General features: G+C 64.1%; 50 protein-coding genes and 2 pseudogenes. 38 read left to right on the top strand and 14 right to left on the bottom strand.

All coding sequences use genetic code 11. The annotated features are described in order from the left end of the window. From ACK41X_RS07410 to ACK41X_RS07390, 5 genes and pseudogenes are all read left to right on the top strand, one after another. On the top strand, window positions 1-798 hold a 798-nt coding region (locus tag ACK41X_RS07410; protein ID WP_409720802.1), incomplete at its 5' end, for a glycerophosphodiester phosphodiesterase family protein. A 55-nt stretch (window positions 799-853) separates the two neighbouring features. Further along, the gene (locus tag ACK41X_RS07405) at window positions 854-2497 is read left to right on the top strand and encodes an acyl-CoA synthetase (RefSeq protein ID WP_409720800.1); all 1644 of its coding nucleotides are present in this window, start codon (window positions 854-856) and stop codon (window positions 2495-2497) included. Window positions 2498-2508: 11 nt separating this feature from the next. Continuing rightward, on the top strand, window positions 2509-3090 hold the full coding sequence (locus tag ACK41X_RS07400) for a poly-gamma-glutamate hydrolase family protein (RefSeq protein ID WP_409720798.1): 582 nt from the start codon (window positions 2509-2511) through the stop codon (window positions 3088-3090). Between the two features lie 102 nt (window positions 3091-3192). Beyond that, complete coding sequence (locus ACK41X_RS07395) at window positions 3193-4392, top strand: glycosyltransferase family 4 protein (protein ID WP_409720796.1); 1200 nt, start codon at window positions 3193-3195, stop codon at window positions 4390-4392. 213 nt (window positions 4393-4605) lie between these two features. Then, window positions 4606-4821: pseudogene (locus ACK41X_RS07390) on the top strand (V4R domain-containing protein); the annotation flags it as partial. Between the two features lie 72 nt (window positions 4822-4893). Here ACK41X_RS07390 and ACK41X_RS07385 read toward each other — a convergent pair. From ACK41X_RS07385 to ACK41X_RS07375, 3 genes are all read right to left on the bottom strand, one after another. Then, a complete protein-coding gene (locus tag ACK41X_RS07385) occupies window positions 4894-5148 on the bottom strand; it encodes a hypothetical protein (RefSeq protein WP_409720794.1) in 255 nt (84 codons plus the stop codon). A 70-nt stretch (window positions 5149-5218) separates the two neighbouring features. Beyond that, window positions 5219-5614: a hypothetical protein gene (locus ACK41X_RS07380; RefSeq protein ID WP_409720793.1), complete on the bottom strand. Its 396-nt coding sequence runs from the start codon at window positions 5612-5614 to the stop codon at window positions 5219-5221. 116 nt (window positions 5615-5730) lie between these two features. Next, window positions 5731-5910 (bottom strand): YdcH family protein, encoded by a 180-nt coding sequence (locus ACK41X_RS07375; protein ID WP_409720808.1) that lies wholly within the window; start codon window positions 5908-5910, stop codon window positions 5731-5733. A 230-nt stretch (window positions 5911-6140) separates the two neighbouring features. Here ACK41X_RS07375 and ACK41X_RS07370 point away from each other — a divergent pair, with 230 nt between their 5' ends. The 3 genes from ACK41X_RS07370 to ACK41X_RS07360 all read left to right on the top strand — a co-directional run bounded on the left by ACK41X_RS07370 (window position 6141) and on the right by ACK41X_RS07360 (window position 8083). Continuing rightward, window positions 6141-6347: a YdcH family protein gene (locus ACK41X_RS07370; RefSeq protein ID WP_409720791.1), complete on the top strand. Its 207-nt coding sequence runs from the start codon at window positions 6141-6143 to the stop codon at window positions 6345-6347. An 85-nt stretch (window positions 6348-6432) separates the two neighbouring features. Beyond that, window positions 6433-6987, top strand: coding sequence for a 5-(carboxyamino)imidazole ribonucleotide mutase (gene purE / locus ACK41X_RS07365; protein WP_409720789.1), 555 nt, complete (start codon window positions 6433-6435; stop codon window positions 6985-6987). Between the two features lies 1 nt (window position 6988). Then, the gene (locus tag ACK41X_RS07360; RefSeq protein WP_409720787.1) at window positions 6989-8083 is read left to right on the top strand and encodes a 5-(carboxyamino)imidazole ribonucleotide synthase; all 1095 of its coding nucleotides are present in this window, start codon (window positions 6989-6991) and stop codon (window positions 8081-8083) included. 3 nt (window positions 8084-8086) lie between these two features. Here the strand turns inward: ACK41X_RS07360 and ACK41X_RS07355 are convergent, their stop codons facing one another. Continuing rightward, a complete protein-coding gene (locus tag ACK41X_RS07355; RefSeq protein ID WP_409720785.1) occupies window positions 8087-8353 on the bottom strand; it encodes a hypothetical protein in 267 nt (88 codons plus the stop codon). A 245-nt stretch (window positions 8354-8598) separates the two neighbouring features. Between ACK41X_RS07355 and rpsU the strand changes: the two genes are divergently transcribed. The 7 genes from rpsU to ACK41X_RS07320 all read left to right on the top strand — a co-directional run bounded on the left by rpsU (window position 8599) and on the right by ACK41X_RS07320 (window position 13511). After that, window positions 8599-8904: a 30S ribosomal protein S21 gene (gene rpsU, locus ACK41X_RS07350; protein ID WP_409720783.1), complete on the top strand. Its 306-nt coding sequence runs from the start codon at window positions 8599-8601 to the stop codon at window positions 8902-8904. A 116-nt stretch (window positions 8905-9020) separates the two neighbouring features. Next, window positions 9021-9881, top strand: a complete 861-nt coding sequence (locus ACK41X_RS07345; RefSeq protein WP_409720781.1) for a tetratricopeptide repeat protein — start codon at window positions 9021-9023, stop codon at window positions 9879-9881. A 231-nt stretch (window positions 9882-10112) separates the two neighbouring features. After that, window positions 10113-10445 carry a c-type cytochrome gene (locus tag ACK41X_RS07340; RefSeq protein ID WP_409720779.1) on the top strand — a complete coding sequence of 111 codons (333 nt, stop codon included), beginning with the start codon at window positions 10113-10115 and terminating at the stop codon, window positions 10443-10445. Window positions 10446-10592: 147 nt separating this feature from the next. Further along, window positions 10593-10955 (top strand): c-type cytochrome, encoded by a 363-nt coding sequence (locus ACK41X_RS07335; RefSeq protein ID WP_409720777.1) that lies wholly within the window; start codon window positions 10593-10595, stop codon window positions 10953-10955. A 486-nt stretch (window positions 10956-11441) separates the two neighbouring features. Then, on the top strand, window positions 11442-11675 hold the full coding sequence (locus ACK41X_RS07330) for a hypothetical protein (RefSeq protein WP_409720775.1): 234 nt from the start codon (window positions 11442-11444) through the stop codon (window positions 11673-11675). 681 nt (window positions 11676-12356) lie between these two features. Beyond that, window positions 12357-12587 carry a DUF2171 domain-containing protein gene (locus ACK41X_RS07325; protein ID WP_409720773.1) on the top strand — a complete coding sequence of 77 codons (231 nt, stop codon included), beginning with the start codon at window positions 12357-12359 and terminating at the stop codon, window positions 12585-12587. A gap of 180 nt (window positions 12588-12767) precedes the next feature. Next, window positions 12768-13511, top strand: a complete 744-nt coding sequence (locus tag ACK41X_RS07320) for a TIGR02206 family membrane protein (protein ID WP_409720771.1) — start codon at window positions 12768-12770, stop codon at window positions 13509-13511. On the opposite strand, the gene ACK41X_RS07315 is transcribed toward ACK41X_RS07320, so the two are convergent. After that, entirely contained in the window at window positions 13508-14311 is an 804-nt protein-coding gene (locus ACK41X_RS07315; RefSeq protein ID WP_409720769.1) for an alpha/beta hydrolase, read from the bottom strand. The genes ACK41X_RS07320 and ACK41X_RS07315 overlap by 4 nt on opposite strands. Before the next feature lie 59 nt (window positions 14312-14370). Here ACK41X_RS07315 and ACK41X_RS07310 point away from each other — a divergent pair, with 59 nt between their 5' ends. From ACK41X_RS07310 to ACK41X_RS07260, 11 genes are all read left to right on the top strand, one after another. Further along, window positions 14371-15561, top strand: coding sequence for a CynX/NimT family MFS transporter (locus tag ACK41X_RS07310; protein ID WP_409720767.1), 1191 nt, complete (start codon window positions 14371-14373; stop codon window positions 15559-15561). Beyond that, window positions 15558-16457, top strand: a complete 900-nt coding sequence (locus ACK41X_RS07305; protein ID WP_409720765.1) for a 2-hydroxyacid dehydrogenase — start codon at window positions 15558-15560, stop codon at window positions 16455-16457. Before ACK41X_RS07310 ends, ACK41X_RS07305 begins: the two co-directional genes overlap by 4 nt. A gap of 156 nt (window positions 16458-16613) precedes the next feature. Further along, window positions 16614-17678, top strand: a complete 1065-nt coding sequence (locus ACK41X_RS07300) for an ROK family protein (protein ID WP_409720763.1) — start codon at window positions 16614-16616, stop codon at window positions 17676-17678. Between the two features lie 191 nt (window positions 17679-17869). Beyond that, the gene (locus ACK41X_RS07295; protein WP_409720761.1) at window positions 17870-18718 is read left to right on the top strand and encodes an FAD binding domain-containing protein; all 849 of its coding nucleotides are present in this window, start codon (window positions 17870-17872) and stop codon (window positions 18716-18718) included. Then, window positions 18715-19194 (top strand): (2Fe-2S)-binding protein, encoded by a 480-nt coding sequence (locus tag ACK41X_RS07290; protein ID WP_409720759.1) that lies wholly within the window; start codon window positions 18715-18717, stop codon window positions 19192-19194. Before ACK41X_RS07295 ends, ACK41X_RS07290 begins: the two co-directional genes overlap by 4 nt. A 157-nt stretch (window positions 19195-19351) precedes the next feature. Next, the gene (locus ACK41X_RS07285; protein ID WP_409720757.1) at window positions 19352-21748 is read left to right on the top strand and encodes a xanthine dehydrogenase family protein molybdopterin-binding subunit; all 2397 of its coding nucleotides are present in this window, start codon (window positions 19352-19354) and stop codon (window positions 21746-21748) included. A 153-nt stretch (window positions 21749-21901) separates the two neighbouring features. Beyond that, the gene (locus tag ACK41X_RS07280; RefSeq protein ID WP_409720806.1) at window positions 21902-22855 is read left to right on the top strand and encodes a cyclase family protein; all 954 of its coding nucleotides are present in this window, start codon (window positions 21902-21904) and stop codon (window positions 22853-22855) included. 25 nt (window positions 22856-22880) lie between these two features. Beyond that, complete coding sequence (locus ACK41X_RS07275) at window positions 22881-23174, top strand: hypothetical protein (RefSeq protein ID WP_409720755.1); 294 nt, start codon at window positions 22881-22883, stop codon at window positions 23172-23174. A gap of 43 nt (window positions 23175-23217) precedes the next feature. Beyond that, the gene (gene hisD / locus ACK41X_RS07270) at window positions 23218-24525 is read left to right on the top strand and encodes a histidinol dehydrogenase (protein ID WP_409720753.1); all 1308 of its coding nucleotides are present in this window, start codon (window positions 23218-23220) and stop codon (window positions 24523-24525) included. Window positions 24526-24594: 69 nt separating this feature from the next. After that, window positions 24595-24981 carry an MAPEG family protein gene (locus ACK41X_RS07265; RefSeq protein WP_409720751.1) on the top strand — a complete coding sequence of 129 codons (387 nt, stop codon included), beginning with the start codon at window positions 24595-24597 and terminating at the stop codon, window positions 24979-24981. Window positions 24982-24991: 10 nt separating this feature from the next. Further along, window positions 24992-25762 carry an SDR family NAD(P)-dependent oxidoreductase gene (locus tag ACK41X_RS07260; protein ID WP_409720749.1) on the top strand — a complete coding sequence of 257 codons (771 nt, stop codon included), beginning with the start codon at window positions 24992-24994 and terminating at the stop codon, window positions 25760-25762. Between the two features lie 102 nt (window positions 25763-25864). Here ACK41X_RS07260 and ACK41X_RS07255 read toward each other — a convergent pair whose 3' ends face one another. Beyond that, window positions 25865-26851: a 2-hydroxyacid dehydrogenase gene (locus ACK41X_RS07255; protein ID WP_409720747.1), complete on the bottom strand. Its 987-nt coding sequence runs from the start codon at window positions 26849-26851 to the stop codon at window positions 25865-25867. Window positions 26852-26962: 111 nt separating this feature from the next. Between ACK41X_RS07255 and ACK41X_RS07250 the strand changes: the two genes are divergently transcribed. After that, complete coding sequence (locus ACK41X_RS07250) at window positions 26963-27883, top strand: NAD(P)-dependent oxidoreductase (protein WP_409720745.1); 921 nt, start codon at window positions 26963-26965, stop codon at window positions 27881-27883. Window positions 27884-27910: 27 nt separating this feature from the next. Here the strand turns inward: ACK41X_RS07250 and ACK41X_RS07245 are convergent, their stop codons facing one another. After that, window positions 27911-29146: an FAD binding domain-containing protein gene (locus tag ACK41X_RS07245; RefSeq protein WP_409720743.1), complete on the bottom strand. Its 1236-nt coding sequence runs from the start codon at window positions 29144-29146 to the stop codon at window positions 27911-27913. Window positions 29147-29205: 59 nt separating this feature from the next. Between ACK41X_RS07245 and ACK41X_RS07240 the strand changes: the two genes are divergently transcribed. The 5 genes from ACK41X_RS07240 (at window position 29206) to ACK41X_RS07220 (ending at window position 33484) form a co-directional block, all read left to right on the top strand. Continuing rightward, window positions 29206-29655: a hypothetical protein gene (locus ACK41X_RS07240; RefSeq protein ID WP_409720741.1), complete on the top strand. Its 450-nt coding sequence runs from the start codon at window positions 29206-29208 to the stop codon at window positions 29653-29655. 427 nt (window positions 29656-30082) lie between these two features. Then, window positions 30083-30958, top strand: coding sequence for a branched-chain amino acid ABC transporter permease (locus ACK41X_RS07235; protein WP_409720739.1), 876 nt, complete (start codon window positions 30083-30085; stop codon window positions 30956-30958). 3 nt (window positions 30959-30961) lie between these two features. Beyond that, window positions 30962-32029 carry a branched-chain amino acid ABC transporter permease gene (locus tag ACK41X_RS07230; RefSeq protein WP_409720737.1) on the top strand — a complete coding sequence of 356 codons (1068 nt, stop codon included), beginning with the start codon at window positions 30962-30964 and terminating at the stop codon, window positions 32027-32029. Beyond that, complete coding sequence (locus ACK41X_RS07225) at window positions 32026-32763, top strand: ABC transporter ATP-binding protein (RefSeq protein WP_409720735.1); 738 nt, start codon at window positions 32026-32028, stop codon at window positions 32761-32763. Before ACK41X_RS07230 ends, ACK41X_RS07225 begins: the two co-directional genes overlap by 4 nt. Continuing rightward, the gene (locus ACK41X_RS07220; protein ID WP_409720733.1) at window positions 32753-33484 is read left to right on the top strand and encodes an ABC transporter ATP-binding protein; all 732 of its coding nucleotides are present in this window, start codon (window positions 32753-32755) and stop codon (window positions 33482-33484) included. Before ACK41X_RS07225 ends, ACK41X_RS07220 begins: the two co-directional genes overlap by 11 nt. 100 nt (window positions 33485-33584) lie before the next feature. Here the strand turns inward: ACK41X_RS07220 and ACK41X_RS07215 are convergent, their stop codons facing one another. After that, window positions 33585-33887, bottom strand: coding sequence for a DUF1330 domain-containing protein (locus ACK41X_RS07215; RefSeq protein ID WP_409720731.1), 303 nt, complete (start codon window positions 33885-33887; stop codon window positions 33585-33587). Window positions 33888-34013: 126 nt separating this feature from the next. Between ACK41X_RS07215 and ACK41X_RS07210 the strand changes: the two genes are divergently transcribed. From ACK41X_RS07210 to ACK41X_RS07195, 4 genes are all read left to right on the top strand, one after another. Beyond that, window positions 34014-34799, top strand: a complete 786-nt coding sequence (locus ACK41X_RS07210; RefSeq protein WP_409720729.1) for a cyclase family protein — start codon at window positions 34014-34016, stop codon at window positions 34797-34799. Window positions 34800-34882: 83 nt separating this feature from the next. Then, window positions 34883-35863 (top strand): Bug family tripartite tricarboxylate transporter substrate binding protein, encoded by a 981-nt coding sequence (locus ACK41X_RS07205; RefSeq protein WP_409720727.1) that lies wholly within the window; start codon window positions 34883-34885, stop codon window positions 35861-35863. Between the two features lie 31 nt (window positions 35864-35894). Beyond that, window positions 35895-36338, top strand: coding sequence for a tripartite tricarboxylate transporter TctB family protein (locus ACK41X_RS07200; protein WP_409720725.1), 444 nt, complete (start codon window positions 35895-35897; stop codon window positions 36336-36338). A 4-nt stretch (window positions 36339-36342) separates the two neighbouring features. Next, window positions 36343-37869 carry a tripartite tricarboxylate transporter permease gene (locus tag ACK41X_RS07195; RefSeq protein WP_409720723.1) on the top strand — a complete coding sequence of 509 codons (1527 nt, stop codon included), beginning with the start codon at window positions 36343-36345 and terminating at the stop codon, window positions 37867-37869. A gap of 22 nt (window positions 37870-37891) precedes the next feature. On the opposite strand, the gene ACK41X_RS07190 is transcribed toward ACK41X_RS07195, so the two are convergent. The 6 genes and pseudogenes from ACK41X_RS07190 to pqqA form a co-directional block, all read right to left on the bottom strand. After that, window positions 37892-38485 (bottom strand): c-type cytochrome, encoded by a 594-nt coding sequence (locus tag ACK41X_RS07190; RefSeq protein ID WP_409720721.1) that lies wholly within the window; start codon window positions 38483-38485, stop codon window positions 37892-37894. A gap of 19 nt (window positions 38486-38504) precedes the next feature. Beyond that, window positions 38505-39746: a PQQ-dependent sugar dehydrogenase gene (locus tag ACK41X_RS07185; RefSeq protein WP_409720719.1), complete on the bottom strand. Its 1242-nt coding sequence runs from the start codon at window positions 39744-39746 to the stop codon at window positions 38505-38507. 76 nt (window positions 39747-39822) lie between these two features. Next, the gene (pqqE, locus tag ACK41X_RS07180; RefSeq protein WP_409720717.1) at window positions 39823-40926 is read right to left on the bottom strand and encodes a pyrroloquinoline quinone biosynthesis protein PqqE; all 1104 of its coding nucleotides are present in this window, start codon (window positions 40924-40926) and stop codon (window positions 39823-39825) included. Window positions 40927-40929: 3 nt separating this feature from the next. Next, a pseudogene (gene pqqC / locus ACK41X_RS07175) lies at window positions 40930-41951 on the bottom strand (pyrroloquinoline-quinone synthase PqqC). A gap of 5 nt (window positions 41952-41956) precedes the next feature. Beyond that, entirely contained in the window at window positions 41957-42850 is an 894-nt protein-coding gene (pqqB, locus tag ACK41X_RS07170; RefSeq protein ID WP_409720804.1) for a pyrroloquinoline quinone biosynthesis protein PqqB, read from the bottom strand. Between the two features lie 41 nt (window positions 42851-42891). Further along, window positions 42892-42969 carry a pyrroloquinoline quinone precursor peptide PqqA gene (gene pqqA, locus ACK41X_RS07165; protein ID WP_120265452.1) on the bottom strand — a complete coding sequence of 26 codons (78 nt, stop codon included), beginning with the start codon at window positions 42967-42969 and terminating at the stop codon, window positions 42892-42894. Between the two features lie 198 nt (window positions 42970-43167). Between pqqA and ACK41X_RS07160 the strand changes: the two genes are divergently transcribed. Both ACK41X_RS07160 and ACK41X_RS07155 read left to right on the top strand, forming a co-directional pair. After that, on the top strand, window positions 43168-44049 hold the full coding sequence (locus tag ACK41X_RS07160; RefSeq protein ID WP_409720715.1) for a dioxygenase: 882 nt from the start codon (window positions 43168-43170) through the stop codon (window positions 44047-44049). 120 nt (window positions 44050-44169) lie between these two features. Next, window positions 44170-45132 carry a Bug family tripartite tricarboxylate transporter substrate binding protein gene (locus tag ACK41X_RS07155; protein WP_409720713.1) on the top strand — a complete coding sequence of 321 codons (963 nt, stop codon included), beginning with the start codon at window positions 44170-44172 and terminating at the stop codon, window positions 45130-45132. Window positions 45133-45331: the final 199 nt, after the last annotated feature.

The raw sequence follows: 45331 nt of genomic DNA, 5'->3' as shown, positions 1-45331 counted from the left end.
GACGGCGTCCTTGTCGTCAGCCACGACTCGCATCTCAATCCTGACCATACCCGCGGTCCCGACGGCGAATTCCTCACAGCAACCGGTCCGGCCATCCGTTCCCTCACTTTCGACGACTTGCAGGCCTATGACGTCGGCCGCATCAAGCCCGGCACGGCTTATGCCGCGCGCTTTCCGATGCAGAAGGGTGCCGATGGCGTGCGCATCCCGAAGCTGACCGATGTGTTCGATCTCGCGAAGCGCGTCGGCGCCGACCACATCCGCTTCAACATCGAGACCAAGCTGACGCCGACCTCCGAACCCGATACGCCCGATCCGGAAACCTTCGCGACTGCTCTGGTGAAAGCCATTCAGGACGCCGGCCTCACCAAACGCGCCAGCATCCAGAGCTTTGACTGGCGCACGCTGATGGTCGCAAAGCGCATCGCGCCCGAAATCCAGCGGGTGTGCCTGACTATCCAGAGTCCCGGCGAGGACAATATCCGCCGCAACCTGCCCGGTCCCTCGCCCTGGACCGCGGGGCTCGACGTCGATGATTTTGATGGCTCGGTGCCGCGGCTGGTGAAGGCTGCGGATTGTCAGGTCTGGTCGCCGTTCTTCCGCAACCTCACCGCCGCACTGGTGAAGGAAGCGCACGATCTCGGGCTGAAGGTGATCCCCTGGACCGTGAACGAGACGGCCGATCTCGAACTGATCTACCAGACCGGGATCGACGGCGTCATCTCGGACTATCCCGACCGCGCCCGCGCTGCCTTGCCCAGGGGGATTACACCCCCGCCTCCCCTGACTTTGCGCTGATTGATCGCGCCCCCGCCGCTTTCTATTGTTGCCTCATCCAAGGGAGGCAACAACAATGGCTAAAACGCCCCAAGATCTGACGCCCTACGACATCGATCTCGATCGCAATCCGGCGAATTTCCAGCCGCTGACCCCGCTGCAATTCCTCGAACGCGCGGCATCGACCCATCCCGATCACACCGCCATCATCCACGGAACGCTGCGCCGCACTTACCGCGACTTCTATGCCCGCGCGCGGCGTCTCGCCTCGGCGCTTTCGAAACGCGGCATCAGGCGCGGCGACACCGTCTCGGTCGTGCTCGCCAATACCCCCGCCATGCTCGAATGCCATTACGGCGTGCCGATGACCGGCGCCGTGCTCAACACCATCAACACAAGGCTCGATGCCGCAGTGAATGCGTTCACGCTCGATCACGCCGAAACCAAAGTGCTGATCGTCGATCGCGAATTCTCGCGCGTGATGAAGGATGCGCTCGCGCGCGCCAAGGTCAAACCGCTGGTGATCGACTATGACGATCCCGAAGACAAAGGCGACGGCGAGCGCATCGGCAGCCTCGAATACGAGGACTTTCTGAAAGAGGGCGAGCCGGACTTCGCCTGGCGCATGCCGGACGACGAATGGGACGCGATCTCGCTGAACTATACGTCGGGCACCACCGGCGATCCGAAGGGCGTGGTCTATCACCATCGCGGCGCCTATCTGCTCGCGACCGGCAATGTCCTGACCTGCTCGATGCGCAAGCATCCGGTCTATCTGTGGACGCTGCCGATGTTCCACTGCAACGGCTGGTGCTTTCCCTGGTCGATCTCGGTGGTCGCCGGCACCCATGTCTGCCTGCGCCAGGTGCGCGCAGCGGCGATGTATGACGCGATCGCCACCCACAAGGTGACGCATTTGTGCGGCGCGCCGATCGTGATGGCGACGTTGCTCAACGCGCCGGCCAGCGAGAAAAAGCCGCTGCCGCATATGGTTGAATTCTTCACCGCCGCCGCGCCGCCGCCGGAAGCGGTGCTCGCCGGCATGAAGGAGGCGGGCTTCAACGTAACGCATCTCTACGGCCTGACTGAAAGCTATGGCCCGGCCGTGGTCAACGACTGGCACAGCGAATGGGACGCGCTCTCCTCCGCCGACCAGGCCGCGAAGAAGGCGCGGCAGGGCGTGCGCTATGGCGCGCTCGAGGCGCTGGAGGTGATGGATCCGGAAACCATGCAGCCGGTCGCCCGCGACGGCGCGTCGATGGGCGAAGTGATGATGCGCGGCAATGTCATCATGAAGGGCTATCTGAAGAACCCGTCCGCGTCGGCGAAAGCCTTTGCCGGCGGCTGGTTCCATACCGGCGATCTCGGCGTCATGCATCCCGACGGCTATATCCAGCTCAAGGACCGCTCCAAGGACATCATCATCTCCGGCGGCGAGAATATCTCCTCGATCGAGGTCGAGGACGCGCTCTACAAGCATCCGGCCGTGCAGGCCGCGGCGGTGGTGGCAAAGCCCGACGAAAAATGGGGCGAGACGCCGTGCGCCTTCATCGAACTGAAGCCCGGCGCCAGCGCGAATGCGGACGACCTGATCGCCTGGTGCAAGCAAAATCTCGCCGGCTACAAGGTGCCGCGCCACATCGTGTTCCGCGAATTGCCGAAGACCTCGACCGGAAAGATTCAGAAATTCAAATTGCGGGATATGGCGCGGGAGGCGTGAAGGCACCCCGGATGGCCGATCGCTATGCGAATTTCGCCGCGCTGTCGCAGCACGAGCGAGAGAATTTCGATTACCTCATCGAGGTTGCAGCGCGCGACAGCCGGGTCGCGGTGATCGCGCCGCATGGCGGATTCATCGAGCCCAATACCACGCCGATCGCACGCAGGATCGCGGGAAACGATCTCAGCTTCTACAGTTTCACCGGCCTGCGTCCGGGCCGCCCGCACGCGCATCTGCATATCACATCGCACAGATTCGATGAGCCGCGCTGTCTTGACCTGGTCGCGCGCTCCGACATCGTTATCACGGTCCACGGCATGGTCGGTATCGACGACCCCTGGCTGGTCTATCTTGGCGGGCTCCAGACGCGCTTGCGCGAGCGTCTGCGCAAGTCGCTCACCGAGGCTGGCTTCGCGGCCCGGTTCGACGCGCAGCGTTATCCCGGAACGCATCCCAGCAATATCTGCAACCGCGGACGGAGCGGGCGCGGCGTTCAGCTCGAACTGCCGCGCCACCTGCGCGACCGTCTCGCGGCCGATTCCGGCCTGCTGGGGGCATTTTCGGCTGCAATTCGCGCTGCAATCGATGGATAAGCCGGTCCCACCAATGTCCTGCGGCCGATGCGAGAGGCTTCATGCCGCAGTGTCCGTTAATCATTGGGCAAACCCGCGGGGGGTACATTGCGAGGCGCCGGCATGGCCTTCGCCGAGGGCCGGCGCCAATCGCAGATGCCGCGCATGATCCATGTAAAGCCCGCAACGCCATTGAACATCCTGCACGTCTTCCGCGCGCCGGTCGGCGGGCTGTTTCGTCACGTCGTCGATCTGGTGCGCGGGCAGGTCGCGCGCGGCCACCGCGTCGGCATCATCGCGGACCGGCTCACCGGCAATGCGCGCGCCGATGAGATTTTCGCGGAACTCGAACCGCAACTCGCTCTCGGCCTGACGCGCATCCCGATGCGCCGCCAGCTCGATCCGCTCGATGCGCCGGCGGTGTATCACGTCACCCAGCGGATCCGGCAGACCGGCGCGGAGGTGATCCATGGCCACGGCGCCAAGGGCGGTGCCTATGCGCGGCTCGCGATGCCCGGCCGGCGCGTGGTGCGGGGCTATACGCCGCATGGCGGCAGCCTGCTGTTAAGTCACGATAACCTGTCCGGCCGCATGTATCTGACCCTCGAACGCATCCTGCTTGCGCGCCCTGCGCTGTACCTGTTCGAGAGCGCCTATAGCGGCGAGGTGTTCCGCAGGAAGATCGGCGCGCCCAACGGCATTGCGCGCGTCATTCACAACGGAGTCGCGGCGAGCGAATTCGCGCCGGTGACGCTGGCGCAGGACGCGACCGATCTGATTTTCATGGGCGAGCTGCGTCCGGTGAAGGGCATCGATATTTTGATCGAAGCGATCGCGCGGTTGCATGCGGCCGGCCGTCCCGTCACGGCAACGCTGGTCGGCAGCGGCCCCGACGAGGCCGACCTGAAGGCGCAGGCCGCCAGACATGGGATCGAACATGCAATCCGCTTTACGGGGGCGATGCAGGCGCGCCGGGCGCTGACGCTCGGCCGCATCATGACGATCCCCTCGCGCGCCGAATCGCTGCCCTATGTGGTGCTGGAAGCGGCAGCCGCCGGCAAGCCGCTGATCACAACGCGGGTCGGCGGCATTCCGGAAATCTACGGGCCGCTCTCGGGTGCGCTGATCGAGGCCGGACATGCCGGGGCGCTCGCCGATGCGATCGCCGGCGCACTTGACGATCCTGCTGCCGCAGAATGGCTGGCCGGACAATTGCGCGAGCGCGTCGCCGCGGGCTTCTCGCTCGATGCGATGGTGGACGGCGTCACCGCCGCCTATCGCGAGGCGATGGCGCAGACGATGCCGGTGCGGGCTGCCGCTTGAGCCTCCTGCTCCCCGGACGTGGATTCGGACAGTCCGTTGCCGCCATACAGCCGCGCGGTCCCGGCGGCGCTCACTGATCTTGATCGAGATAGCTGTGTCATCCTTGATTGACATCCCTGCACAAAGGGCAGATCGTCGTGCGCATCGTCCTCATCCATCCGAACTATCACTCCGGTGGCGCCGAAATAGCCGGCGACCGGCCGCGCGCCATTCCTGGACATTTGCGGGCTCCGGCACATTCCGGATCGAACCGGGCGAACCGCTCCGCTTTGTCGTGACCGGCGTCCGATCAGCAAAGGATGCCGCGCCAGCCAGCCGGTTTGCGATCTTTATGCGGCACCGTTTCAGCGGCTGTATTGCGACCTGGTGAACCCGCGCACGACCGTTGTCGAAACTGCGTGCGAGGCAATGGGCGCTCCCGCCTGCATATTCGAACTCCGCTTCCGATCCGGAAGACCGGGGCTGCGCGCGCAGAACGCCCTCCTGGCCGGACTCGCAACGTCACTTCGTCCTGGGCTGATCCGCCTTTGCCTTTTCCAGCTTGTCCAGTCGCGCCGTCGTCGCCGCCAGCGCCGCCTTGAGCGCATTGATTTCGATGCGCGCGGCGCTCAGTTCCTTGATCGCCGCGTCGAGCCTCTGCCGCGCATCGCGCGCATTGCGCTCGATCACGCCCTGCAGGAACTCGTCGTTGGTCTGCAGGCAGCCGGTGCGGCGATCCATCTGCTTCTCGGCGGTGCAGACTTCGAGCCCACGCACATCCTGCGCAACACCTGGCGTTACCGCGCAGAAAACAAGAGCGCCGACAAGCGCTCCCAGGTGCCGCCGTCTATGGTTTGGTTTCCGGCTTATCATTGGGCGTGGTCTCAGGATTTGGCGAAACGGTATCGGCGTCGTTGCAGGACCATTCCTTCGGCTGACAGGCAATGCCGATATTTGAGCAGGCAGTCAGACTGCAGGTGCGGCAGCCATCCGTGAAGAATTTGCAGTTCGGCGATGCGCGCACGATCTTCTGCCACCAGCTCTCTTCCGCTGACGGCGTCTCGCCCTCCGGTTTCTGCAGATCAAGCCGCACGTCATCGGATGGCGTCGGGGACGATCCAGCTCGCGGATGGCCCGCCATTGGCGCAGGCGCTTCGTCCGCGCGCGGCGCCTGCGCCAGCGCGGCGTCGCAGACGAACACGGCGCCCAGAACGACCATGAGCGCAAGGCCGGCACGGCGCATCGCAACAGCCCGACGTCTGCAGATCACGTCACGGAACCCTTAAAAGCACGGCCGCCGGTCTCCGTCAGGAGTGCCGGCGGCCCAGCCGCAATCAAATCATATGCGAAACCGCTCAATCAGTGGAGGCTGGTCGAAGCCTGCATCCGCGCGATCTCGTCCTTTACTTGCAACTTGCGACGCTTCAATTCGGCGATTTTGGTATCGTCGGTCGACGGATGCGCGAGGGCATCGGCGATTTCTTCCTCAAGCGCCCGATGGCGGGCCTTGAGCTCCACAAGATGCTCTTGAATGGACATGGCAGCAGTGGCCTCCTGGATGAAGTGGAGTCCTGACTTCATCAGTCTGACATGCAGAATGTGGCAAGTCGACATCGTCAATTGCTGCAGCGCGGCAAATCCCCGTTTTTCGTTACTTTTCAGCATATCTTGAACGCCGGGCTGGAACGCGGCACAAGCATGGGAACCCGCCTGTCCGTCGCGCTTCTCTTGCAACCCTCTGGAACCAAGGGATTTTCACACCGAATCGCATGACCGCCGACGAGCAGAACATTTTACGCACCGAGCTGGCGCGGCTGCAGCAGGAACATCGCGACCTTGACGCCGCGATCGAGGCGCTGAGCGACGCGCCGGGCCGCGACCAGATCCAGCTGCAGCGGCTGAAAAAGCGCAAGCTCATCCTGCGCGACCGGATCGCCTTCATCGAGGATCAGCTGACCCCGGATATCATTGCGTAATGTCACGCGAAAGCTGGCGTTTCGCTTGCCGCACCCCGTTGCCTGCGTATAGTCAGGCGCTTCTTTCGCTCACGGAATCGCCACAATGGCCGCCCGGCCGACATCATCCTCCGGAAAGAAGCCTGTCGCCATCATCATGGGCAGCCAGTCCGACTGGGCGACCATGCAGCATGCCGCCGAGACGCTGGACCGCCTGAAGATCGGCTATGAGGCGCTGATCGTCTCCGCCCATCGTACGCCCGACCGGCTCTACGCTTTCGCAAAGTCCGCACACAAGAAGCACAAGATCATCATCGCCGGCGCCGGCGGCGCCGCGCATCTGCCCGGCATGGCGGCGGCGATGACAACGCTGCCGGTGTTCGGGGTGCCGGTCAACGCCACCGCCCTGGACGGGCAGGATTCGCTTCTCTCCATCGTGCAGATGCCGGGCGGAATTCCCGTCGGCACGCTGGCGATCGGCAAGCCGGGCGCGATCAATGCCGCGCTGCTGGCCGCGGCGGTGCTGGCACTGAACGACAAGCCGCTCGCCAAGCGGCTCGCGGCCTTGCGCAAGGCGCAGACCGCCGGCGTCGCCAAACGGCCGAAGTCCGACGCCGCGGACGTCGCGCCCAGGACGACGGGCAAGAAGCGGCGGACATAGCATGTTCAAGCGCGACAACGCCCCGCTGCCGCCGGGCTCCACGATCGGCATTCTCGGCGGCGGCCAGCTGGCGCGCATGCTGGCCCAGGCCGCCTCGCGCATCGGACTGAATTGCCATGTCTATGCTCCGGAGGCGGATTCCTGCGCGTTCGACGTGGTCAAACGCGGCACCGTTGCAGCCTATGCCGACCAGGAGGCGCTGGCCCGCTTCGCCAAGGATTGCGCCGTCGTCACCTACGAATTCGAAAATGTGCCGGCGCAGACCGCGAGCTTCCTCTCGCAGCGCGTTCCGGTGCTGCCCGATCCGCGCGTCCTCGCCACCACACAGGATCGCCTGATCGAAAAGGAATTCATCGACAATCTGGAGATCGCCACCGCGCCCTATGCGGCGGTGAGCGATGCGCCGCAACTCTTCGAGGCGGTGCGCAAGATCGGCCTGCCGGCGATCCTGAAGACGCGGCGCTTCGGCTATGACGGCAAAGGCCAGTTCAAGATCGACGCCGGCGGCGATCCGGCGGCAGCGTGGCGGGCGGTCAACGGCGCCGCCTGCATCCTGGAGGGCTTCGTGCCGTTCGAACGCGAGGTCTCGGTCGTGGTCGCGCGCGGCCGCGACGGCTCGCTGCAGAGCTTCGAGGTCACCGAGAACGAACACCGCGACCACATCCTGAAAGTGTCCCGCGTGCCGGCCGCTGTCCCGCCTGCGGTGGCCGCCGAGGCGGTCCGGATCGCCGAGAGCATCGCCACCGCCTTCGACTATGTCGGCGTGCTGGCGGTCGAGATGTTCGTGTTGCGCGACGGCACCGCGCAGCGCGTCCTCGTCAACGAGATCGCGCCCCGCGTGCATAATTCGGGACACTGGACCATCGACGGCTGCTCGGTCTCGCAATTCGAGCAGCATATCCGCGCCGTCGCGGGCTGGCCGCTGGCGGAGCCGGTCCGGCTGGGGCGGGTCGAGATGATCAACCTGATCGGAGCCGAGGCCGCCGATTACGGGCGCTGGCTCACGGTTCCGGGGGCGTCGCTCCACCTCTACGGCAAGGGCGACCCGGTGCCGGGCCGCAAGATGGGCCATGTCACGCGGGTGCAGATTGACTGACGGTCACACCCCGCGGGCGCGCAGGACCGACTGGCAGGCCTTGCTGATCTGCTGGCGGTTGCGCTGCAGGCAGCCCAGAACCTGAATGGCGTCCGGCTCGAAGCGCTTGCAGAATCGGGCCGAATCCGGCGCGCAGGCGGCTTCCTCCTCGGGCGTGCCCTTCATCAGATTGGGCAAGCCCAGGGGCGTTCCGCCTTTCTGCTGCGCATTGGCCGCAACCGGCGAAAAAACCAAAAGTGCCGCAACGGCGGTCCATGCATAGCCCGTCATTCTTGCCCCCGGCTTGTTTGGATTCGAGGTCAAGGCTTGCCGGTCAATTGCGGTTCCAGCAAGCCAAATCGGCCGCGGCCTGACAGCCGTGAGACAGCTGTGGACTTTGTGCACCGTTTCTGGTATTCCGCCGCCCGAATTGAAGGGCCGGATACCGGCCTCCGGTTCCCGAACACCACCGCATTCATGATGTGCCTCCCGCCGGGCCCGCCCGGCTGCGGCGGCATCGCCAAGAAGGATCGTCCGTGCAGGTTCTTGTCCGCGACAACAATGTCGACCAGGCGCTCAAGGCGCTGAAGAAAAAGATGCAGCGCGAGGGCATTTTCCGCGAAATGAAGCTTCGCGGCCATTACGAGAAGCCCTCCGAGAAAAAGGCCCGCCAGAAGGCGGAAGCGGTGCGTCGCGCGCGCAAGCTGGCGCGCAAGAAGCTGCAGCGCGAAGGGCTTTTGCCGATGAAGCCGAAGCCCGTGATGGGCGCCGGCGGCCGCGACGGCGGCCGCGGTCCGCGTCCGGCTGGTGGCGGCGGCTTCGGCGGCGGCGCGCGCGGCTGAGCGGGCAGGGCGCAATCCCGATTCGAAAAAACCGCCGGAGCCGCTCCGGCGGTTTTTGTTTTGGGCCGCGCCGCCGTTTTAACGCCACGCCGCACGGCTTATCATGGCGACCGATGATGTCCGTCCGCGCCGTCCCCCGCCGTTTCGTCTTGAATGCGCTCGGTCTGGCCGCAGCGCTGTCGCTTGGCGGCTGTTCAACGATGCTTGAGCAGGGCGCGCTGGCGCCGGAAGCGACCTATGCCGCCTCCCCCGCCAATATCGCCTCGCTCACCGAAGTGATCCAGTCGCAGCCCAACGATCCGCAGGCCTACAACATGCGCGGCACCGTGCTCGCCTCCGCGGGGCGGCGGAAGGAGGCGCTGGCCGATTTCAACAAGGCGATCCAGCTCGATCCGAATTATTCCGAAGCCTATGCCAATCGCGGCCTCCTGCACCGTCAGGACGGCAATCCCGATCTGGCGCTGAAGGATTATGACGCCGCGATCCGGATCGACGAGACTTACGCGACCGCCTATCTCGGCCGCGGGCTCGCCTGGCGCGACAAGAAGCAGCCGCTGAAGGCGCTGGACGATTTCAACCGCGCCATCGCCATCCGTCCCGACAATGCGCAGGCCTATTACAACCGCGGCCTGCTCTATCAGGGCTCCGGCCAGCATCAGTTCGCCATCGACGATTTCGCCACCGCAGCGACCTTGGCGCCGCGCGAGGCCGACCCGTATCTCGCCCGCGCGCTCTCCTATATCGCGGTCGGCGACCTCAAGGCCGCGGCGGCCGACCTCGACAATGCGGTACAGCTCGACGAGCAGAATTTCGCCGCCTGGACCAGCCGCGGGCTTGCCTATGAGCGCATGGGAGACAAGGAAAAGGCCGCGGGCTCCTACGCCAAGGCGCTCAACATCCAGCAGAACTACGCCCCGGCCGCGGAGGGATTCCGCCGCGTCGGCGGGCAATATGGCCGCACCTATCAGGCATTCTGATTGGCGCGTGTTCGGTCATGAGTTTGACACAGGCATGTGGGGTTTTGACTTGGGTATGACCTGGGTTTGACCGGGTTTGGCTTGCGTTTGGCTTGGGTTGGGCTTGCGTTTGGCTTGGGTTGGGCTTGGGTTGGGCTTGGGTTTGGCTTGGATTTGACGTGGGGCAAGGCATCCGCCCGCCGCAAACGCAACGTTGCAAGAGTTCAGCGAGGGATCACACAGGGCACTGTCATGAAATGCATTCCGATCGCCGCCGCGCTTTCGCTGCTCGTGCTGCCGCTCGCGGCCATGGCGCAGGACGCGGAGCGCAAAAATCCCCGCCCCGATCCGCAGAAGGGCGCGGAGCTCGCCAAGCGCTGGTGCGCGTCCTGCCACCTCGTCGCCAAGGACCAGACCAAGGCGGTGGACGGCATACCCTCGTTCGCTGCGATCGCGCAGCGCGGCAATATCGGTGCCGGACGGCTGGCCTTCCTGCTGCTCAATCCGCATCCGGCGATGCCGGCGATGACGCTGACCCGCAACGAGGCGCGCGACCTGGCGGCCTATATCGCCACCCAGAAGTGAGCGGCGCAGCACGTCGATTGTCGCTGCCGGTCTGAGGCGGGCCGGCGCGGCTGCATGTCATCACTATCCCCCGAAAGCTCAGAGACGGGCGGGCGCAAGCCCGCGCCGTCACGTTTTTCTTTTGTGCCTGAAAACTGAGGTCCTTCGATGCGAATGCGTTCACTGGCGTTTCGAAACAAGGCGGCGCCGCTTGCTGCCATTTCCGCGCTCTGCCTGCTCGTGCTGCCGCTGGCAGCGCAGGCGCAGCAGGCGGCTGGCGGCGGCCGGACCGATCTCAAAAACGGCGCGGACCTCGCCAAGCGCTGGTGCGCGTCCTGCCATCTGGTATCGAAGGACCAGGCCAAGGCCATCGAAGGGGTGCCGACCTTTGCCGAGCTGGCGCGGCGATCCGATCTCGCCGGCGAGCGGCTCATCGTGTTCCTGCTCGGCCCGCATCCACCGATGCCCCCGATCGGCCTGAGCCGCGACGAGGCGCGCGATCTCGCCGCCTATATCGCCGCGCAGCGCTGACGGAGGCGCGGCGGACGCCGGGAGCGCCGACAATGCCGCGGTTCATGTCGGCGAGCAGAGCCCGATGTCGGACAGTGAGGCGATGCGGAAGGCGGACCCGGTGGTGGATGCGGCGGGGTTGAAGTTTGAATAAGGGGCCGTCGACGCCAACAGCGAACGCCATGGGGTAACGCGGCTCTCTCATGCGGTCATGCCCGGGCTTGACCCCGGCATCCACGTCTTTTGCGCACGCTCCCTCCCGCCCGTCCCCGCGCAAACGCGCGAAGCACGTCTTACGCAAGAGGCGGGAACCCAGCACAACCAGGCCCGCTTGTGCTTGCCTTCTCTGGATTCCCGCTTCGCGGGAATGAGCGGAGGATGAGGTTTCTTCCGGCCGACATGCCACGCTTCGTCGCTTCGGGCGTGTGGGACGCGGTAGTTATCGATTGCGATCCAACGACTGAAATGTTGCACTTAAATAACTGAAGCTTCCGCTTGGAGGAGCGGATGGCCTGGTTCCTAAATCATTATGAATGCGATCGTTGCGGGTACGGCTGGACCGACGAATGGTCCTGCATGTGTGATGACGACTGCCCGCGCTGCGGAGCACGGCATATGTCGCCTTCGGACAGCGACGACCTGACGAAGATTATTGAACCTCGTGAGAGCGCCTTCGTCGTCCTGTGCTCGCCCGAAACCGCCGAACATGACCCCGACTATCGCGAGCTTGGCACCTTCTGAACGGAGGCCGAGGCAGAAGCCTTCCTGCGGACCGGACAGGCGGTCCTTGACAAAATTCCTATAGCATAATATTCCTATCGCCACCTCGCTCATCGAGGGGCGCTCTCGCGAGGCGTCGTTTGAGCGGAGCGAAGGTGCGGCGCCTGCTGGTCTGTCTCGCAAACAGGCCACCGGGAGGCTGCGGGACCCCGCTCTACGGGCACTACGACCCGTGCGCGAGGAGCTCGCTATACGGCCTGCGCCCCGGTTGGGCGCAGGTACGCAAACGCGGCCCGCATGCCTGTACGCGGACACAACGCTCCGCCGAAAGAACGCCGCTCCGGACGAAGTCCCGGACCGCGCAAGCGGGCCGGGGCGGCGCGCCGGGAGGCGGCTGCGCGGTGCAAGCCTCGCAGCATTCAGGACTGGCCTGCGTCTGCCGGCGCGCCGTCCTCCCCTCACCCGCCGGATGCGAACGCATCGCGGCAACGCTCCGGCCTGCGCGCGCAGGAGCAAAGCGCGAGAGCAAATCATCAGTGCAAATCATCAGAGCAAGGCGTGAGCGCAAATCATCAGAGCCAATCATGAGGGCAAAGCATGAGGGCGCGCCAAGCCTCCGCCGCGTCGAGGCTGCCCGGAACCTTCGCTCCCGATGCGGCGTTGGCCCGCGCATCCATCGAAGCCAACGAAAAAGGAGCGAACATGCAACCGAGCGACATCAAGGAACACATGGAGGTCTGCGGCGCGGACGGCAAAACCGTGGGCAAGGTCGATCGCGTCGAGGGCAACCGCATCAAGCTGACCAAGGATTCGGCGCCGGCCGGGCACAAAGACCATCATCACTTCATCGATCTGAGCCTCGTCAGCGGCGTCGACGGCGGCAAGGTCACGCTGTCGAAGAATGCCGATCAGGTCTCGCTGCAGGAAGCCTGATCGCGCGCCAGGATAACGCGCCCGGTCCCGGTCCGGGCCATAAGATGCGGGCCGCCTCGCACCGGCGGCCCGCTTCGCCTGCGCGAAGCGGCGCAGCGTCGCCTCCCCGCTGTCATGGTTTGCGGATAAACTGCCCCCGACTCGAACGCGCATCGGCAACGGCGAGGGGGGATAACGACGATGCAGCCCGCGGCCGCAGCGGTTGGTCCAGGACCCTGGGACGTCTTCACGCCCTACACGGCGCTGCATCTCGTCTCCGTGCTGGTGTGCTTCGCCGCCATCGCCGTGCTGATCGTCTTGGCGCGGCGCCAGCAAGCGCGCGGCGCCGAGCCCGCCTTCCGCCGCGCCTTCGCCTGGACCTGCCTCGTCTTCTGGGCGTTCCACAATGCCTGGTTTCATGCCGGCGGCATCGACTGGCTGACCGGGCTGCCGCTGCATATCTGCGATCTCGGCGGGCTGATCGGGCCACTGGCGCTGCTCACCGGCAGCCGGTTCCTGCGCGCAACGCTGTATTTCTGGACCTTCGCGCTGACGCTGCAGGCCTTCATCCAGCCGGCTTTGGTCGCGGGGCCGGCGACCGGCGTGTTCTGGTTCTTCTTCATCGCCCATTCGGTGGTCGTGGCCTGCGCGCTCTACGATCTTGTGGTGCTCGGCTTCCGCCCGCTCTGGAACGACCTGCCGCGGGTCTATGCCTTCAGTGCGTGTTACGTCGTGGTGGTGGCCGGCGTGAATGCCTGGCTCGGCGCCAACTACGCCTATATCGGCGATCCGGCGCCGCCCCTGAAAATCCCGCCCTTCATCGATGCGCTCGGGCCGTGGCCGCAGCGCGCGCTCGCAGTGTTGGCGCTGGCGGGCTTAAGCTTTCCGCTGCTGCTGCTGCCGTGGAAGCTTGCCGGCGCGCGGCGCGCGGCCGCGTCCTCCTAACGCAGATGCTGCGCGAGGAATTTGCGCGCGGCGGCAAGATGGTCGTAGCGGTCGAGATCCTCGTGGCCGCCTTCGGGGAAGGCGACGAACGCCTTGGGCTCGTTGGCCAGCGCAAACAGCCGCTCGCCGAGCCGGAACGGCACCACACGGTCGCGCCGTCCGTGCATGATCAGCACCGGCGCGGTCACCTTGCCGATGCGTTGGTCGGAGCGGAACTGGTCCTTCATCAACAGGCGGACCGGCAAAAAGGGATAGGCCGAAAAGGCGACGTCCGCGGCCGAGGTGAAGGGCGCTTCGAGGACGACGGCGGCGACGTCCTGTTCCGTGGCCAGCGCCACCGCAATGCCGGAACCGAGCGATTCACCCCACAGGACAATGGGCGCATCGGGATAGCGGGTGCGGGCGACGTCATAGGCCGCGCGGCCGTCGGCGATCAGCCCGTCTTCGGTCGGGCGGCCCTCCGAACCGCCATAGCCGCGATAGGACAAGGCGACGAGCCCGGTGCCGTCCTCGATCAGGCGGCGGAAGCGGTGCACGCGGTGCGCGAGCGCCCCGCCATTGCCGTGGAAATAGACGATGACCGGCTTGCCCGGCTGCGGCGGCACGGTCCAGGCGATCAGCCGGACACCGTCTTCGGCCGTCAGTTCGGCCTCGGCGGCCTGCGCGAAACCGGCATCGGCGGGCGCGACCCGCACCGGATACGGAAAATACATCAGCGCACGCTGCGCCAGATACATCAGCGCGACGATGCCCACATAGCAGACCAGACCGATCAGCAGAGCGGATTTGAGGCTTTGCATCGAGCCGCTATAACACGGCCCGCTTTCGAGACGATGACTGACGGCCGGGCTTGAGCACCATGAACCTACGGACCCGCTGGGGCGCGGTGGCCGCCCTGATCCTTGCGGGCGTGGTCGTGGCTTTGCAGATCGGCAAGGCCGCGATTGCGGTGCCGGTGCTGCAGTCGGAGCTTTCGCTGTCGCTGGTATTGGCGTCGTGGGTGATCGGCGCCTATGGCGTGCTTGGCGCATTCGGCGGGCTGCCGGCCGGCATTGTCGCGTCGCTGTTCGGCGCAAGAAGCACGCTGATTGCCGGACTGGTCGCTGCGGGCCTGGGCAGCCTGGCCGGGGCCATGGTCAATGATGGCGGCCTCCTGATCGCCACCCGCGTGATCGAAGGCTGCGGCTTTCTCGCCGCGGTCCTGGCGATTCCGCGCCTCCTGCGCGCGGTCACCGCGCCGCGCGACCGTGACACCGTGCTGGCGCTGTTCGGCGCGTATATGCCGATCGGCTCGCTGATCATGATGCTGGCAGGCCCGCACCTGATGGCGCAGGGCTGGCAAATGCTGTGGATCGTGAACGGCGCGGTGGCCCTCGCCTATGCCGTGGCCATAGTGTTCATACCGCTGCGGGAGGAGGCCAATCCCACCGCGCCCCTGACGACACTGGTGCCGAATATCAAGGCCGCACTGGGCACGCCCGGCCCGATCCTCTTGGCGGCCGCCTTCGGCATCTACACCTTCCAGTATGCGGCCATGGCGAATTTCCTGCCCACCTTGCTGGTCGACCGGCTCGGCCTCTCGATCGCCGCCGCCGGCACCATCAGCGCCATAACCGTCGCGGCCAATGCTGTGGGCAATGTCTTCGCCGGCGCATTGCTGCGGTTCGGCGCGCCGATCTGGGCCATCGCCGCATTCGGCTATTGCTTCGCCGGCGCGGCGTCGTTCGGCATTTTCTCCGACGCGCTGCCGGTAATCGCGATCGCTGCGCTCGCCTCGGCGAGCCTTGCCGTCACAGGCCTGATCCCGGCCTCGATCTTCGCCGCAGCGCCGCGCTTGGCCGCAAGCTCCGCGCTCCTTGCCATCGTGCTCGGACTGATGAATCAGGCGAGCAATCTCGGCAACCTGTTCGGTCCGGCGGCGATGGCATCGCTGGTGCAGCATTTCGGCTGGGAGCGCGGACCACTTCTATTCGTTGCCGTGACCGTCAGCGGCGTGTCCGTGGCGCTGATGTTGCGCGCGGCGATGAAACGCGCAAGAACCTTGGCATGAAATCCATCTTCATCGACTGCAATCACCAGCTCGAACCGGTCTGGCATCGCGTGCATCGCCCGGACGATCCGCCCATCGCCGTCAATACTGCGCCGTTCAGGAGCGAGGACCTGCCGCGCCTGCTCGACGGCTACGATGTCGTCCTCGACGATCATTCCTACATGCCGACACCATTCATCGAGCGATGCAAGTCGCTGAAGCACATCGTGTTTCTGGGCACCGGCGCGGCGAGCTATATGAACATCGCCGAATTGAAGGAGCTCGGCATCACCGTCCACATCATCAAGGGCTATGGCGACACTGCAGTTGCCGAACACACGATCGCGCTGATGTTCGATTGCGCGCGCGATATCGCGAAGATGGACCGCACACTGCGCGCCGGCACCTGGAAGCCGCTGGAGGGCATGCAGCTTCTCGGCAAGACGCTCGGCATCATCGGGCTGGGCGGTATCGGTTCGGAAACCGCGCGGATCGCCAAGGGCATCGGCATGAAGGTGATCGCGCATAACCGCACCAGACGCGACGACGCGCCGGCGCCGCTGGTCGATCTCGACACTCTGCTTGCCACATCCGACGTTATCTCGCTCAATCTCGTGCTCAACGACGACACCCGGGGCTTCATCGACGCCGAACGTATCGCGCGGATGAAGCCCGGCGTCATCCTGGTCAACACCGCGCGCGCTGCACTGATCGACGAGACCGCGATGCTGGAGGCCTTGCGCACAGGCCATATCCGCCAGGCCGGCCTCGACGTCTACCACAACGAGCCGCTGAAGCCCGATCATCCGCTGACGCGGATGGACAATGTGACGCTTTCGGCCCACGCTGCTTTTCGGACCCCGGAAGCGTCGATGACGCTGCTGCGCCGTGCGATCGATATCGTGAAATCGCTTTGAGCCACTCTGCGACATGCAAAGCGCCGGACCGGAAGCAAGCATTACTGAAAGATTGACGGGATTTCGGGCCCGCGGCTTTCGGATGTGCCCCGGAATCACAGGCTCCTGAGCGGAACACTTCCTGCCCTCCATCGTTGATCCGCGTTTGGAGGGCGCATGGCCGACACCAAAATTCTCACCCCCGTGGCCGCTCATGGCGCGGCCCGCCTGCCCTCGGTCGTGGTCGACAGCTACAATGTCGAACTGAAGGACGATGAGGGCTTTCTCGGCGACCGCGCCAGCAAGACCGCGTTCGTCGAGATCATCGACAACTGGCGAAAGGCGCTGCGAAAAGCTGGTGACGACCCGTTCGGCGATACGCCGACCGATGAACTCGGCAAGAAGCAGCTCGACGAGTTCCTGACCAAGGGCGACCCGGAAGCCGCTGGCCTGGTTCACGGCGCAGTCGAGGAATTCGCGCAGGAACTCGCCCTGGTGATCCGGCGCTTTCTGAAGCTGAAGGCGTGGGCGGGAACCGAACGCATCGTCATCGGCGGCGGCTTCCGCGCCAGCCGGATCGGCGAACTTGCCATCGGGCGCGCCTCGGTGATCCTGAAGGCCGACAAGATCAAGACCGAGCTGGTGCCGATCCGCAACGATCCTGACGAGGCCGGGCTGCTCGGCGCCGGACATCTGGCGCCGGCCTGGATGTTCAAGGCGCATGACGCCATTCTTGCCGTGGATATCGGCGGCTCCAATATCCGCGCAGGCGTAATCGACCTCAATCTGAAGAAGAAGACCGACCTGTCGAAATCCTGTGTCTGGAAATACGAATTGTGGCGGCACGCCGAAGAGGGCGACATCAAACGTGAGAATGCGATCGACAATCTCGTGGGCATGCTGGAGCGGCTGATCGACAAGGCGCATCGCGAGAAATTCAAACTCGCCCCGTTCATCGGCATTGGCTGTCCCGGTATGATCGAGCCGGACGGCTCGATCGACCGCGGCGGTCAGAATCTTCCCGGTGGCAACTGGGAATCGAGCCGCTTCAATCTGCCAGCGCGCCTTCACGAAGCAATCCCCAGGATCGGAGACGACGATACCGCTATCGTGCTGCACAATGACGCTGTCGTTCAGGGCCTCAGCGAAGCGCCGTTCATGCAGGATGTCGACCATTGGGCCGTGCTGACAATCGGCACCGGACTCGGCAATGCACGGTTCACCAACCGCAACGGGGAGTAGAGGCGCCAATCATTGCCGATGCGGATATTGATTGGGGGCGGGCCCGGTCTTAAGACCCGCCCATAAGCCGTCATGCCGGCTTTTGCATTTCGCGCTCGCCCGGCTTGACGGCTTGCGGTTGACGTGTACGCAATCTCCCGCTCAGAATAAGAACAAGCAAAAACCAAAGCACAAGATCCGGGGAGGTCAGCGTGAAGCCGGCGCCGTTTGCGTATGCCAAGGCCCGTTCGGTCGAGGACGCGGTCAAGCTGCTGAGTGAGCATGGCGACGGCGCGAAACTGCTCGCAGGCGGACAGAGCCTGATGGCGACGCTGAACATGCGGCTGTCCCATCCGGACCTGCTGATCGATCTCAACACGATTCCCGGCCTCGACAGCATTGCGTTGAACGGCGGCGATGTCGCGATCGGCGCGATGGTGCGCCATGCCGCCGCCGCCAGATCCGACGTGATCGGAAAGCATGCCCCGCTCATCGCCATGGCCTTGCCGCATATCGCCCATCCGGCGATCCGCAACCGCGGTACGATCGGCGGCTCCATTGCCTTCGCCGATCCGGCGGCGGAATTGCCCGCCTGTTTCCTCGCGCTCGGCGGCGCAGCCGAAATTGCCGGCAAGGGTGGCGGCCGCTGGGTAAAGGCCGACGATTTCTTCAAGGGACTCTACGAAACCGCCATCGGCCCCGACGAGATGCTGACCGCAATCCGTCTGCCGGTGGCGACTCCGGAGATGCGCTACGGCTTCGCGGAATTGTCGCGCCGCCACGGCGATTATGCGCTCGCGGGGCTGGCGGCTTCGGCGCACGCGGAAGGCAGTTCGCTAAAGAATGTGCGGCTCGCTTATTTCGGTGTTGGCCTGACGCCGATACGGGCAAAGCACGCGGAGACTGCATTGGCCGAAGGTTCGGTCGACGAGGCGGTGAAGGCGCTCGAGGCCGATCTCGATCCGCCTGACGACATCCAGGAAACAGGGGCCGTGAAGATGCATCTCGCCGGCGTGCTGCTGCGCAGGGTGGCCGCGCAGCTCTCCGGGGGACATGCATGAGCCCGGTTTACGACATCAACCTCATCGTCAACGGCGAGCCGGTCGCCGCGCAGGTCGAGGCGCGCAAGTCGCTGGTCGACTTCCTGCGCGAGGATTTGAGCTTGACCGGAAGCCATGTCGGTTGCGAGCACGGCGTGTGCGGCGCCTGTTCGGTGCGTGTGAACGGCGACGTGGTGCGCGGCTGTCTTATGCTCGCCGTGCAATGCGACGGCGCCAAAGTCGAGACCATCGAGGGCGTCTCCGACTCCGGCGAGATCGCCGACCTGCAGGACGCGTTCGAGAAGCGCAACGCCCTTCAATGCGGCTATTGCACGCCGGGCATGCTGCTCACCGCACAGGAGCTTCTTGCCAACGGCAAACTACCGAGTCGCGACGACATCCGTGAACATATATCCGGCAATTACTGCCGCTGCACCGGCTACCACGCGATTGTGGATGCGGTGGAGTCGGTGGCGATGGCCAGGAAGGCAAAGTAATGGGCGCGGGCACGGGGCTATCATCCGCTCGTCTCCGCGAAAGCGGGAACCCAGACCTTATATTTCCACCGATCGGACCTCTGGTTGCGTTGCAACGCAACCGGATCCCCGCTTTCGCGGGGACGAACGGAGACAGTTGTTGCGAGGAAATGGCATCATGAAAATCGTCTCCGACCTTCCCTCGCCGCTCACCGCGCTCGACCGGCCGAATTCCTATATCGGCCGTTCCGTGCCGCGCCCGAACCTGAAGCGCCTGGCGCAAGGCCGCGCCCAGTATGTGAGCGACATGACGCTGCCGCGCATGGCCCATGTCGCGTACCTGCGCTCACCTCATGCCCATGCCCGCATCGTCAAGATCGACAAGCGCAAGGCGGAGAAAGCGCCTGGCGTGATCGCCGTGGTCACCGGACCCGAGCTTGCCAAAGTCATCACGCCCTGGGTCGGCGTGCTGACGCATCTGAAGGGCATCAAGTCGGCACCGCAATATGCCATCGCGGTCGACCGCGCCTGCTGGCAGGGCGAGGCGGTCTGCGCCGTGGTCGCCCGCACGCGCGCGCAGGCCGAGGATGCCTGCGAGCTGATTGAGATCGCCTATCAGGAATTGCCCGCGGTCACCGACCCCGAAACCGCGCTCGATCCGGGCACGCCGGTGATCCATCCGGAACTCGGCGACAACCTCACCTTCGAGCGCACGCTGGATGCTGGCGAGGTCGACAAGGCATTTGCCGAGTCCGATGCGATCGTCGAACAGGTGTTTCATTTCGGCCGTCATACCGGCGTGTGCAACGAGCCGCGCGCCATCATCGCCGACTGGAATCCGGGCGAGGAGCGGCTGACCGTCTATCACGCGACGCAGGCGCCGCACATGATGCAGAACCTGTTCGCCAAGCACCTCGATCTCGCCGAGCATCAGGTGCGTGTCGTGACCAAGGATGTCGGCGGTTCGTTCGGCATCAAGGTGCATACCTATGCCGACGAGATGGCGGTCGTGGCGCTCTCAAAGATGCTGAAGCGGCCGATCAAGTTCGTCGCCGACCGGCTGGAAAGCTTCGTCACCGACATTCACGCGCGCGACCATCGCGTCAAGGGCAAAATTGGCATCAGGAAGGACGGCACCATCACGGCCTTCGAGATCGACGACCTGACCGGCATCGGGCCTTATTCGGTCTATCCGCGCACCTCGGGGATCGAAGCGAACCAGATCGTCAATTTGACCGGCGGGCCCTATACCTGCCCGAACTATCGCGCGCGCGCGCGCGTGGTGTTCCAGAACAAGAACGTGATGTGCCAGTACCGCGCGGTCGGGCACCCGATTGCAACCGCGGTCACGGAAGGGCTGGTCGATCTCGCTGCGGCCAGGATCGGCATGGACCCGGTGGAGGTCCGCAAGAAGAATCTCATTCCGGACCACGCGCACCCCTCGCAGGCCGCCTCCGGCATCAAGTTCGAGAAGCTGTCGCACATCGCCTCGACCGAGAAAATCCTGTCGATGATGGATTACAAGGCGCTGCGCGCCGATCAGGCGGCCGCGCGCGCGAAGGGCATCTATCGCGGGATCGGCTTCGCTTCCTTCATCGAGGTCACGAACCCGAGCGCGGCTTTCTACGGCGTCGGCGGCGCGAAAATTTCGGCGCAGGACGGCGCGACGGTGCGGCTCGACGGCAAGGGCGCGATCTTCTGCCATACCGGCGTATCCGAACAGGGCCAGGGCGCGGAGGCGGTGATCGCCCAATGCGTCGCCTCGGCCTTTGGCGTGCCGATCGAGAAGGTGCGCGTGATCATGGGCGACACCGACAACACTCCTTACGGCGGCGGTACCTGGGCATCCCGGGCGGCAGGCATCGGCGGCGAGGCGGCGTGGCAGGCCGGCAAGGCCCTGCGTGAAAACGTCCTCGCCGCCGCGGCCTCCATCCTGCAGGCCAAGGCCTCCGAACTCGACATCGACAACGGCGTGGTTGTCGACAAGGGCACCAAGACCGAGCGCATCTCGCTCGAAGAGGTCGCCCGCATCTGCTATTTCCGGCCCGATACCCTGCCGCCCGGCTTCCAGGCGGAACTTGTTGCAACACGCCATTATGTGCCGCGCGCCTGGGCGTTCTCTTTCACCAACGGCATCCAGGCGTCGTATCTCGAAGTCGATACCGATACCGGCTTCATCAAGCTGCTGAAGCACTGGTGCGTGGAGGATTGCGGCACCGTCATCAATCCGCAATTGGTGGACGAACAGATTCGCGGCGGCATCGTGCAGGGCCTCGGCGGTGCGCTGTTCGAGCATTGCCTCTATGACGAGCGCGGCCAGATGCTGAACGGCAACATGGCCGATTATCTCGTGCCGATGGCGATGGAAATGCCGGACATGGAGATCGGCCATGTCGTGACGCCGACCGCGGATTCCGAACTCGGCGCCAAGGGCGCGGGCGAGGCCGGCACCGCCGGCGCGCCGGCCTGCGTGATGAATGCGATCAACGATGCGCTGCGCCCGCTCGGCGCCAAGCCGCTCACCGACATGCCGTTCACGCCCGGCAAGGTGCTGCGCGCGCTGGGGAAGGTATAGCTCCTTTCCACATCGTCAAATTCGCCGCACGCAATTGCATCAATCTATCGGTAGACGGAACGGTGCCGCTTGATCACAATCCGGCCCGGCCGCCCGCACGCCATGAAAGCGGGAAGAGCCGCAACGAGACTTTCGTGGAGGACTACCGTGTCGATGAACATCAAGGTCGGCCTGAAAGCCATCGAGGAAGCGTCCGAGAAGCTTTCCAACTGGGGGCGCTGGGGCAAGGACGACCAGATCGGCACGCTCAACCACGTCACCCCGGACGACATTGTCAACGCCGCGAAGCTCGTGCGGACTGGCAAGGTGTTCGCACTCGGCATTCCGCTCGATCGCAACGGCCCGCAGACCGGGCTGTTCGGCGGCCGCTTCAACCCGATTCACCAGATGCTCGCCACCGGCACCGACGCCATTGCCGGCCAGCAGGACTGGAACAAGATCCGCTACGCCGACGACACGCTCAATCTGTGCGTGCAGGGCGCGACGCACTGGGATGCGCTCGGCCACATCTTCTACGAGGACAAGGCCTATAACGGCCACGACGCCAAGCTGATCGATTCGCGCGGGCTCGCCGTGCTCGGCATCGAGCATTCCAAGAACAAGATGGTCGGCCGCGGCGTGCTCCTCGACATCGCGCGTTTTCGCGGTGTGCCCTGGATGAAGGACGGCGAAGGCATCTCCAACGAGGAACTCGACAAATGCGCGAAGGCTCAAGGGGTCGAAATCCGCAAGGGCGACTTCGTGCATGTGCGCACCGGCCAGATGGAGCGCTGCCTGTCCGAGGGGGTGTGGGGCGGCTATGCCGGCGGCGACGCGCCGGGCGTGATGTTCGAGAATTGCTACTGGTGCCAGGAAAAACAGATCGCGGCGCTCTGTATGGACACCTGGGGCTGCGAGGTCCGGCCGAACGAAACCGACGAAGCCAACCAGCCCTGGCACTGGGTGGTGATCCCGGCCATGGGCCTGTGCATGGGCGAGATCTTCTATCTCAAGGAACTCGCCGAGGATTGCGCACAGGACAAGGTCTATGAGTTTTTCTTCTCCGGCCCGCCGCTCATCATCACCGGCGGAACGGGGAGCCCGATCAATCCGCAGGCGATGAAGTAAGTTTTACTCTTGGAACATACAGCTGATGTTTAAGACCGCAGCTCGCAATGCTCAGAAACGAGGGAACAGCGTCTGGGACACTCGACCTACCAAGATAAATGGATCGGGCAAGCGTAAAAAGGGAAAGAAAAAACCAAAGGCGTCATTGGACGCCGCTAATACTGGTCAAGTGCGCCGCAAGAAGCCATTGCCGGGCATTAGCAAGCGCCGTGACGCCCCCGATGTTGTCGCGCGTAAGGCCGCTGAAGACAGGCTCCGCCTTGTAGAATCGGGTGTGAAAGTAACTGTTCTTGATCGATTGATCTCCTCCAACCGGTGAATGGACATCAATTCAAAGCACCAGCTGATTCGAAGGAGTCAACATGCCCCGCTATCTGAAACGCGGCCTGTCCGCCGATGCCGTCGAAGCTGCCGACGCCAAGGTGCGCGCCACGGTCGAAAACATTCTGTCCGATGTGAAGGCGCGCGGCGATGCCGCGATCCGCGACCTCTCGAAAAAATTCGACAATTGGGAGCCGGCAAGCTTCCGCCTCACCCCGCAGGAGATCGAGCGGGCGATATCGCAGGTGTCGAAGCGCGACCTCGATGACATCCGCTTTGCGCAGGCGCAAGTTCGCAACTTCGCCCAGAAGCAGCGCGACACCATGCAGGATCTCGAAGTTGAGACCCTGCCCGGCGTGATCCTTGGCCACAAGCATGTCCCGGTGAACGCAATCGGCTGCTATGTGCCGGGCGGGCGCTATCCGATGGTGGCGTCCGCGCATATGTCGATCGTCACAGCGCGGGTCGCCGGGGTGAAGCGGATCATCGCCTGCGCGCCGCCATTCAGGGGCGGGCCGCATCCGGCGATCGTCGCCGCCATGCATTTGGGCGGCGCCGACGAAATCTATGTGCTCGGAGGCGTGCAGGCGGTGGCCGCGATGGCGCTCGGCACCGAGAGCATCGATCCGGTCGACATGATCGTCGGGCCCGGCAATGCCTATGTCGCCGAAGCCAAGCGTCAGCTGTTCGGCCGCATCGGCATCGACCTGCTTGCCGGCCCGACCGAGACGCTGATCATTGCCGACGACAGCGTTGACGCGGAGATGTGCGCGACCGATCTGCTCGGCCAGGCCGAGCACGGCCCGACCTCGCCCGCGGTGCTGATCACAAATTCCGAAAAGCTCGCGAAGGAAACCATGGCTGAAGTCGAGCGCCTGCTTTCCATCCTTCCGACTGCCGACGCTGCGGGTCAGGCCTGGAAGGATTATGGCGAGGTGATCGTCTGCGACAGCTACGAGGAGATGGTAGCGGAAGCCGACCGGGTCGCATCCGAGCATGTGCAGGTGATGACCCGCGATCCGAACTATTTCCTGAACACCATGACGAATTATGGCGCGCTGTTCCTCGGGCCCCGCACCAACGTCGCCTATGGCGACAAGGTGATCGGCACCAACCACACGCTGCCGACCAAGAAGGCCGCGCGCTATACCGGCGGGCTGTGGGTCGGGAAATTCCTCAAGACCTGCACCTATCAGAAGGTGCTGACCGACGACGCGTCCGCAATGATCGGGGAATATTGCTCGCGGCTCTGCGTGCTGGAAGGCTTCCTCGGTCATGCCGAGCAGGCGAATATCCGGGTCCGGCGCTATGGCGGGCGCAATATCGCTTATGCCACGGCGGCGGAGTGACCGCGCAGATGCAACCGCGGCGCAGCGATCCCGTAGCTTGTGGGCCGGTCACAGGAAACGGGATTTCCCATGCTCACAATCGTGCCTGTTTATGCGGCAATTCTCGCCGTGCTCTTCTTTGCGCTGTCGATCCGCATCATCGCGCTGCGCCGGGCGAGCAAGCTGCCGCTCGGCTTTCAGGGCGACATCGCGCTCGAACGGCGGGTGCGGGCGCAAGGCAATTTCGCCGAATATGTGCCGCTCGCGCTTTTGTTGCTGGCATTTGTGGAAATGCGCGGCGCACCGGCCTGGCTGCTGCATGTCTTGGCGCTGCTCCTGGTCGCCGGCCGGATCAGCCACGCCTATGGCGTCAGCCAGCTTCGCGAGACCTTTGCCTTTCGGGTCACCGGCATGGGGATGACCTTCACCGTCATCCTGTGCGCCGCGCTCGCTATTTTTGTGCAAAGTTTTCGGTAGGACCGGATTTATGACTGAACCGCTTCCCGTGACACCCTCCTTCCGTCTCGACGGCAAGCGTGCGCTGGTCACCGGCGCCGGGCGCGGCATCGGACTTGCGGCCGCGGCGGCGCTCGCGGAGGCCGGTGCTCATGTGACGCTGGTCGCGCGATCGAAGGACGAGATCGCGGCGGCCGCGTCGGAGATTGGAAAGCGTGGCGGCAAGGCCAACGCGGCCCCGCTCGACGTCACCGATATCGAGGCCGTGCGCACCTTCGTTGCGAAGGCCGAGCCGTTCGACATTCTGGTCAACAATGCCGGCTCCAATCGACCGGCCTTCATGGTCGACGTCACGGTCGAGGACTTCGACGCGATCTTCAAGCTGAATGTGCGCTCGGCCTATTTCGTCGCACAGGCCGTGGTGAAGCGGCTGGTCGAGGCGAAAAAGCCCGGTTCGATCATCCACATTTCCTCGCAGATGGGTCATGTCGGCGGGCCGCGCCGCACCGTCTATTGCGCGAGCAAGGCCGCGATCGAGGGCCTGACCAAGGCGATGGCGGTAGAGCTCGGACCGCACGGCATCCGCGTCAATGCGCTGGCGCCGACCTTCATCGAAACGCCGATGACGCGCCCTTTCCTGCAGGACGAGAATTTCAAGCGTTCGGTGCTGGACAAGATCAAGCTCGGCCGGCTCGGCCAGGTCGAGGACCTGATGGGCGCGATCGTCTTTCTTGCCTCCGATGCGTCGGCGCTGATGACCGGGGCATCGCTGCTGGTCGACGGCGGCTGGACCGCGGAATAGCAGCCGCGTAGCATCAATTATCGGCTCGTCCCTGCGAAGGCGGGACCCAACGCGATCAGACTGGGTTTCAGCTTGCGCGGGAAGGAACGGAGAATGTGGCGATCACGCCCCCGGCGCAAAGATCGACGGGTTGATGCAGTTCGGCGGCAGCCGCCCCTCGATGATCGCGGCGATATTATCCACCACCACATGCGCCATGCGCTCGCGCAGCTCCATCACGGCGCTGCCGAGATGCGGGGTCAGCACCACATTGTTCATGGTCAAGAGCGCGCGTTCGATCTTGGGTTCGTTCTCGTAAACGTCCAGTCCCGCCCCTGCGATCCGTCCCTCGGACAGCGCCTGAGCCAGCGCCTTCTCGTCGATGACCGGCCCGCGCGAGGTGTTGATCAGATAAGCCGTCCGTTTCATCAATGCGAATTGCCGCGCGCCCATCATGTGACGGGTTTCCTCGTTCAGCGCCGGATGCAGTGAGATGAAATCTGACTGGCCGAGCAGCTCGTCGAGGCTGACCCCGCGTACGCCGAGCTTTTCTTCCTCCTCGGCGGAGAGCGCGCGGGGATCGGCATAAAGCACCGTCATGTCGAAGCCGCGGCCGCGCCGCGCCATGGCCTGCCCGATCCGGCCCATGCCGACGATGCCCAGAGTCTTGCCGCTGACCGCGGCACCGGCCAGATGATTGGATTGCGAACCCGGGAACACACCGGAGCGCACCACCTTGTCGCCCTCGACGATCCGCCGCGCCACCGCGAGCAACAGTCCGAAGGCGATGTCGGCCGTGGCGTCGGTCACCACCGCGGGGATATTGGTGACGATGATCTTGCGGGTGGTCGCCTCGTCGACGTCGATGCGGTCGGGCGTGATCGTCATCGACGCCACCGCCTTGAGATCGGGATTCGCCGCCAGCACCTCGCGGTCGATGGTGTCGTGGAGCAGGCACAGCAGGATGTCGGAACGCTTGGCCGCATCGATCAGCTTGTCCTTGACCGGGATGCGGCTGGAATCGTGGTTCAGCTCGACTTCGGCAATCTCCTTCAGGCGCAAGAGCGCGCTCTCGGCAATCGGTTGCGTGACATAGACGCGCGGACGCATGCAAATCCCCCGGTCTGCCGCGGGTCTATCGCCCGCGCCCGAAGCCATATAGTAACGGAGATGCGCGGCCAGCAACCGCAAATCGCAGCAGGGAACGTTCGGAGGCGTGGAGTGGCATCAAAAGGCAGAGTTGGCATTATCGGGCTTGGCATCATGGGCGGGGCCTTTGCGCGCAATCTCATTGCCGACAGGTGGATCGTTGCGGGCGTCGATCCCGACCCCAAGCGTCGCAAGGAGATGACGAAAGCCGGTGTCGCGGTTTCCGACAGTGTGAAAGCATTGGCCGCCGAGGTGCCGGTGATCATCACCAGCCTGCCGAGCCCTGCGGCGCTGCATGCCGTGGTCCAGGAGATCGCGGACGCCAAGATCAAGCCACGAATCGTAATCGAGGCCTCGACCTTCGCGCTGGACGACAAGATCGCGGCCGAGAAAGTGCTGCGCAAGGCCGGACACACCATGCTCGATTGCCCGGTTTCCGGCACCGGGGCGCAGGCGGCGCGCAAGGATCTCGTGGTCTATGCCAGCGGCGACCGGAAGGCGATCGAGACGGTGATGCCGGTCTTTGCCGGCTTCTCCCGCAAGACCGAAAATCTCGGCGTCTTCGGCAATGGCAGCAAAATGAAATATGTCGCAAACCTCCTGGTCGCGATCCATAACGTGGCGGCGGCCGAAGCCATGGTGCTCGGCATGAAGGCGGGGCTCGAACCGGAGCAGATTTTCAAATTCGCCAATGGGGGAGCGGGACAATCCCGGATGTTCGAGGTGCGCGGCCCGATGATGGTGGCGGACGATTATTCGGAGGCCACCATGAAGAATTATGTCTGGCAGAAGGACATGGCGGTGATCGGCGAATTCGCGGCCAAACTCGGGGTGCCGACTCCGATGTTTTCCGCAACGCTGCCAGTCTACGCTTCGGCGATGTCGGTCGGCTATGCCGAACAGGATACCGGCGCGGTCTGCGGCGTGCTGGAAAAGATGGCCGGGCTGAAAAGGAAGAAAAAGGCGAAGGGCAAGAAAGGCAAGAAGAAATAGCTTGCGCGGGAGAAGCGCCGCGCTTCATCACGCATACAGAAAGTCCAGCGTCGCGGTTTCTCCCAGCACATTTTCCGCGACTGCATGCCGCATCGCGTGCGCGGTCTCATCCGGATTGCGCGAAGCCTGCAGATAGGCCCCCAGATGGCGTGCGCGCTGCACCATGCGCCGGCCTTCCGGCAGTCGCACCGCCTGAAAATCCTGCAATGCGCCAGCGACGTCGCGCGTAACCTTCAGTGCGTCGACCAGCGCCGACGCATCGGCCGCGGCCTTGGCCACGCCGGCGCCGACATGCGGACGCGCCACGAAGGCGGCATCGCCGATGAGCGCGACCCGGCCAAACGCGAGCTGCCGCGATTCCAGATCGAAAATCGGCTGCAGGATCGGCTGCTCGACGAGACCGACGGCCTCGGCGAATTGCGGCGCCAGCAGCCGCGCCGCGGCGTCCCGCATTGCGCCGATCGACGCAGCGCTGATCAACGGCGGCGGGATCGATTGCGTATGGGCGACACCGTTTCGGTCGGTCAGAAGCGACATCAGTTCGGTCTGCTCATCCGCAGGCCGATACCAGACGAGGTTGTAGCGCAGATGTCCGGGCCGCAAATCGTTGTCCGGCCCCGCAACCGGATAGCCGAGCATCTGTTCGCCTGGGGGCAGGCAGAACGCCATGTAGGGAAAGATATCGCGGTGTACTTGCGGCGGCATCGCGCCTTCGGCGATCAGCCCACGCCATGCCACATAACCGGCATAGAGCGGCTCGGCATCCGGCGCGCAGATTGCGCGCACGGTCGAGCGGATGCCGTCGGCGCCGATCAGCACGTCACCCGTTACGCGTGCACCGTCGGCGAAGATCGCGCTCACGCCGTCCGCGTCCTGCGCGATGGCCGTGAGCGACCGCCCACGATGATACTGCTCCGCCGGAAATGCCTCGCGCAACAACCGGTAGACACGCTCCCAGGCCGTCATGACCTGCGGGCAATCCATCTCCAGCGTCAGGCGGCCGGTCGCGTCGAACATGCGGCGCTTTTGAACCGGAACGCCGAGCTGGCCGGTCTCAAGGCCAAGACCCCGCAAGGCAGCGAGAATTTCCGGCTGCGCGACAATGCCCGCACCGCGTCCTGATAATTCGCCCTCGACCTTTTCGAAAATGTCTGCCTGCCAACCCGCCGCGCGCAGCATCAGACCGGCAAACAGCCCGCCCATCGAGCCGCCCACCACGATGGCCCGGCGCTGACGCTCAGGTTGTCTTGCAGACGGCAGCATTTCGCAGGAACCCGGATCTTGCTATATTGCCACTTTACGATGTCACAGGAGGAACCGCCATGGCCCTGACCATGATGGAGAAAACGGCTCTCAAGACCGACCGTTCGGCCTGGCCGGACGCCATCGCAAAGGAGTTCGAGCAGGAACGCGCCAATCCGAACCCCTGCGTGGGCTCCCGCCTTGTTTCGGAGAACGAAAGGGTGCGCGTCTGGGAAATCCGGCTGCAACCGGGCGAGCGCTTCGGCTTCCACCGCCATGTCCTGGATTACTTCTGGTCGGCGATCTCCGGCGGCCGCGGCCGGCAGCACGTGCATGATGGCACTACCGTCGAATATACCTACCAGCCCGGCGAGACCCGCCACGAGACCTATGCCGCAGGCGAGTTCAAGGTCCACGACCTGCAGAATATCGGCGACAAGGAAATGATCTTCATGACGGTCGAGTTTCTGGATTCGGCCAACAAGCCGATGCCACTGCCCGAACAGGTGCGCAGCAAGGCAGCCGCCTAGGAAACAACACGCCCGCCGTGTTCCGCAATGGAAACAGCCGCCGCACCCCGGCGGCTTTTTTGGTGGAAAAAATCCATCTCGCCGAAAAACGGCCCGCGACGCCCCCGCCTTCCCCGGAAGCGCGCAGGCAGAACGCGAAAAAAGCCAACTGTACCAGTCATTACACCACCGGTTTCTCCCCGTGACGCGCCGCGCGCACGGCCATCCTGCCCAGCTGTTGTTCAGATTTTCGCAGCGCACGCTGCACCGGAATGCTGGCCCACCGCATCAAGGGACTAGCCAAGCGTTCCTCGTTGCGGCAATACTGCCGCCAAGCGCACAGGCGGCCCCGCGAGGCCGCGAAGACAACGCAAACAAGCGCATGGCGGGGAGACGCATGGTATCGCGCAGTCGGCGTAACGGGCCTTCGTGTTGAGAGGAGCCCGGCATGGATTTTCCCGTTGAACTTTTCATCAATGCCCTGATCGCCGGCATTCTGCTCGGAGGCTTCTACGCTGCCGTGACGGTCGGCATCTCGATCTCGTTTGGCATTCTCGACATCGTCAATATCGCGCACCCGGCCTTCATCATCCTGGGTTCGTATATCGCCTATATCCTGAACCAGCGTTTCGGTCTCGATCCGATTCTCGTCAGCATCATCGTGCTGCCTGCCTTTTACTATCTTGGCTCGCTGGTCTATCAGGTCTATTACGTCTCGTTTGAGAAACGTGGGCAGGAGGCCCTGCGCGGACTGGCCTTTTTCTTCGGGCTCCTGTTCGTCACCGAAGTCATCCTCATTCTCGTCTTCGGCGTCGACTATCGCTATGTGCAGGCCGGCTATATCGACACCACGATCCGCTTTGCCTTCCTCGATCTGCCGATGCGCATGGTGGTGCCGTTCGTCATCTCCATCGTCCTCGTAATCGGGCTGCAGATTTTCCTGACCAAGACCTTCACCGGCCGCGCGATCATGGCGGTGGCGCAGGACCAGCTCGCGCTGTCGCTGATGGCGGCCGACCCGATCCGCATCAAGCGCATCGCCTTCTCGATCTCGATCGCAACGGCGGCGATCGCAGGCGCGCTGCTGATCATCATCCAGCCGGTCGAACCGTCGATCGGCCGCGAATATATCGGCCGCGTGTTTGCGATCTGCGTGCTCGGCGGCATGGGAAGTCTGCCCGGCACCCTGATCGCGGCGCTGCTACTGGGAATCGTCGAAAGCATGACCTCGACTTTTTACGGGCCGTCCTGGGCGCCCGCGGTCGCCTTCGGCTTTCTGCTGATCACACTTGCCGTGCGGCCATCCGGCATTCTGGGGCGATAGACCGTGCGAACCTGGCAGTTCTTTCTGGTCTCTCTCGCGATCGCCCTTATCGGCTTCATGGGCGCGCGGGCGCTGGGCAACGACTATCTGTTCTTTGCCGGCTATGTGGTGCTGCAATTCATCGTGCTGGCAACCGCCTGGAACATTCTCGGCGGCTATTGCGGCTATGTGAATTTCGGCTCGGCCGCCTTCTTTGCCATCGGCGCCTACACCACTGTGGTGATGACCAAGATGCCGGCCTTCGCCAACCGGCATCTGCCGGAGGGCCTGGCGGAGATCGTCGTTGCGGTGACGCCGCCCCCGATCCCGGTGCTGATCGTGATGGGCGGCATCGTCGCCGGACTGGTCGGTCTCGGCACCGGCTATTTGACGCTGCGGCTGCGCGGGGTGTTCTTTGCGATCGCAACGCTGGCGCTCGCCGTGGTGCTGGCGACGCTGATCACCAACTGGGATTTCGTCGGCGGTTCGCGCGGCGCCTATGTGATCCGCCCCGCCACGGTTGCGGTGCTCGGCATCAACTACATCGAGTACCTTTTCCTGGTGATGCTGATTTTGGTGGTCATTGCCCTGACGGTCGCCCGCGCAATCGAGCGATCGCGGCTCGGCTATGGCTTCGCCACCATTCGCGACGACGAGCTCGCCGCAGAGGCCTCCGGTGTGCCGACGCTCAAGCTGAAGCTGATTGCAACCACGCTGTCCGGCGCATTCATGGGCATGGCGGGCGCACCGTTCCCCTATTATATCGGCTTTCTCGAACCCGCTTCGGCCTTCGGCCTTGCCTATGCCGTCAACGCCATCGCGATGCCGATGATCGGCGGTACAACCAGCTGGGTCGGCCCCCTGCTCGGCGCGGTCCTGCTGGGGACGCTGCAACAGCTTGCAACCGTGACCATTTCGTCGGCCGTAAGCCTGCTGATCGTCGGTCTTTTGCTGGTGTTCTTCGTCATCATCGCGCCGAACGGCCTGATCGGCTTGTGGCAGCAATATTTCGGCCGCAAGCGCGACGAAGATGCCGAAACCGAGGCTAAAGCCACGGCCGAGGCCGCAAAACCCGCGGTGAAGACCTCATGACCGCACCGCTGCTCAAGGTCGAGAATGTCAGCAAGCGCTTCGGCGGATTCGTTGCGCTCGACGGCATCAATCTCGAAGTGGCCAGAGGCGAGCGCCTCGGGCTGATCGGTCCGAACGGCTCCGGCAAGTCGACGCTCGTCAATTGCATGAGCGGGACACTGCATAACGAGACCGGGACCGTGACCTTCGACGGCAAGCCGATGAACGGCCTGCTCGCCAATCAGCGCACCCATCTCGGGCTGGCGCGCTCGTTCCAGCTGCCGCGGCCGTTCCACAGCCTGAGCGTTGCCGACAATCTGCGCGTACCGCTCCTCTACACCGTCCGGATCCGGCGCGACGTGCCGCATACCAAAGAGGAAATGGACCACCGGTGCCACGAAGTGCTGGGCATGGTCGGGCTCGAGCACAAGGCCCGCAAGCTGCCGAGGGATCTCACGCAGGTCGAGATGCGCAAGCTCGAACTCGCCCGCGCCATGGCGGCCGATCCCAAGCTTCTGATCGCAGACGAGGCCATGGCCGGGCTGTCCGAATCCGAGGTCAAGGACATCGTCGCGCTTCTGATCCGGCTCAACGAACGCGGCATCACCATCATTCTGATCGAGCACATCATGACCGCGGTCATGAGCTTCTCGCAGAGGCTCGCCGTGCTGGTCGGCGGCCGCAAGATCGCCGACGGCGATCCGCAGGACGTGGTTCGCGACCCCGAGGTTGAGAGGGCGTATCTTGGGCAATAGCATCAGCGTCCAGAATGTACATGCCGGCTATGGCGCGGTTCGCGTCATCGAGGACGTGTCGATGGAGGTCGGCAACGGCAAGACCGTTGTGCTGCTCGGCACCAACGGCAACGGCAAATCGACCCTGATCAAATGCATCATGGGCCTGTGCCGTCCGAGCGAGGGCGCGATCATAGCCGAGATCGACGGCGTCAAGCACGATCTCGTCGGCAAGAGCGTCGAGGAAATCGTCGACCTCGGCATCGCGCTCGTGCCGGAGGGGCGGCGGCTGTTTCCGAAGCTGACGGTCGAGGAAAACCTCCTGCTTGGGGCCTTCCGGGCCAAGGCGCGCCAGCAGCTGCGGAGCAATCTCGATTTCTGCTTCGAGACCTTCCCGCGCCTCGCCGAGCGCAAGAGCCAGCTCGCCGGCTCGATGTCGGGCGGCGAGCAGCAGATGCTGGCGCTGGCCCGCGCGCTGATGCTGGCGCCGAAGATTCTCCTGATCGACGAGCCCTCCGTCGGCCTGGCGCCGGTGCTGGTGGCCCGCACCATCGACACCATTCAGGAACTCAAGTCGAAATATCAGCTCACCGTGCTGATGGCCGAGCAGAATTTCAACCAGGCAATCCGCATCGCCGATTCCGGCTACGTGATCGTGCATGGCAAGATCGCGTTCAGCGGCAAATCCGCCAGCGAGTTGCACAACAACGATCTGATCCGGAAGCTGTATCTGGGGATTTGATGGAGTCGTCCCCGCGAAAGCGGCGACCCATAACCACTGCCCCGGACTATGGGCCCCCGCTTTCGCGGGGGCGACCCGGCTGGATGCGGCGCCTTTTGCGTTACTTTGTGAACTCGCCGCCCTCCACCATGATGGTCTCGACCTCGCCCGCGCCATTCCTGCGGAACGCAGCAGCGTCGTCATATTCCTTCGAGGTGAAGCAGGCGACGCCCTGCTCGAAGCTTGGAAATTCGATCACCACGAAGCGGTGGAATTTGTCGGGCCCCTCCATGATCTGGAACTTGCCGCCGCGCGCCAGCACCTTGCCGCCGTATTTGGCGATGATGCCGGGCACCTGATCGGTGTATTTCTTGTATTCGACCGGATCGTTGATCTTCGCGCGTGCAACCCAATAGGCGGGCATTTAACCTGCTCCTTGCATCAACACGTCATGGCCGGGCTTGTCCCGGCCATCCACGTCTTACATGCTGTCATTCTTAAAGACGCGGATGCCCGGCACAAGGCCGGCATGACCGGAGAAAGCATAAACATGCCACGGCGCATCATCGACATTTCGGTCCCGCTCGAAAACGACGTCGCAGCCGATCCGCCGGGTTACGGTCCGCAGATCGCGTATCTCAATCATCGCGACACCGCGCCCGACATCTGCAAATTTTTTCCCGGTCTGAAAGAAAGCGATCTTCCCGACGGCGAGGGCTGGGGATTCGAGTGGGTCAAGCTTTCGACGCATTGCACCACGCATCTCGACGCGCCGTGGCACTTTGCTTCGACCATGGACGGCGGCAAGCGCGCCATCACCATCGACGAGGTTCCGCTCGAATGGTGTTTCAATCCCGGCGTGAAGCTCGACTTCCGGCATTTTCCCGATGGCTATGTCGTGACAGCGGCCGATGTGGAAACTGCGCTGGAGACCATCGGTCACACGCTTTCACCATTTGAAATCGTGGTCATCAACACCGCCGCGGGCCGGGCTTATGGCGCGCCGGATTACGTCTCCAGAGGCTGCGGGATGGGCCGCGAAGCCACGCTCTATCTTCTGGAACGCGGCGTGAAGATCACCGGCACCGACGGCTGGAGCTGGGACGCGCCGTTTGTTCACACCAAGGTACGCTACGCGGCGACCGGCAACGCAAAGCTGATCTGGGAAGGCCACAAGGCGGGCCGCGAGATCGGCTATTGTCACATTGAGAAACTCCATAATCTGGAAGGCCTGCCTCCGACGGGTTTCACCATTGCCTGTTTTCCGGTGAAGGTGCGCGGCGGCTCGGCCGGATGGACCCGCGCCGTCGCAATCATGGACAGCGACACGGATTGATGCTCGACCTGCCGGGATCGAGCGGCTAGGCTTCGCCGATAAAGCGGCGTCACACGCATGGCGCCACGCAAAGGGAGAAGCTCATGGACCGACGTCAATTCGTCGCGGGCTCGACCGCGGCCATAGCGACCCTCGCCACCGGCCCATCATTCGCACAGGACGCCTATCCGTCACGGCCGGTCACTCTGGTCAATCCTTTCCCGCCGGGCGGGGCCGCCGATGTGGTCGGACGGCCCTTCGCCACCATCCTCGAACCGATCCTGAAGCAACCGGTGGTGATCGAGACCAAGCCGGGCGCGGCCGGTGCCGTCGGCGCGCAGTTTGCCGCCAGCGCCAAGCCCGACGGTTACACCATGCTCATCCACATCGTCTCGATTTCGGGCTTCGCCGAAGTCGACAGGCTGTTCGGCCGTCAGCCGAAATTCACGCGGGCCGATTTCATTCCGGTGGCGCGCTTCACCGAAGGACCGATGGTGCTCGTCGTCAATGCCGAGACGCCCTACCAGACGCTGAAGGATCTCGTCGACGATGCCAAGAAGCGTCCCGACCAGATCATTTTCTCGTCCTCGGGACTTTACGGCGCGCTGCATCTGCCGACCCAGCTGTTCATGAATGCGGCCGGCATCAAGATGCGGCATCTGCCGACCAATGGCGGCGGGCCGGCGCTCACCGCGATTCTCGGTAACAACGCGCAGGTTCTCGCCTCCTCGATCGCCGCGGCCAGCGCGCATATCAAGAGCGGAAAGCTGCGGGCGCTCGCGAGCTATTCCGACAAACGCGCCGCTTCGCTGCCCGACGTTCCGACACTGAAGGAGCAAGGCTACGACGTGGAATTTTATCTCTGGGTCGGCCTGTTCGCGCCGAAGGGGACACCCGACGGCGTCGTGAACAAGATGCGCGAGGCGACGCGCGAGGCGGTCAATTCCGACAAGTTCAAAACCGCCATCACCAATATCGGCGACAATGTGCGCTACATGGACAGCCCGGACTTCGCAAAGTTCTGGGACGAGGACGCCAAGCGCGTCGAGTCCGCCGTGCAGTCGATCGGCAAGGTGCAGGGCTGACCCTGCGGCTTTACGAAAGGGTCGCCGGATCATGGTGAGATCCGATCAGCTGGCCGGGGGCGTCTTCATCGCCCTCGGCATAATCGTCTTTATTCTCGGCCACGATCTGCCATTCGGCAGCCTGTCGTCGCCGGGCGCCGGCATGCTGCCGAAGCTGATGGCGGTCCTGATGATCGTCATTGCGCTCGGGATCATGGCGACCGGCGGCGACAGCGAGCGCGTCCGCGACATCCCCTGGAGCGACTGGCCGCATGCGGTCCAGATCGTGATCATCACGGCGATCGCGACTGCCGTATATACCTGGCTTGGCTTCCTGTTCACCATGTCGCTCTTGGTATTCTCGCTTCTGATTGTCGTCGAACGCAAATCGATCTTGGCCGCGGGCACCTATGCCGTACTGCTCACGCTGTTTTCCTACTGGCTGTTCGGCATTGCGCTGAAGGCGCCGCTCGAACGCGGCCTGCTCTGGTTCTGACCCCATGGGACAAGTCGTCGACAGCCTGATGCTCGGCTTTTCGGTTGCGCTCGCGCCGGATGTGCTGCTCTACGCTTTCATCGGCTGCTTGGTCGGCACGCTGGTCGGCATGCTGCCCGGCATCGGGCCGCTCGCCGGCATCTCGATCCTGCTGCCGATCACTTTCGGGCTCGATCCGACCAAGGCCATCATTATGCTGGCCGGCATCTATTACGGCTCGCAATATGGCGGCTCGACCACCTCGATCCTGTTGCGGATACCGGGCGAAGCCTCCTCGGTGATGACCTGCATCGACGGCAATGCCATGGCCAAGAAGGGCCGCGGCGGCGCCGCGCTTTGCATTGCGGCCATCGGCTCTTTCGTCGCCGGCACCTTCGGCGTCATCATGCTGACGCTGATCGCGCCGCCGCTGGCAACTTTCGCGCTGCGGTTCGGGCCGCCGGAATATACCGCGCTCCTGATCCTTGGATTGATCTTCCTCGCCTATATGTCGACGACATCGCTGGCGCGCACGCTGTTGATGGCGGCGCTCGGAATCCTGTTCGGCACCATCGGCATCGACGTGGTGTCGGGCCATTTCCGGTTCTCGTTCGACATCCCCGAACTCGGCGACGGCATCGGCATCGTGCCGGTCGCGGTCGGCCTGTTCGGGCTTGGCGAAATTCTCTCCACGCCGAGCCGGACCGTGAACAGCGCGGTGATGGTGCCGAAGTTTCGCGAGCTGCTGCCGACCCGCGACGAGATGCGGCAATCGGCCTGGCCGATTACGCGCGGGTCCGTGCTCGGATTTTTCATCGGCATCATTCCGGGGTCGGCGCATATCATTTCGAGCTTCGTGTCCTATGCCGTCGAGCGGCGGCTCTCCAAGCACCCGGAGGAATTCGGCAAGGGCGCGGTGGCAGGCGTCGCCGGACCGGAATCGGCCAACAATGCCGCGTCCACCGGCGCCTTCGTGCCGATGCTGGCGCTCGGCATCCCGACCGGGCCGGTGATCGCCGTGTTGATGGCGGCGCTCCTGATCCACGGCATCCCACCCGGACCCGCGCTCGTCAACGAGCAACCCAAATTGTTCTGGGGCTTCGTCGCGTCGATGTATGTCGGCAACCTGATGCTGCTGGCGCTGAATCTGCCGCTGGTCGGCGTGTTCGTTTCCATCCTGCGCATCCCTTACGCCTATCTTTATCCGATGATCATCATGTTCTGCGTGATCGGCGTCTACGAGGTGAACCGTTCGGTGGTCGATGTCTGGATCATGCTGATCTTCGGCGTGGTCGGCTATCTGTTGAAGAAATTCCGGTTCGATCCGGCGCCGCTGGTGCTCGGTCTCGTGATCGCGCCAATTCTCGAACTGTCGCTGCGCCAGTCGCTGATCATGTCCGGGGGCTCGTTCACGATCTTCTATCAGCGGCCGATCGCGCTCATTCTGCTGCTGGTCAGCGTCTTGCTGCTCGGACTGGCGGCCTGGGGCGCCTTCGTTGCGCGCCGCGACTGGCGCGCCAGGATGGCTGCGGAGGCCGGCGAACAGGCTTGAGACATTTACGGTCCGCTGCCCGCTACTTCGATGCCGCCCAATGCGCGAGCGCGACGATGTCCTCGTCGCGCAGGCCGTAGATTGCCGCGGTCATCGCGGTGTCGGCGCCGCTACGGCTGTCGGTGAGATATTGCCGCATTGCATGGATCATGTAGTCGACGCGCTGCCTGGCCAGCCGCGGCATCTGCTGGTGACCCTCAAGCGAGGGCAGATGGCAGGATTCGCAGCGCCGCTGCGCCGCGATCGTTGCGCCGCGCTCCGCGAGCGCGGGGTCCACTTTCTCCTCGCTTCGCTTCGCCGGCAGCTTTTCGAAGTGCTCGGCCAGCGCCTGGATGTCGGCGTCGGAAAGATCCTTTACGAATGGCGCCATCGCCTCGACCTTGCGCACCCCCTCCCGCATCAGGATCAGCGCATTGAGGGTGAAAAAGGCCGGTTGCCCGGCGAGCGAGGGAATGTTTTCCAGTTTCGAGTTTCCGTCCTCGCCATGGCAGGTGCCGCATTGTGCAAGGCGTTCCGGCAGCGTCGGCTTCTGCGCAAGAGCATTGCTGCAGAACAACACAAAGGCGGCCGCCAGCAGCAAAACCGGCGACCGCTCCGATTTCATCGACAATCGCATTCAGTTCTCACACCGGCTCCTATTTTTTCCCGTCGTAGGAAATACGATAGGTCGCACCATTCTGTTCGTCCGAGACCAGCAAAGAGCCGTCCTGCATCTGGAACAGATAGGTCGGCCGGCCGTGAAATGCGTTCGCCTTCTCATCCAGAAGCCCGGTCATGAACGGCTCGACCGTGGCTTTCCCGTCGGGGGTCGTGCGCGCAAGCAAGACGTCATAGCCCGCCTTCTGCGACTTGTTCCAGGAGCCGCGGCGCGCAATGAAGGCTGCATTCCGATAGTCGCTTGGGAACATCTGGCCGGTATAGAACCGGATGCCGAGCGCTGCCGTATGCGGTCCGAGCAGGGCCGCGGGCATCACCACGCCCGCACAGGCATTCGGAATGCGAATGTCCGGATCGGGAACGCCATTGGCGTGGCAATACGGGAAACCGAAATTGGCACCCTCTGTCTCCTTGGTAACGCGGTTCAGCTCGTCTTCCGGTCCTTCATCGCCGGCCCAGTCGCGGCCGTTGTCGGTGAACCACAATTCCCTGGTCTGCGGATGCCAGTCGAAGCCGACCGTGTTGCGCACGCCGCGCGCTACGATCTCCATGTTCGAACCGTCCGCGTCATAACGGCGGATCTGCCCGTGAATGCCTGGATTGATCTCGCAAATATTGCAGTTCGCGCCGACCTGGATGTAGAGCTTCCCGTCCGGACCGAAGGCCGCGTATTTCCAGTTGTGATGGATTTCCGGCGGCAGGTTGAACTTGTCCGTCAGTTCGACCGGGTTACCGGGATTGTCGAGCTTGTCCTCGATATTGTCGTAGCGCAGCACGCGGTTGATCGCGAACACATAGAGCGCGCCGTCCTTGATCGCAAGGCCGCTCGGCTGGGTCAGGCCCTGCAGCAGCGTACGCACCTCGCGCTTGCCGTCCTTCTCGGTGATCGCATAGACGCGGCCGATCAGCCGCGTGCCCATGAACATGGTGCCCTTCGGCCCCATCACCATGGTGCGGCCGCCGGGATGGCCGCTGGACCAGACCTCGGCCTTGAAGCCGGCCGGCAGTTTGAGCTTGTCGAGCGGCAGCTTGTCGACCGGCGTCACGGTCGGCGGCGTCGGATGCGGCTTCAGGCCGGTGTCCTGCTTGCTGGCGGCCGGATCGGACTTGTCGATCGCGCTCATGCCGGGAGGGCCCTGCGAGATCGCGGGCGCGATGGTGAGGGTGAAAGCGCCGGCAATGCCGCCGGCCAGAAGTGCCGTCCGGGTATATCTATTCATCCTTGCCTCCCTGCGATGTGCCGTCATTGAAACGCGGCGTTGTGCCAGTGTCCGATACTTCGCACCCCGCTGGCAATCAGGGTGTCGCGACCGGCGCATGATAGCGCCGGTACTCGTAAGCGTCCGCCTGTATTGATGCGGCGCGCTGCATCGCCTCATGCCGCGGCGATAAATGACAGGCCGGATCGGTGGCATGTGCGTCGCCGGTGAGCAGGAACGCCTGGCAGCGGCAGCCGCCGAAATCCTCGCGCTGCTTCGGACAGGAGCGGCACGGCTCGGCCATCCAGCCGGTCCCGCGGAAGGCATTGAAGGCCGGAGAATGCATCCAGATATCGGCCAGCGAATGCTCGGTCACCGACCAGAAACTCAGGCCGGGGATCACCTCCGCGGCGTGGCAGGGCAATACCTTGCCGGATGGCGTCACATTCAGCGAGCGCCGGCCCCAGCCGCCCATGCAGGGCTTCGGATACCGCGCGTAATAATCCGGCAGTGCAGAGTCGATCACGATCCGGCCGTGATGTTCCTTGCGCAGCGCCTCGGTGATGTCCATCGCCCGCAGCGCCTGCTCGCGTGAAGGCATCAGCGCGGCCCGGTTTTTCAGAGCCCAGCCGTAATATTGCACATGCGCGATCTCGACCCGCTGCGCGCCGAGCGACAGCGCCAGATCGACCATCCCGGCGATGCGCGCGATGTTGTCGCGATGCACCACGATATTGACGGTCAGCGGCAAGCCGAGCCTTGTCGTTTGCTCCGCGACGCTCCGCTTTCGCGCAAACGCACCATCATAGCCCGCGATGCGATCGGCCGATTGCCGCTCCGCGTCCTGGATCGAGACCTGCACATGGTCGAGGCCGTTATCCGCAAGGTCGCGCAGGCGCGCATCCGTCAGGCCGATGCCCGAGGTGATCAGATTGCTGTAAAGCCCGGCGTCGCGCGCCGCCTTGACGATTTGTGCGAGATCGCGGCGCGAGGCGGGTTCGCCGCCGGAAAGATGCACCTGAAGGATGCCGAGCGCCGCCGCTTCGCGGAACACCCGCGCCCAGATAGCCGTATCGATTTCGTCCTTGGGTGCATCGAGCGTCAGCGGATTGGAGCAATAGGGGCAGCCCAGCGGGCAGCGATGCGTCAGTTCGGCAAGCAGGCCGATTGGCGCAGGCAATGCTGGCGCTGCGGCACCCATCCGCTACAACTCCAGCAGCCGCTTGTCGGCGAGCAAGCGTAGCAGATTGGCGACATCGGTCACGATGCGCTCACGCGGCGCTTTGAAATTCGCGGCGAGGTCGTCGACGATCTCCGCGAAGGTCGCCTCGCCGGTGCAGCGCTTGAGAATCTCGACGGCGATGGTATCGGCCTTGAAGATGCGCTCCGGCGCCAGCAGCACCCACCCGCCCTGCGCCTCATTGTGTGTCAGCCGGACGCCCCGCGGCAGCTTCGGCTTTGCGTCGGCGGGTATTGCGGTCCCGGGGCCTGAGACGTCGGTCATCATGCGGCCTCCGGCACAAAGGCGCCGGGGGGAATATGTTGCGGCGCGACATAGGCGTGATGCAGGGCGTCGAGCATCGCCCATAGCACACTGCATTTGAATTCCAGCGCCGCCAGCACCGCGGCTTGCGCGTCCGGCGTCCGCGCCTCGCGCTTCACATAGGCCAGCGCAAAGTCGGAATCCTTCGCCGCCTGCGGCGGTCGCTTCTCGAAATAGGCGAGCGTGTCGCGCGTGATGAAATCGTAATGGGCGAGCATGCCGTCCATCCGCTCCGAAATGATGACCGGCGAGAACAATTCGGTCAGCGACGACGCGATAGCTTCGAGCAAGCTCTTCTCGCGGACAAAGCGCACATAGGCCTCCACTGCAAAACGCGTTCCCGGAAGCAAACCCCGCAGCGAGGTCACATAGTCCCGGTCGAGTCCCAATCCGTCCGTCAGCTTCAGCCAGCGCGCGATCCCGCCGTCGCCGTCATGCTCGCCGTCATGGTCGACGAGGCGTGAGCGCCATTCGCGGCGGATTGCGGGATCGTCGCAGCGCGCGATCAGGGATGCATCCTTGATCGGGATCATGGCTTGATAATAATAGCGGTTCAGCGCCCAGGCCTGCACCTGACCTTTCGTGCATTCCCCGGAATGCAGCATCCGGTGAAACGGATGCAGACGATGATAGCGCCGCGCGCCGATCTCGCGGAGCGCCGCCTCGAGTTCGTCCGGCTGCATCAGCTTCACAGCGCGATCTCCATGCCGTCGAATGCGATCTCGAACCCCGCCGCCTCCACATGCTGGCGCGCTGCCGAGCCCGCGATCAGCATGGGATTGGTGTTGTTGATGTGGATGAAAATACGGCGCGCCGTCACATCCGACAAAGCCGCAAGCGAACCGTCCGGCCCATCGACCGGCATATGGCCCATCCGCATACCGGTCTTTTCGCCGGCCTGCAGCGCGATCATCTCGTCGTCGGTGAACAGCGTTCCATCGAAGAGGATTGCGTCCGCCCGCCGCATGCGCTCGCGCATGGCCTCCGTCACCCCCGCGGCGCCCGGAATGTAGAGCAGACGGCGATCGCCGCCGACCAGCTCCACGCCCACATTCACCGCACTTTCCGAAATCTCCGGGTTTTCGCCTTCCAGAAAGAGCGGGACTTTCCCCGGCACCGTGAACAATTCCACCGAAAGACCGGGAAGCGGCATGATCGGTTCGCCTAATGAAACCGCATGCCGGCGCACCCGATCCGGATGCAGCGCATCGAACATCGGATTGCCGGCCAGAATGGCAAGGATGGCGGGCGTAGCGTAGAGCGCGACATCCTGCCGCTCGCGAAGCGTGAAAAGACCGGCCGTCTGGTCGATTTCCCCGCCCGTCAGGAGCACAGCGCCGATCGGGGAATCCCGCAATCCGCGCCGGGGATGCAGCTGAGGCGTATTGAGGAGTTGCGCCCGCAGGTCCGGGGAGGCGTTGCAAAGCAGCCAGTTTTCGCCGTCAGCCGAGACCGCAATGCCGGCCTGGCTGCGCGGCACGACGCGAGGATCGCCGGCCCACGCCAGCGCGCAGACCGGACAATTGCAATTCCATTGCGGGAAGCCGCCGCCCGCAGCCGCACCGAGCACCAGCGCCGTCAGGCGGCCCATAGCGTCGGTTTTTGACCCAGATCAGAGCGAGCTCAGAATTCCGGCGGCAGATAGCCGTTGATTTCGAGGCCGATACAGATTTCGACGAGGGTCGGGGTTGTCCAAGCCATGTCCGCAGTCCTTTGTCCGCAGTCCTTTCCACCAATTAAGCAGTCTAACGCACAAATCGGGAAAAAGTCATGGCAGGGCACCGCGACATTTGGGCAATTCCGGCTTGACGCTGGGGCGCACCGGGCGCTTAGAGTCCCCCCTGACAAAAAACCGCCGGCCTGCCAGCGGCGCCTCCAATAGATTTCGGGAGAACGCGAATGACCTATGTGACCGAGGAGAACCTCACCGATCTTGCGATCGAACGCTGGAGCAACATCCCCGATCCGCGGCTGCGGCAGATCATGACCGCGCTGGTCAAGCACCTGCATGGTTTCGTGCGCGAAATCGAGCCGACCCCGGAGGAATGGATCGCTGCCATTATGTGGCTGACCCGGGTCGGCCAGATCTGTGACGCGAAGCGCCAGGAATTCATCCTCGCCTCCGACGTCCTCGGCGTTTCCATGCTGGTCGACGCCATCAATAACCGCGCGCCCGGCGCCGCCACCCCCTCCACGGTCGAGGGGCCGTTCCATATCCCGAACTCGCCGGAAATCGCCGATGGCGGCAACATGGCCGAGGGCGCGCCCGGCATCCCCACCTTCTGCACCGGCAAGGTCACCGATCTCGACGGCAAGCCGATCGCCGGCGCCATGCTGGACATGTGGCAGACCGACGGCGAAGGCCTTTACGAAGCCCAGATCGAGGGTGCCGAGGGCTATATGCGCGGCATCTATCACACCAATCCGGACGGCAGCTACACAGTGCGAACGGTTGCGCCGATCGGCTACACCATTCCGATGGACGGGCCGATCGGCGAACTCATGAACAAGACCAGGATCAGCCACATGCGGCCGGCGCATATCCATTTCCATATCGCTGCGCCCGGCTACAAGAGCCTCACCACCCATCTGTTCCAGAAGGGCTGCGAGTACATCGACACCGACGTGGTGTTCGGGGTGAAGGAGCCGCTGATCGTGGAATTCGTCAAGAAGCCGGCCGGCAGCAAGGCGCCGACCGGCGAGGTGATGAACGAGCCGTTCTACGAAGTGAAATACGACTTCAAGCTGGCCAAGGCCGCAGCCGCAATGAAAGCGGCCTGAGGTCCGCAAAGCGCCTGGCCGGGCAGCAGCCCGGCCATCCACTTTCCGCTGTCCGGGAGCGTCTGACGATGGAAGCGCGGCTCGGGACCGTGCACTGAGACCATGGCAATGAGACCATCGATGCCGGCTCTTGGCGTGCTCTGCGCGCTGGCCGCATCTGCATTGGCGCAGCCCGAAGAGCGGCCGGAATATCCGAGCAAGCCGATCCAGATCATCGTTGCGGTTCCGGCCGGGGGCGGTGTCGATATTGCAACGCGCATCGTGGCCGACCGCCTGCGCGCGCATCTCGGACAGAATGTGATTCTGGAACATCGCGGCGGCCAGGGCGGCAATATCGGCGCGGAAGCCGTCGCCAATGCCGTGTCGGACGGCTACACCCTGCTCGCCACGCCGCCCGCCCCGCTCACCACCAACAAGATGCTCTACCGCAACATGAGCTTCGACCCGAAAGGCTTCGAACCGGTCGCGGTGCTGACCATGATTCCCAATGTGCTGGTGATCCGCACGTCGCTGCCGTTCGAGACCCTGGAGGACTTCATCGCCTATGCCCGCGCCAATCCGGGCAAGCTGAACTATGCCTCCCAGGGCAACGGCTCGACCGCGCATCTGAGCACCGAATTGCTGCAGCGGCTGATCGGCACGCGCTTCGTGCATGTGCCCTATCGCGGCACCGCGCCCGCGATGAAGGATGTGATCGCGGGCCATGTCGACATGTTCTTCGTCGAGGCCGCGGTCGCGATCCAGCAGCACAAGGCCGGCAAGGCGCGCATTCTGGCGGTCGCGACCACAAAGCGCCTGGAGGCCTTGCCGCAGGTGCCGACCTTTGCCGAACTCGGCTTCCCCGACCTCAAGTCCGCGACCTGGAATGCGATCGTGGCGCCGCCCGGCACGCCGCGCCATATCGTCGGCACCCTCAACCGCTCGATCGACGCGATCCTGAAAATGCCCGATGTGCGCGAGCAGTTTCTCTCGATCAACATGCAGCCGGTCGGCGGCACGCCCGGCGAGATGGCCGAACTGATCCGCGCCGAAACCAAGCGCTGGGGCGAGGTCATCGCCGCCGCCGGGATTACGATCGATTGAGGCCGGCGCGGCGAACGCGGCATCTCCCCGGCGCCGCCTTCACGCTCAGGCAAAGCTCCGCCGGCCCTGTTGTTATGACGGCGCGGGCGCGCCCGAAGTTCCTATTCGTCCGATGCCCTTTTTTCGTTGCGATACCGGCAAGCCGATGTCGCAAGGGCGCGCGGAACGCCGGGCTTTCAGCCAGCCCATGGCCTCGTGT

The organism is Pseudorhodoplanes sp. (assembly GCF_046289595.1).
Classification (GTDB): Bacteria; Pseudomonadota; Alphaproteobacteria; order Rhizobiales; family Xanthobacteraceae; genus Pseudorhodoplanes.
This window is presented reverse-complemented; position numbering and strand designations above follow the sequence as displayed.

Coding starts and splice junctions, on each gene's coding strand:
- ACK41X_RS07405 (WP_409720800.1), top strand. CDS start 854: ATGGCTAAAACGCCCCAAGATCTGACGCCCTACGACATCGATCTCGAT.
- ACK41X_RS07400 (WP_409720798.1), top strand. CDS start 2,509: ATGGCCGATCGCTATGCGAATTTCGCCGCGCTGTCGCAGCACGAGCGA.
- ACK41X_RS07395 (WP_409720796.1), top strand. CDS start 3,193: ATGGCCTTCGCCGAGGGCCGGCGCCAATCGCAGATGCCGCGCATGATC.
- ACK41X_RS07380 (WP_409720793.1), bottom strand. CDS start 5,614: ATGCGCCGTGCCGGCCTTGCGCTCATGGTCGTTCTGGGCGCCGTGTTC.
- ACK41X_RS07375 (WP_409720808.1), bottom strand. CDS start 5,910: ATGTCCATTCAAGAGCATCTTGTGGAGCTCAAGGCCCGCCATCGGGCG.
- ACK41X_RS07370 (WP_409720791.1), top strand. CDS start 6,141: ATGACCGCCGACGAGCAGAACATTTTACGCACCGAGCTGGCGCGGCTG.
- purE (WP_409720789.1), top strand. CDS start 6,433: ATGGCCGCCCGGCCGACATCATCCTCCGGAAAGAAGCCTGTCGCCATC.
- ACK41X_RS07360 (WP_409720787.1), top strand. CDS start 6,989: ATGTTCAAGCGCGACAACGCCCCGCTGCCGCCGGGCTCCACGATCGGC.
- ACK41X_RS07355 (WP_409720785.1), bottom strand. CDS start 8,353: ATGACGGGCTATGCATGGACCGCCGTTGCGGCACTTTTGGTTTTTTCG.
- ACK41X_RS07345 (WP_409720781.1), top strand. CDS start 9,021: ATGTCCGTCCGCGCCGTCCCCCGCCGTTTCGTCTTGAATGCGCTCGGT.
- ACK41X_RS07340 (WP_409720779.1), top strand. CDS start 10,113: ATGAAATGCATTCCGATCGCCGCCGCGCTTTCGCTGCTCGTGCTGCCG.
- ACK41X_RS07335 (WP_409720777.1), top strand. CDS start 10,593: ATGCGAATGCGTTCACTGGCGTTTCGAAACAAGGCGGCGCCGCTTGCT.
- ACK41X_RS07330 (WP_409720775.1), top strand. CDS start 11,442: ATGGCCTGGTTCCTAAATCATTATGAATGCGATCGTTGCGGGTACGGC.
- ACK41X_RS07325 (WP_409720773.1), top strand. CDS start 12,357: ATGCAACCGAGCGACATCAAGGAACACATGGAGGTCTGCGGCGCGGAC.
- ACK41X_RS07320 (WP_409720771.1), top strand. CDS start 12,768: ATGCAGCCCGCGGCCGCAGCGGTTGGTCCAGGACCCTGGGACGTCTTC.
- ACK41X_RS07315 (WP_409720769.1), bottom strand. CDS start 14,311: ATGCAAAGCCTCAAATCCGCTCTGCTGATCGGTCTGGTCTGCTATGTG.
- ACK41X_RS07310 (WP_409720767.1), top strand. CDS start 14,371: ATGAACCTACGGACCCGCTGGGGCGCGGTGGCCGCCCTGATCCTTGCG.
- ACK41X_RS07305 (WP_409720765.1), top strand. CDS start 15,558: ATGAAATCCATCTTCATCGACTGCAATCACCAGCTCGAACCGGTCTGG.
- ACK41X_RS07300 (WP_409720763.1), top strand. CDS start 16,614: ATGGCCGACACCAAAATTCTCACCCCCGTGGCCGCTCATGGCGCGGCC.
- ACK41X_RS07290 (WP_409720759.1), top strand. CDS start 18,715: ATGAGCCCGGTTTACGACATCAACCTCATCGTCAACGGCGAGCCGGTC.
- ACK41X_RS07285 (WP_409720757.1), top strand. CDS start 19,352: ATGAAAATCGTCTCCGACCTTCCCTCGCCGCTCACCGCGCTCGACCGG.
- ACK41X_RS07280 (WP_409720806.1), top strand. CDS start 21,902: ATGAACATCAAGGTCGGCCTGAAAGCCATCGAGGAAGCGTCCGAGAAG.
- ACK41X_RS07275 (WP_409720755.1), top strand. CDS start 22,881: ATGTTTAAGACCGCAGCTCGCAATGCTCAGAAACGAGGGAACAGCGTC.
- hisD (WP_409720753.1), top strand. CDS start 23,218: ATGCCCCGCTATCTGAAACGCGGCCTGTCCGCCGATGCCGTCGAAGCT.
- ACK41X_RS07265 (WP_409720751.1), top strand. CDS start 24,595: ATGCTCACAATCGTGCCTGTTTATGCGGCAATTCTCGCCGTGCTCTTC.
- ACK41X_RS07260 (WP_409720749.1), top strand. CDS start 24,992: ATGACTGAACCGCTTCCCGTGACACCCTCCTTCCGTCTCGACGGCAAG.
- ACK41X_RS07255 (WP_409720747.1), bottom strand. CDS start 26,851: ATGCGTCCGCGCGTCTATGTCACGCAACCGATTGCCGAGAGCGCGCTC.
- ACK41X_RS07245 (WP_409720743.1), bottom strand. CDS start 29,146: ATGCTGCCGTCTGCAAGACAACCTGAGCGTCAGCGCCGGGCCATCGTG.
- ACK41X_RS07240 (WP_409720741.1), top strand. CDS start 29,206: ATGGCCCTGACCATGATGGAGAAAACGGCTCTCAAGACCGACCGTTCG.
- ACK41X_RS07235 (WP_409720739.1), top strand. CDS start 30,083: ATGGATTTTCCCGTTGAACTTTTCATCAATGCCCTGATCGCCGGCATT.
- ACK41X_RS07225 (WP_409720735.1), top strand. CDS start 32,026: ATGACCGCACCGCTGCTCAAGGTCGAGAATGTCAGCAAGCGCTTCGGC.
- ACK41X_RS07215 (WP_409720731.1), bottom strand. CDS start 33,887: ATGCCCGCCTATTGGGTTGCACGCGCGAAGATCAACGATCCGGTCGAA.
- ACK41X_RS07210 (WP_409720729.1), top strand. CDS start 34,014: ATGCCACGGCGCATCATCGACATTTCGGTCCCGCTCGAAAACGACGTC.
- ACK41X_RS07205 (WP_409720727.1), top strand. CDS start 34,883: ATGGACCGACGTCAATTCGTCGCGGGCTCGACCGCGGCCATAGCGACC.
- ACK41X_RS07200 (WP_409720725.1), top strand. CDS start 35,895: ATGGTGAGATCCGATCAGCTGGCCGGGGGCGTCTTCATCGCCCTCGGC.
- ACK41X_RS07195 (WP_409720723.1), top strand. CDS start 36,343: ATGGGACAAGTCGTCGACAGCCTGATGCTCGGCTTTTCGGTTGCGCTC.
- ACK41X_RS07190 (WP_409720721.1), bottom strand. CDS start 38,485: ATGCGATTGTCGATGAAATCGGAGCGGTCGCCGGTTTTGCTGCTGGCG.
- ACK41X_RS07185 (WP_409720719.1), bottom strand. CDS start 39,746: ATGAATAGATATACCCGGACGGCACTTCTGGCCGGCGGCATTGCCGGC.
- pqqE (WP_409720717.1), bottom strand. CDS start 40,926: ATGGGTGCCGCAGCGCCAGCATTGCCTGCGCCAATCGGCCTGCTTGCC.
- pqqA (WP_120265452.1), bottom strand. CDS start 42,969: ATGGCTTGGACAACCCCGACCCTCGTCGAAATCTGTATCGGCCTCGAA.
- ACK41X_RS07160 (WP_409720715.1), top strand. CDS start 43,168: ATGACCTATGTGACCGAGGAGAACCTCACCGATCTTGCGATCGAACGC.
- ACK41X_RS07155 (WP_409720713.1), top strand. CDS start 44,170: ATGCCGGCTCTTGGCGTGCTCTGCGCGCTGGCCGCATCTGCATTGGCG.